This window comes from Marinobacter salexigens, from assembly GCF_018860765.1.
Lineage (GTDB): Bacteria > Pseudomonadota > Gammaproteobacteria > Pseudomonadales > Oleiphilaceae > Marinobacter > Marinobacter salexigens_A.
Genome location: NZ_JAHKPV010000021.1, coordinates 352,858 through 410,528 on the forward strand (window position 1 = coordinate 352,858; position 57,671 = coordinate 410,528).

The window sequence follows — 57,671 nt, forward strand, 5'->3', positions numbered from 1 at the left end:
CACAAAATGTTAAACTCCCGCGTTTTGCACCGGTGCCAAGAATTGTCATGACGAATCCATCATCCGAAGCTCGCCCCCCAGAAAAAACACGCGTTATCGTCGGCATGTCCGGCGGTGTTGATTCATCGGTGGCGGCCTGGTTGCTCAAAGATCAGGGATATCAGGTCGAAGGCCTGTTTATGAAGAACTGGGACGAGGATGACGGTACCGAGTACTGCACCGCCATGACAGACCTAGCAGACGCTCAAGCAGTCGCGGATGAAATGGGCATAAAGCTTCATACCGCGAGCTTTGCTGCCGAATACTGGGATCGTGTTTTCGAACACTTCCTTTCGGAGTATCAGGCGGGCCGCACACCCAACCCGGACATTCTTTGCAACAAAGAGGTTAAATTCCGGGCTTTTCTCGATTACGCCATCACACTGGGTGCGGACTACATTGCCACCGGGCATTACACCCGCCAGCAAACGCTCGCGGATGGTTCAGGCAAAGCGTTGCTGCTGAAAGGTCTGGACGGCAACAAGGATCAGAGTTACTTCCTTCATGCAGTCTCCGGTGAGCGCATTTCCCGCACACTCTTCCCTGTGGGCGAGCTGGAAAAGCCCGACGTCCGCCGGATTGCCGAGCAGCAAGGCTTCATCACCTATGACAAGAAAGACTCCACCGGCATCTGCTTTATCGGTGAGCGTAAATTCAGCGATTTTCTGAAACAGTATTTGCCCGCTCAACCGGGTGATATTGAAACCCCGGAAGGCAAAAAGATCGGTCAGCATCAGGGGCTTATGTACCACACCATAGGCCAACGTCAGGGCCTCGGTATTGGAGGGCTCAGCAACTTTGGCGACGATCCTTGGTACGTCGCGGACAAAGACCTGAAACGTAACGTACTGACCGCCGTTCAGGGCAAACACCACCCGCTTTTGTTCTCCCGGGGTTTAGTCTCTGACCCAATCGACTGGGTCGCCGGTGAGCCTCCAGCCAAGTCCTTCCGTTGCAAAGCAAAAACCCGCTATCGCCAACCGGATCAAGACTGCGAAGTGACTGTTATTGAGGGTGGCGTAAAAGTGGTATTTGACGACGCCCAAAGAGCTGTAACACCGGGCCAATCTGTGGTTTTCTACGATAGAGACATCTGCCTTGGTGGCGGAGTGATAACAGAAACCTGGCGCGATGGCGAAGCCCTTCCCGAACGTATTTCGCTAACTCAGTTAACGCAGGAACTACACCAATGAGTCGGTCGCTCCATGACCAAACCCTTGCATTGGCAGGCGTATTCCAAGCGGCCAATCTTGTTCAGCAAATCGCTAACAACGGCACCTGCAATCAAACCAGCCTGGAAACCTGCCTGCGCTCACTGTTTGCTACCGACCCGGCTAGCACTCTAGACGTCTATGGCGGTGAGCTTGCAGACGTACGTGAAGGCCTAGTTACCCTTGCGACGGTCATGAGCGATCAAAAAAAACAGCAGGATATTGAGGTGCTGCGCTACGTTCTCAACCTCATTCATCTCGAATCCAAGCTCAACCGACACAGCGACATGCTAGAAGTAATCGGTAGCCGCATAGAGCAGGCTCGCCACACAGCCAGTCACTTTGGCTATGTGCATTCGAATTTGATCAGCAATCTGGCCTCTATCTACACCGACACCATCAGTACATTCAGCCTGCGTATTCAGGTGAGCGGCAACCCTTCACTACTCCAGCGCGACGAGAATGCTGCCAAAGTTCGAGCGCTTCTACTGGCAGGCATTCGGTCAGCCGTGCTCTGGAGGCAATCCGGTGGGCGCCGCTGGCAGTTGGTTCTGTCGCGCCGCAAGGTGATTGCGCATGCGCGAGAGCTTGCAGAGAAAACAAACCGCTCCTTCGATGGCTAATGTGTTGCCACTGATTCTGTGTCGCCACTGATTCGCGCGCCGTGCTGGTGTATTATGGACGTTCTTATTTTCCAAACCCTTTTCTATAAACCCTTTTTCTGAACCGATTATTTGTGAGGTTTTCGATGGAACTCAACGCCTTGACCGCCATTTCACCGGTCGATGGACGCTATGGCAGTAAAGTCAGCGTTTTCCGTGATATTTTCAGTGAGTATGGCCTGATCAGAAACCGCGTGACGGTGGAGATCCGGTGGCTGCAGAAGCTGGCGGCGCACTCGGAAATCGCCGAGGTTCCAGCGTTCAGTTCAGAGGCTAGCGCCTTCCTTGATAAAATGGTCACCGATTTTAGCCTTGAAGATGCTGAACGTATCAAGGAGATTGAGCGAACCACAAACCACGATGTAAAAGCGGTTGAATATTTCATTAAGGAAACCATTGCCGAAGTTCCGGAGCTACATTCGGTTACTGAATTTGTCCACTTTGCCTGCACTTCAGAGGATATTAACAACCTATCCCACGCACTGATGCTGCGCGAAGGTTTGGACAAAGGCATGCTACCCGCAATGGCCCGCGTTGCCGACAAGCTGGGCGAACTCGCGAAAGAACACGCCGAACAACCAATGCTCTCGCGCACCCACGGCCAAACAGCGTCCCCCACCACTGTTGGCAAAGAATTAGCCAACGTGGTGTATCGACTGCACAGGCAGATCAAGCAAATCCGCAACATTGAAGTTTTGGGCAAGATCAACGGTGCTGTGGGCAACTACAATGCGCACATCTCTGCTTACCCTGCGGTAGACTGGGCAGCTAACGCCAAGGCGTTTATCGAAAGCCTCGGCCTGGATTTCAACCCCTACACTACCCAGATCGAACCCCACGATTACATTGCCGAACTCTATGATGCCGTAGCGCGCTTCAATACTATTTTGATTGATCTGGACCGGGACATCTGGGGTTACATTTCACTGGGCTACTTCAAGCAAAAAACCATTGAAGGCGAAGTGGGTTCATCAACTATGCCCCACAAGGTCAATCCCATCGACTTTGAAAACTCCGAAGGTAATCTAGGCATTGCAAACGCCCTGCTTGGCCACCTGTCGGCGAAGCTACCTATCTCTCGCTGGCAGCGCGATCTAACCGACTCCACGGTACTGCGCAATCTAGGCGTCGGTTTTGCCCACAGTTTGATTGCCTATGAAGCTACGTTGAAAGGGTTGGGTAAACTGGAAATCAACCCAGAGCGCCTGAACGGAGATTTGGACAAAGCCTGGGAAGTGCTTGCAGAGCCCATCCAGACCGTCATGCGCCGTTACAACATTGAAAAGCCCTATGAAAAACTCAAAGCTTTGACGCGCGGCAAAGCCATGACGCCAGACGTAATCAGAAGCTTTGTAGAAAGCCTTGATATGCCAGAAAGCGCAAAAGCAGAGCTGATGGCACTCACACCGGGCAACTATATCGGCAACGCTATTGATCAGGCCCGCAACATCTAACTTGAGGAAGCATCCTATGGATATGCTTGGCGGACTTTCACCTTCGGAATTTTTAAGGGACTACTGGCAGAAAAAGCCACTGGTCATCCGTCAGGCATTTCCCGGCTTCCAGTGCCCTGTGGATGCCAACGAACTCGCAGGCCTTGCTTGCGAGGAAGGAGTGGAATCGCGCATCGTTATCGAAAACGACAACGGTAAGCCTTGGCAGCTGCATAACGGCCCCTTCCCGGAAAATCACTTTAGCAAACTACCGGCGCAGGACTGGACACTGCTGGTTCAGGGACTGGACCACTGGGTTCCGGAAGTCGCCGATCTGCTTGAGCATTTTCGTTTCGTGCCCAACTGGCGCCTTGACGACATTATGGCCAGCTACGCACCCAAAGGGGGCAGCGTGGGGCCTCACTACGATCAATACGATGTATTCCTGCTACAAGCACAGGGACACAGGCGCTGGACCTTCGGCGGACGCTGCGACCAAACCTCTCCTCGTGTAGAAGGCACGCCTCTACGCATACTTAGCAGTTGGGAAGGTGAAGAAACCGTGACCCTCGAGCCGGGCGATATGCTGTATCTGCCCCCGGGAATTGGTCATCACGGGGTAGCGGAAGACGATTGCATTACCCTCTCGGTAGGCTTCCGTGCGCCGACCATTGACGACCTGCTTACCGGATTCACAGACTTTCTGTGCAACCAACCGGGTGCAGACGAGCATATGAATGATCCGGATCTTCAGGTTCAGGACAACCCGGGCACCATCGCACCCGCCGTGATTGACCGCTTACAAGCCGTTCTTTCAGAAAAGCTTGAGAATAAGCGTCAACTGGCTTTGTGGTTTGGCCAATACGCCACCGCACCGAAAAACATGGATGTAGTTGTGCCTGCCGAGGAGCCAGCTTCAGATGAAGACTTCGCCGCAGCGCTTCGAGCCGGAGAACAGCTACGCTGGAACGAAGGCTCTCGTTTTGCGTACCATGAAGTAGGCGACGAAACCGCCTTGTTCGCAGATGGCGAGCAATTTTTGCTCAAGGGCGATGCTCGTCCGCTAGCGCCGTTACTTTGTGCGGGCTCACGCATAGATATGAGTGCACTGGCACAGTTTGCCGGAGACCCGGCCCTGCTCGGCCTGCTCACAAATCTTTATAATCAGGGTTCTGTGTATTTCGAGTGATGCCATGACCATACGAATTCGCAAATACAGCTGGCAGCTCGCGCCGGGACACATCAGGAGCATCCGCCAAAAGGTTTTTGTTGAAGAGCAAAAGGTACCGCCTGAGCTTGAGTGGGACGATACCGACGAAATTGCCGATCATTTTCTCGCGGTGCTGCCTGACAATACGCCCGCTGGCGTCGCCAGAATGTTCTCGACGCTGAACGAAACCGGACACATCGGTCGAATGGCTATATTGCCGGAATTCCGCGGCCGAGGTATTGGTGAGGCCTTGCTCCAGCACCTGATCATGGAATCCGCCGGGCAGTATCAGGAGCTGAAACTCTCAGCTCAACAACACGCTATTCCGTTCTACCAGCGCGCTGGTTTCCATGTGTGTTCCGGGCCTTACGACGATGCGGGCATACCCCATCTGGATATGCGCTGTTTTGCTCCAACTCTTCTTGCAGCGCAAGCGCAGCCCCATTCCGGGCGGCCAACGCCTCTTTTGCTTGGTGCAGATACAGAATCTTGGCTCTTCGATAGCGAAAGCCATCTTATTGACCTAATGGATTCTATGGTGGGGCAAGCAAGCCAACGGCTGTGGCTGTATGACCGCATACTGGATCACGACCTTTACGATCGCCATAGGTTCCGAGAGCTGGTTTCTGGCCTTGCGCGTCACCACAGGCTCAGCGAAATTCGGCTGTTAATACACGATGACCAACCGCTTGTAAAGCGGCGCCATCAATTGGTCGAATTAATGCGCAGGCTACCCAGCCGCATTGAGTTGAAGCTGGTCAACAATGACTATCCCCACGAAGACCAGCCATTTATCCTCGCAGATCGCGAAGGCATCATATATCGGCACGATTTTACCCAGCCATCAGGGTTTGCGGGCTTTGCTGACGGCGGACGGGTTAAGCTGCTTTCCGAGAATTTCCAGCGTATGTGGGACACAGCGCGCAGCTCCCTTGAGCTGCGCGAGCTACCGATTTAATGGGCGCCTGAAGCAGCATTGCTTGCATCAATGGACTCGAAGCGAGCGCCAAAGGGCGCGAATTCCTCATCCACCTCTTCCGCCACATCTGAAATTAACCGTCGCAACCACTGATGATCCGCGTTGTGCTGTAGCAGCGGGCTCCAAGCCATTTTCAGCTCAAAAGGTGGAATCTCGAAGGGTGGAATCTTCACCACAAGATTTGCATTATCTTTTTGCAACCACGCTGCTCTGGACGGCAACGTGGCGATTAGATCGTGCTGTTCAGCCAAAAGCATAGCCGACTGGTAATGCCGGGTGAATACTGAAATCTGGCGTTTGCTACCCATGCGGGACAAAGCTTCATCAACCCAACCAAGCCGCTGCACGTCTTTCGGGTTTACCCCAACACCAACACCAAAACCGGTTTTACTAACCCATATATGGCTTGCATCCAAATAGGTATCTAAGGTGAACGGCTCTCTGAGTATTGGATTGCGGGCGTTCAACAGGCAGGCAAAATACTCAATCCACAGAGTTTTTTGATGAAAGGACTGAGGGATTTTATCGAAACGGTTGATCGCCATATCCAGACGCCCCTGCTCCACATCCAAAAAGCTCACATCACTCGGAGTCAAAACGTCTAGCGTTACGTGGGGCGCCTCCTGCCGGATACGCCGTAACACCCGTGGCATTAGGCAGGATTCAGCATAATCACTGGCCATAATGCGGAACACCCGCTGGCTTTCCAATGCCGCAAACGGCGTTTTCTCCTGAACTGCTTGCTCAATATCTGAAAGAATAGCTCTCACCAACGGCTGCAATTCCTGAGCGCGTTCGGTAGCCGTCATGCCTTCGCTTGTTCTGACCAATAAAGGGTCACCGAATAAGTCCCGTAAACGGCGCAAGCTATTGCTCATGGCCGGCTGGGTGATGCCGAGGTGGTTGGCGGCTTTGGTTACGTTGCGCTCTCGCAGTAAAACATCAAGATAAACAAGCAGATTGAGATCAATACGTGAAAGGTTCATAAAAACTCCAGTGCACAACGAAAGCCAATGACTCGGCGCAAAACCCGTATACCATTCATCGATTTAATATACAGAAAACCAAAAATTCATGAAATAAATAACAAAACGAACTTTCACATTTGATTTCGGATTCAACTCTGAATATCTGCTAATCTTTCTGATAGTTGCTAGAAATATCGGCAATTCGGGTCAGAATTCTTTAGCAGGCATGACTTGCCCAAAAGCCGGAGTCATTACACAACGAATGAATACCATCACACTTGTTATTGCTTTGGCGGTCATCGTCGCGGCCTCAATTATCGTTATTATGGTCAGCCAAATGCGTGAAAAAGCCCGTATTGAGCGTGCTCGCAAAATCACAGCTCTTGGAGACAGCTATAAACGCTGCGATCGCCTGCTGTCTGAAATCCCCGGGCAATACCTGACACCCGACCTGAAGCTGTTATTGCTAAAGCGTATGGAAGACATCTGCAACGATCTTGTGGGGCTTAAATCCGGCTTGCCCGTTGAACAATGGCGCGAGGCCGCCGTACAAAGAAAAACACTAGTTCGGGAAAATCGGGACGAGGTACGCCCGGTAAAGATCGATTCGGCGGAGAAGTCGAACTACGTTAAAGAATTACTGCAAAACCTGTTCAAGATGATCGAGGCCATGCATAAGAGTGGCCGCATAGATGGTGCAACCGCAAAAAAAAACCTGAAGTATGTTTTGTTTCTGGTGCACAAAACCCACGCGGATCTACACGTCTTTCAAGCGCGGGAGCATATCCGACAAAATCAGACACGCAAAGCCATACACGCCTATCATCTGGCCAGCACAGAAATGGGGAAATCCCGGGATAACCCACTTGCCATGAAAGCCGTAAAAAGCTTCCGCATCCGCATCAAGGAACTCGAGGCCATGAGCTTGGAAGGTAAAGATACCAAGCCTGCGGATTCCGAATCGCAACTCGACAAACAATGGGACAACTTTCTTCATGATGAAGAGTGGAAGAAAAAGGCCGACTACGACTGATAGGTTAAACCGGGCAGCTTAATCACTCCCGAGTACAGGTACAGTGACACCCGTGACCCAAGGCTTCAAACACCGCCTTTCCTACCGACTCACTCGCGATACAGTCCTTATCGCTATGGTGCTGGGTCTTATCTTAAATATTGTGCAAATCACTCTGGACTACTTTGCCGCCCAAAAATCCATGAATGAGGAGGTTCAGGCGCTGATTGAGATTAGTCACAGCCCTGCCTCTCAGATTGCCTACAATATCGACGTACGTTTGGCTGAGGAACTGCTTGACGGTCTCCTAAGACACCCTGCAACTGTTGATGCCAGAATTGTTGATAGCGACGGTAGCACTATGGCGGCCGCGAGCGAAAGTAGTCCTGTATCGCCCTATCGTTGGATAAGCGACGAACTGTTTGGCGAAAGCCGAGTGTTCAGCCGTGAGCTGCAGGTTTCCCAGCTTAACAACCTACCTCTGGGCCAACTTGTAGTAACCGTCGACACCTACCACTACGGCCTGCAATTTTTGGAACGCTCCAGTTACACGTTGATTAGCGGGCTCCTGAAAAGCCTGATTCTCTCGGCATCGCTGCTTGGAATTTTCTATCTAATACTAACGCGACCTATGCTCAGCGTTATTAGCGCCCTAAGTGAGGTTAATACCCGGTCACCAGAAAAAATCCGTTTACCTGTTCCCTCAAGCCATCAGCACGATGAAATAGGCACTATGGTAGGGATTATTAACCAGCATCTGGAAACCATAGACTTCACTTTAGCCCAGCTCCGCATGGCGGAAAGTGCCATGAAAAACTATTCAAGCGAGCTGGAGCACGAAGTCGAGAGCCGAACCCGTGAAATATCCGAAAAGAATCAGGCATTGCAGCGCGGCAACCGAGCGCTGGTAAAAGCCAAAGAAGATGCCATGCGCAGAGCCAGAGCCAGGGCGAACTTTCTGGCCAGTATGAGCCATGAAATACGCACTCCACTAAATGGTGTTCTGGGCATGCTTGGGCTTGCAGTGGAAGCGGAGCAGGATGAATCCAAACGCCAACGCCTTGAAATCGCCTTGTCAGCAGGTGAAAGCCTGCTCGGCATACTCAATGATATTCTGGATATCTCCAAGGTTGAGGCCGGAAAGCTCAATCTAGAAAACATTCCCTTCGATTTACAAGGCTTGATTGAGGAGTGCTCGACTTTGCATACCCATCAAGCGCGCAAGAAAGGCATTGAACTAATCGCAGAGACCGCCCCTGAATTTCCGGAACATTTTTTAGGTGATCCAACACGCATTCGTCAGATTTTAAATAACCTACTAAGCAATGCCGTCAAGTTTACCAACTCCGGCAGTGTGCGCATCACGGCGGAGTATTCCGTGGGTGTTGTAACAATCAAAGTAAGCGATACCGGTATAGGTATGAGTAAGGAAGGCTTGCGCAAGATCTTTTCACCCTTTTCACAGGCTGACACGCAAACCACACGCCTGTATGGCGGCACCGGGCTGGGCCTGACGCTTTGTCGTCAACTGGTTGAGCGCATGCAGGGTGAAATCAAGGTCGATTCGAAGGAACATCAGGGAACCCGCTTCACCGTCACTCTGCCATTACCGGTTCACAGCCATCAGCGCTCAGACCACTCCCACAGGCTGCCCGAGCGGCCCAAGGTACCCGAAGGCTCAGAGCCAGCGCAGGACTCTCTCCGAATACTTCTGGTTGAAGACAACGAAGTGAATCAGATGGTCGCCTGTACACTACTGAAAAAGATGGGGCACCAAGTAGAGATTGCAGAGAACGGCATAGTGGCGATCAAAGCCCTTGAGCAAGAGCATTTCGATCTGGTTCTCATGGACTGCCAAATGCCGGTGATGGACGGTTACGAAACCACTCGCAGCATTCGCAAACATCCTGAGTGGAAGAATCTTCCAATCATTGCCGTTACAGCGAACGTGATGCAAGGAGACCGGGCTGACTGCTTTGCTTGCGGCATGAACGATTATATCACCAAGCCTTACAACCGAACCCAGTTATCCGAGGCGATTACCCGTTGGGCACCTTCTCCCCTTGAATCTCCATAGCCTTTAGCACCGCCTTCAGTTCATTTCTTAGGGCAAGCAAGCGCTCTGGCGCAACATCCAAACCACATAGCAATTTTTGCGGTACCTGTATAGCCAATTCCCTGAGATCGACGCCCTCTTCAGTCAGCGATATGGTCACCACACGTTCGTCAACCAGACTGCGGACCCTGCTAATCAGGCCGCGCTGAGCCAAGCGTTTCAATAGGGGCGTAAGCGTGCCTGAATCAAGCCTCAACCTCGCTCCAAGATCTGAAACCCGGGTAGGCTGATCTGACCGGGCGCGCTCCCACAACACAAGCATCACTAGGTATTGTGGATATGTCAGATCCAACTCGGCGAGCAGCGAGCGATAGCGCGAAGTAACAGCCCGGTTAACGGCATATAAGCTGAAACAGATCTGGTTATCCAATGCGAGTAGATCGTCCAAAACTGTGCCCTACAAAAGCTTTTCGATATCTGCTTTGATATCTTCAGGCTTAGTGGTGGGCGGATAGCGACGCACAACTTTACCATCACGGCTTACTAGAAATTTCGTAAAGTTCCATTTTACTTTCTCAGACCCGAGGAGCCCTTTCGCTTCGGCTTTCAAAAACCGGAAGAGAGGGTGAGCATCCGGCCCATTGACATCAACTTTCGAGAACATCGGAAAGTCCACGCCATAGTTCAAACTACAGAATTCACTGATGGCTTTATCATCGGCAGGATCCTGGTTCAGGAACTGGTTGCAGGGAAACCCAAGCACTTCCAAACCCTTGGCACCAAGTTCTTTGTGCAACGACTGCAAGCCTTCGAATTGCGGCGTTAAACCGCACTTGCTGGCTGTATTCACAATCAAGAGAACCTGCCCCTGATACTCTGCCATCGCTTTTTCGTTACCCTTAATATCTTGAACGGTAAAGTCATAAATTGAATCTGCAGCCACACGCTTCTCCTCAACAAAACTATAACCACCTGTAACTAACAGGCGGATTTTAAATTTTGCACATTTACATCGTGCACAATGTAACTAGAGATTATCGGGTTGGGATTAGCCACGCAACCGATTTTTGGATCAGGGCAGATTCAATATCACTAAGAACTCGGGTGCGTTACTCGGTCAACCAAATACACCAAGCTGTGATAATCCACGCCACTGTGACTGCTCAAACCAATTTCACAGGTTCGGCTGGTTGAGATCCCTTCTGTGCAGTGCTGAGCCGCTGGTTTTAGAGAGCGCAGTGCATGATCGTTTAGTTCTGGTAGAGTGAAACCCTTGTCGCCGGCAAAGCCACAGCAGTGAATATCCTCCGGAACCACCACGTTAGTGCTGCACTTACGTGCAATATCTATGAGCGCCTGCCCTTCGCCCAAGTGTTGAGTGCTGCAGGTAACATGCACCACGACCGATTCAGTCTGCGGTGTGAATTCAAGTCGGTCGAACAGATGGCTGCGAATAAAACGCACCGGGTCGTATATATTCAGGCCGTGATTCTGCTCTTGCAGCAATCTCAGTGCACAGGGGCTGGTATCGCAGTAGATTGGGTCCAATCCATCACGACTGGCCCGCTTCACCGCTGCCAGCATTTCAGTCCGCTTAAGGTCCGCTTGTTGTGGGTAACCTTTAGAGGCAAAAGGCTGGCCGCAGCACAGCGAGTCCATAGCGTCTGGAAACACCACCTCGTAGCCAGCTTTTTCCAACAGCTGACGGGTTTTCGCCAGCAATGGAACTTGCTCGCTGTCGGAACGTGACGGCCCCATGGTGTGGGAAGCGCAGGACGGCAGATATACCACGCGAGGGCGTGTCGTATCGGCCGGCAGTTTTGTGCTTTCCACCCACCTTACCGGTTGCGGCATAGCTGGGTTCCAAGACGGAATGCGACCACCGCTGAGTTTTTTGCTGGTTTCGGTCCAGCGTTGCAAACGCGGTGCGCCCAAGAGGCGGTTTGCGTTATCCGCTGCAGCGAGAACCAACCGAACCCCTTTTAGCGCACTGGAGAAATGCTCTGCTAGCCAGTCTGCGCGCCGATGAGCATGCGCCTGATCGGCACGCAGTTCACGTACCAAATCACCGGTATTAATGCCAACCGGGCAGCGCTGGGCACACAGACCAGTGGCGGCACAGGTGTCTATGCCCTGATACTGGTAGGCTTTTTCCAACTCCCGCGTATCTACGCCCATTCGCTTTTTAGCCTGAATGTCCCGCCAAATCACTATGCGTTGACGTGGGCTCAAGCTTAAGCCATGAGATGGGCATACTGGTTCACAAAAGCCACACTCTATGCATTTGTCGATAATCTCGTTGGCCACCGGTAGCGGTTTAAGATTCTTCAAATGAATATCGGGATCCTTCGACAGCACCACATCCGGATTAAGAATACCCTTTGGGTCCAGCAGGCGCTTTATTTTCCACATCAGTTGATAAGCATCACTGCCCCACTCCAGCTCCACAAACGGCGCCATATTCCGCCCGGTTCCGTGCTCCGCTTTTAACGAGCCACCAAACTCCACGGCCACCATTTGAGCAACTTCACCCATAAATGCTTCGTAACGGGCCACTTGAGTAGGATCTTCAAAGCTCTGGGTAAATACAAAATGCAGGTTACCTTCCAGAGCATGCCCGAACAGGATCGCTTCATGGTAATCGTGTTTTTCAAACAGCTTGGTCAGCCGTTTAACACCTTCGGCCAACCGAGGAATGGGAAAAGTAACATCTTCGATGATTACCGTGGTGCCATTAGGGCGCACCGCGCCAACAGCGGGAAACGTACCTTTGCGAATGGCCCAGAGTTTGTTCGATAGCGTTGCATCTTCGGTGAACGCCACCTGCTTTTCCACCGAGAAAGGTACCAATATCGAGCGCACCCGCTCGATCTGTTCGTGCAGTATCAACTGACTGGCGGCGCGGGTTTCAATCAGCAAGGCACAAGCACCCTGCGAAAGCGCTTTTACCCACTCCGGTAGGCCATCCTGATTTTCCACGGCGCGCATGCTTCGCCGGTCCAGAAGCTCTACCGCATCTACCGGCTGTTGCTTCAGTAGCGGCACAGCACGGCAACATTCTTCTACACTTTCGAACACCACCAAGGCGGTAGCTTTGTAGGGGTATTCTGGCACTGTGTTGTAAGTGACCGAGCTAATGAAGCCCAAAGTACCCTCGGAGCCCACCATCAGGTGGAGCAGAATATCCAGCGGGTCGTCAAAGTCTATCAGGGCGTTCAGTGACAGACCGGTAGTGTTTTTCATCCGGTATTTATGGCGAATACGCTCAGCTAACGGACTGTTGGCTCGAGTGTCACGACCCAACTGTTCCAACTGAGCCAGCAATTCACGGTGACTACTGCGGAAATCTGCCACGCTGTCGGGGTTTTCACTGTCTAGCACCTTGCCATCTGCAAGCACCAGACGCATAGCATGGAGGGTTTGGTAGCTATTTTGGGCGGTGCCACAGCACATTCCACTGGCATTGTTAGCGACAATACCGCCAATTTTACACGCATTGATCGACGCAGGGTCTGGGCCAATTTTGCGCCCCAAGGGTGCCAGCGCGGCATTGGCTTGAGCACCAATAACGCCGGGCTGAAGGCGAATGCGCGAACCATTACCCAAAACATCCCGCTGGCTCCAGCCGTCACCCAATACAATCAGTAGCGAATCGCTAATGGCTTGGCCCGAAAGACTGGTGCCTGCAGCACGAAAAGTCACGGGCACTCCATGTTCGCCAGCCAACCGCAATAGCGCGACAACCTCGTGTTCTGCGTTTACTCGCACGACCAGTTTCGGTATCAAACGGTAGAAACTAGCGTCCGTTCCGAACGCCAATGTCGATAACGGGTCATCAAAACGGCGCGCCGGAGGAATTATTTGATTTACTGCACTCACAAAATCGGCTGACAAGCTCATAACAACCCTCTGGTCACTCATCTATGACTGAACCAACAACTCAGAGCTTGCATCAGCAATAGTGCGCGCTCCAGTTAGCACCATGGCAACGCGCATTTCGTTTTCAATCAGCTTCAGCAGATTGGTAACGCCCGCTTCACCATCGGCAGCCAGCGCATAAATATAGGCGCGTCCTAGCATAGTGCAGTCAGCGCCCAAGGCGAGCATTCGCAGTACATCCAACCCCGTTCGGATACCGGAGTCGACCAATATCTTCATATCACCTTTTACTGCATCTGCTATCGCGGGCAGTGCGCGGCAAGTAGAAAGTGCGCCGTCAAGCTGGCGACCACCATGATTCGATACAATAACGCCATCTGCGCCAAAGCTGCGTGCATCGCGGGCGTCGTCAGGATCCAATATGCCTTTGATAACCATAGGCCCATCCCAGAATTCGCGAATCCATTCAAGATCTTTCCAGCAGATGGACGGATCGAAGTTATCTCCCAGCCAGCCAATGTAGTCCTCAAGGCCCGTCGGGTTGCCCCGATAGGCGGAAATGTTGCCTAGATCATGAGGCTTACCAAGCAAACCTACGTTCAGCGCCCAATGAGGATGGGTCATTGCTTGCAATATGCGCCGAGGCGCTGCATAAGGCCCACTCATGCCGGAGTGAGCATCCCGATAACGAGCGCCCGGCACCGGCATATCCACAGTAAACACCAAGGTTGTTACACCGGCAGCTTTAGCCCGCTCCAGGGCATTGCGCATAAAGCCCCGGTCTTTCAAAACATACAGCTGAAACCACATGGGCCGACTGATGGCTGGGGCTACCTCTTCAATCGGACACACCGAAACCGTCGACATGGTGAACGGCACACCCAAGTTAGCGGCAGCACGGGCAGCCAGAACCTCTCCGCGCCGAGCATACATGCCTGTCAGACCCACCGGAGACAAAGCCACCGGCATAGACAGTGTCTCGTCGAAAAGCTCAGTGGTCAGGTCTAGCTCGGTCATGTCATTCAGGACCCGTTGACGCAGAGCAATCCCCGACAAGTCCTCAACGTTGCGTTTAAGCGTGTGTTCGCTATAGGACCCGCCGTCGATGTAATGAAACAGAAAGGACGGCAGCCTGCGTTTGGCCGCGGCACGGTAATCAGTGGAAGCAGAGATAATCATCAGGCGCTCTCTTTCGTTGATGCGAACCAGCACTGCGAAAAGAAAATTGGTAATACCAATTTACAAATCAATGTTTATAGGTTAAAAAACAATCAAGCACTATGTCAAACAAAACCGACTTATCATTGGTCTATAGTGTGATGCTGGCGCATTAAAGCTACAGCCCCAAAATTAAGTCCAAAAGATTTTTGGTCTTACCAAAATCAAGGTAGGTGATAATGTCACTAATTCAACAGCGCAGACTGTCAGACACCATCGTCGAACGGTTGGAGACCATGATTCTGGAGGGAGCCCTAAAACCCGGCGAACGCCTGCCCCCGGAGCGGGTGTTGGCTGATCAGTTTGGCGTATCACGCCCTTCATTAAGGGAAGGCGTTCAAAAGCTTGTGGCAAAAGGTCTTCTGGTGAGCCGCCAAGGCGGCGGTAATTTCGTCAGCGAAAAACTCGGTTCCAGTTTCAGCGATCCATTACTGACCCTGATGGAAAACAGCCCGGAAGTGCACAAAGACTTGCTTGAGTTTCGACATACACTGGAAGCGGATTGCGCATACTACGCCGCCTTGCGTGCGACTGATCTTGATCGCCAACATCTGCAAGCAGCCTTTGACGACCTTCATGCCTGCTATAGCGCAAGCCCCCACTCCAGCGAGGCACGCGCCAAAGAAAGCGCCGCAGACGCCCGGTTTCACATGGCCATCGCGGAAGCCAGTCACAACATGGTTCTACTCCACACCATGCGCGGACTACTCGATACGCTTAAACGTAATGTGGCCACCAATATTGGCGGCATGTATCAATTACGGGATGAAGCGCGCGAACGGCTGGTGAATCAGCACTTTGAGCTGTTTACCGCGATCATGGAAAACCAACCCGACGAAGCTCGACGCATCGCCGGTGAGCACATTAGCTATGTACAGGAAGTATTGGCACACAGCCTTGAAGCAGAAACCAGAACAGCCCGAGCGGAGCGCCATCGCTTTCTGGATGAATTCGCTAAAGGGCAATCACCACTCAAGAAATAGCAAGGCGCTTCGCCAAAGAAGCGCACTCAAAATCTAACAGTTTAAAAACTCTCAATAAGCTCCCAATCGCCTTTTCGGTTTACCGATAAAACAAATAGTCGCATATTAAAATAATCCCCACCGGTCACATGATCACGCACAACCACAATAATATCGCTGATATCGTCACCATTGAAATCTCCATTCCCTAAAACATCAACCTCTTTAAATCCTTCATCATTAAAATAAGTAGCCTTTTCCTCTGACTCCTTTTCAAATCTATCAATGGGCATAACATCACCCCACGTCCTAAAATTAGAATTATCACTAATTCTTTTTGATTCCAGAGTAGATATCGTCAGAGCGATTTCCTTTGGCCAAACATTCGGCAAAAATTCATCAAGAATAATATCCGGAATAAAACTATACTTTGCGGAGTCTGCATTAATAAATAACCGTGTCGCCTCACACATAACCTTCAACTCAAGATAGGCGGTCATTTCATTATCTTTTATCGTTTGAGTCTTCGGCCCATACTCGTTAAATAAATCCTCACAAGATGACAAAAACACCTTCTCTCCTTTTTTACTCTTGACACCGACACTGGCATACCACGGAGTGCTGATCAGATCCGGAAAATTGCGAATATCAGTTATAGAATCATACGAAGGATCAACAAGTTCTGGCATGGTAAACGCCGGACTCCAACTAACTGGAGTATTCCCCTTAACTCCATTTGACTCACGAACAGCACAACCAAAAAACACCATGCATGTCATAAAAACAACTGAGATTCGAGCGCAAATTAGCAATGATAGGTTCATAGGTCCACCGGGATTTATGGTTTTAACGATAACTTTGCGTTCTTTGCAGCGCTCTCGAATAACCCTCTCACGTATTTATTCCTTTCTGCTGATATAGGGTATTTTCGATTTGATTCTTTTGCAGCTACTGCCCAATCTTTCGCCTTCACAGCTTTTGTAAATTTTGGCCAATTACTTCTTAGATCAGTCATTCCAACGTTGAATATTATATCAAACAATGCAAGCCTTACTTCACTTGGGTATTTTGAAAAATCAGAAAAAAGTCTTTTCAACTCAATTTCGAAACTATCTATATGATTATTTGTTAGTAAGTCTATATCGAATGAGGAAATTTGGAGACTTGTATATTTTTTATAAAAAGAGGCTAATCGATTCTTTGATTGTTTTTTTACTGTCTCGTAGTCAGTTCTAACCTCATCTTTAGATGCCCTAACATTACCATTTTTGAAATTCAACTTTTGCGCGCTTGCGAGATCCTTGAGCAAATGCCCAACTCCCACTGTGACAAAACCTTTTGAGTCAAGATACATATGGCTAACTTTACCTTCGTATTTTTCCATTTTTGCTCGCAGAGTAGCCTTCTCTATTGCAGACGCCATATATAAATCCTACTTGATCGTGTTGGGAGATGAACTAAAGCAGAGAGACAGAGGCTGAGCGTCACTAAATTCGACAACGAGGTAAGGTTGGGTTGCTACTGCAGTCACGACACTTTCCTTGTGTTGAAATCGAGATATGACAGTCCGATGTCACTACCAGCCGCAATCATCAGTAATAGCGGTAGTGCCTGTCAACTGTCTTAATTTTGGACACAGCGTAGCTAAATGCTCAGAGAACTTGCCATAATTCATCACAATTACCCTATTGCCGTAGCCCTCGCCTCCGCTAGAATAGTCGCTTGCCTGAATTGCAGGTGCCTGTTTTACGTTTACTGACTGAGGAAGCCCGGGTCTTATGCAGAACTACTACAAATCCGCCAAGCTGGATAACGTGTGTTACGAAATACGTGGCGTAGTGATGCGTGAAGCGCGTCGGCTGGAAGAAGAAGGCCACCGGGTACTTAAACTCAACATCGGCAACCCTGCAGCGTTTGAGCTGGACGTTCCTGAGGAAATTCAGCAGGATGTCATCTATAACATGCATCAGGCGCAGGGCTATGTGGAGTCTAAGGGCCTGTTTTCGGCCCGCAAAGCAGTGATGCATTACTGCCAGCAGAGAGGTATCGACAAGGTCGATATCGACGATATCTTTCTGGGCAACGGCGTCAGCGAACTGATCGTGATGTCGATGCAAGCCATGCTCAATACCGGCGACGAAGTACTTATACCAGCCCCGGATTACCCTCTCTGGACAGCCGCTGTAACACTCTCTAGCGGTAAGCCCGTGCACTATCGCTGCGACGAAGAGCAGAACTGGTTTCCAGACATTGATGATATCCGTAAAAAAATCACGCGTCGCACCCGCGCCATTGTACTGATCAACCCCAACAACCCTACAGGCGCGGTTTATAGCCAAGAGCTTCTTGAACAGGTTATTGAGTTAGCTCGCAAGCACAATCTGATCGTTCTATCTGACGAGATTTACGACAAAATTTTATATGACGGCACCCAGCACGTCTCCACAGCATCGCTGGCCGACGATGTGCTGTTTTTCACCTACAACGGGCTGTCAAAGAATTATCGGGCTGCAGGCTATCGTTCCGGCTGGATGATTATTAGCGGCGCAAAACACCGGGCTAAAGATCTGATTGAAGGCATAGACATGCTTTCGAACATGCGCCTGTGTGCCAACGTTCCAGCGCAACTGGCGATACAAACAGCGCTGGGCGGCTACCAATCGATTAACGATTTGGTGGCCCCTGAAGGCAGGCTTTATGAACAGCGGGAAACCGCCTGGCGAATGCTCAATGATATTCCCGGGGTTAGCTGTGTGAAGCCTCAGGGCGCTCTGTACCTGTTCCCCAGACTGGACCCGAAAAAATTCCCGGTCGCAAATGACGAAAAGCTGGTTCTAGATTTACTATTGCAGGAGAAAATCCTTCTGGTACAAGGCTCCGCCTTCAACATTGATGACAAACAACACCTTCGAGTTGTCTTCCTGCCCCGCAAAGATACCCTTGAAGACGCAATGGGAAGACTTGGCAATTTTTTGGCTAACTACCAACAGTGAAGCGCACCGACAATAAAATGCACAGGCAGGACGGATTCGCTCATGGCCGACATCCACATTGAAGAGTTTTACAAAGATGCAGCCATAGCTCTGGTTCAACTTTACGGAGCTTTTCCGCGACGGGTAAATTTGTTCGTAGAGGATATCGCTGGCCCAGACGAGCCGGATGAGTTTGGCTTACACAGCAAGCGCCATATGGCCTGCTTTGGCACACTGTTATGGCTGGCAGAAGAAGGGTTTCTCCGATACGTTGACACCATCCGGCAAGAGGCCCTTGATCAAGCAGTGCTTACTCAAGAGGCCTTCATACGCCTCAGCTCGCCTGCGCCCGACGCGCTCGTTCAAGAGCTGAGCCACCCGGATGACCTCGCTGTAGAGCCTTTGCCGCCGTCTTTAAGGGAAGATATCTCAAGTCACATTCATCTGGTGCGAACTGCACTTAAAAGTCGCCACTCCCTGCGCATTGGTCATGCTGTTCGTGCGACTCTCTTCGCCAGCAAGTAAACTTGGCAAGTCAATGCCTTATAAAAGCAAAACGGGGGCTTAAAGCCCCGTCCATTCACAGCAACCAATTATATTTTCAGCTTAAAACCGATAGCACGAAAGCTGTCCTGCAAGGATTTGCTCGTACCTTTGAGCTGCACTTTTAAGCTTGAGCACTCCCGCCGCACAGGGTAGTCGCGACGCAGACTATCAAAAGCCTTGCCACGGTCATCAACTGAGGGTTTCTTCATTGCATTGCGCAAGCGCGCATCATCCTGACGCGGGTCATAACAGGCTCTCAATGCAATTCGGACTGCCGCATGTTCGTCGGCAGCGCTCGTGAAAGACACTTTGCTTAGCGCCGGTTCGGGAAGAAACTGCCCAGCCTTTTTTCGCGTTGGTAGGCCGAGAAACTGGCATGCAGCCTGATAAATCATCTCTGTTCCTTGCACCTTGCCCTCTAAGCTATAACCGGCAATGTGGGGCGTGGCCAACCAAACTTTACTCACCAGATCCGGGTTTATCCTTGGCTCCTGCTCCCAAACATCGAGAGCGACCAAGGGTGCGTTTGCACCCGCCAGACACTTCCCAAGTGCAGCACTGTCAATCACCTCGCCACGCCCGGAATTAATAAGAAGCTGTTCCGAGTTCATCCCGGCAAGTTGCTGTTCACCGACCATATGATAGGTTTGATAAGCCGAGTCACGGGTCAGTGGGGTGTGCAGGGAAACAACATCGCAAGCCAACGCCTCATCCAAACCGACAAACTTATTTTCGCTCTCAGGTTCACGATCGGCCCTTGGAGGGTCGCAAAGTTTGACGGTAAAGCCTAGGCGGAACAGCTTTTCTGCAAGCTCACCCCCAACATTACCTACGCCGACAATGCCAACGCTGAGCTGTGACCAGTCGTCCAATGCGCGGCGCTCTGCATACAAAGACAAAACCGCAAGAACATAATCCACAACGCTATTGGCATTACATCCTGGCGCGGCAGAAAACCGAATACCCTTTTCCTCAAGCCAACCAAGATCTACATGGTCGGTTCCTATGGTCGCGGTGCCGACAAAGCGCACCCGGCTGCCTTCAAGCAGATCGCTGCCCACCCGAGTGACGGACCGAACCAGCAGCACATCAGCATCTTTAACATCATCGGAACTCATAGTACGCCCGGAGACGCGGCGGATTTCACCTATGTCACCGAAAAATGCGTCTAAAAGTGGAATGTTCTCATCTGCGACAATCAACATGCGAAAGCTCCGCCCTATCAGTTCCTGCGTGGACGTGGGCCACTGCGACCGCCCGGACTCCGGCCACCCGCTCCTTGCGACGGACGACGGCCACGCTTACGGGTAATCGGCGGGTTAGGCATTTCAGCCATCAACTCTTCTTCGGGCACGGTTGTTTTCAGTTTCTGGCCGATATATTTCTCGATGGCCGGAAGGCCGAAGGAATCATCCTCACCCGCAAAACTGACTGACACGCCAGTTTTGCCAGCCCGACCGGTACGCCCGATTCGATGCACGTAATCTTCAGCGCTATCTGGTAGGTTATAATTGAATACATGGGTAACGCCATTCACATGGATTCCGCGCCCAGCAACATCCGTAGCCACCAGCACCTGAATGCTGCCCGCTTTGAACTGATCAAGCGTTTTCAGGCGCTTTGCCTGAGCAATCTCTCCAGACATAAGTGCAACTTTAACGCCTTGGTTGCGCAAATCCTCTTCAAGATCCCTGCACTGATCACGGCGATTGGCGAACACCAACGCTTTTTCAACCTCAGGACGCTTGAGATAGTTTACGAGCACTGGCAACTTTTCGTCATCACCGACCATGTAAACCGTTTGCTCGACCCGTTCAGCGGTTTTCTGTTCCGGCTCAATTTCCACAAACTCGGCATTACTGGTCCACATCGACGCAAGGTTCAGAACGTCTTGATTGAACGTAGCACTGAATAGCAGCGTCTGGCGCTCATCTTTGGGTGTGCACTTGCGGATAATGCGCTTAACGTCTGGTATAAAGCCCATATCCAGCATCCGATCCGCCTCATCCAGAATGAGGATGTCGAGCTGATCGAGAAACACATCCTGAGAGCCGAGAAAATCAATCAAACGGCCCGGGGTGGCCACCAGAATATCAACGATTCCGTTGTGCAGCTGTTCCCGCTGCTTGTCGTAGTGCATTCCGCCCACAACAGTAACGACGTTATGGCCGGTGTGCTTGCATAGTTCTTCCGCATCCTTGGCTATTTGCATGGCCAATTCACGGGTTGGCGCCAACGCAAGCACACGAGGTTCCGACGCAAACCGGTCTCCCTCCGGTATAGGAGTCTCCAACAAGCTCTGAATAGCGGTAATAAGGAAAGCGGCGGTTTTGCCGGTACCTGTCTGGGCCTGGCCAATCAAGTCTTCACATGCCAGCGTCCAGGGCAAGGTTTCAGCCTGTATTGGTGTGCAGTATTCAAAACCAATGGCAGCAATGGCGTCCAATAGGCGCTTGTCCAGATTCAGGTCAGTGAATCTTAGATCGCCGGTGTGCTTTGGGTCAGATGTCATGGAGTCTCAGTTTGCCTCATAATGTTCTTTTGCAAAGAATAACGGAACCACGCGCCTAGCGTCTTCGCGCCAAGCTTTACTGAAGCTTGCGCCAGTCCCGTAAAACGATTTAAGCGTATCAAAAAAGGCCTGCGCCCGCTCTGGAAGGCCGTCACACAGATAATCCTCCGCCTGCGCCAGCACACTGCACCGAAAGCCGTGCTCATCAGATGCGCCGCCTCCGGAGAGGTTGTCTACGCTAATATGAAAGCGTGAGCCTGCAGCCACGGAGAACAGCCATTCAATCGCTTGCGGCTTTACTTCAACCTGCTCAAAAGCCTTTTGTTGCGCAGATGTTCGGCCATCAGGACAGTACCAATAACCGTAATCGTGGAGTGTGCGCCGATGCTCACCTGCAATGCACCAATGGCTGATTTCATGAAGCGCGCTGGAATAATAGCCGTGGGCAAAAACAACCTGCGCAACGTCATCAGCACCGCCTGCCGGCAGGTATTCAGGTTCTTTGCCGCCTTTGACCAACATTGTCCGAAATGCTTCCCGGAACAGGCCATTAAACAACATGATAAGATCGTTGGGACTGTGATTCATTGGGAAGCTATTGTGCGACTTTAACGCGCCCAATGCCAGAGGGAACTTTCTAGGGGCCACTGTGTCCACTCACTCGCCAGCATCTATCGGGGGCCCGACATACTTTGTATGATCGAGCCCTTTCTCTACCAAGACATTTACCGGGAAACTGTGTACTCAATGACAGCCCTATCCATCGCATCCGGCAACGCTCGCCACAACATCTCTCTGGCAAGCCTGTTTATTCTTGTGCTGCTGATAATCACTGCAACCCCATCCTGGGCTGTTGGCAGCAGCAACTCTCTTTTTGGTGGCCAGACCAGCCAGTTTTTCCCTGTAGACAAGGCTCTTCCTTTCAGCCACACCACAGATGACGATGCGATCGTCTTATTCTGGGACATAGCACCCAAACACTATTTATACCGAGACCGCATCAGTATTAAGGCGTTAGATGAGGGCGCCAGTGCTGGCGTACCCATCTATTCCAGCCCGGGCACTGAGATCGAAGACGAGTACTTCGGTAAAACCAGTGTCTTTTTCGACCCTATTGAAGCCCGTGTTCCGGTAACTCTTCCGGACAATACACGGGAAGCCCGTTTTGAAGTCACCTACCAAGGCTGTGCCGAAGCGGGCCTTTGCTACCCGCCGCAGACCCGCGAGGTATTGTTTTACCAAAGCCAGAACTCAGGGCCCGGCGCACAGTCACCGGAAAGCGCCGATTCAGGGTTGACGGGCACCTCCCCCAAGATAGACACCAGCTCTGCCACCGGGCTTGCGGGGTTTCTGGCTGAGCAGTCAACTTTGATGATTGCTGGCCTCTTCCTGCTGTTGGGCTTAGGCCTGACTTTCACCCCCTGCGTGCTGCCAATGGTTCCGATTATTTCGTCATTGGTGTCCAACCAGAACACCAAAACCACCGGGCAAGCACTGTTGCTTGCCAGCAGCTATGTTTTGGGCATGGCACTTACCTATGCGGCGGCTGGCGTTCTTACCGGGCTTTTGGGGGCTAGCTTCAACCTGCAAGCACAGCTTCAATCTCCTTGGGTTCTGAGCGTATTTGCGCTGATGTTTGTGGTGTTTGCGCTGTCTATGTTCGATTTGTTCGAAATACAGCTTCCGCGGTTTATCCGAGAGCCCCTGAATGACGCAAGCCAACGACTAACCGGCGGCCGTGTTATCAGCGTGTTTGGCATAGGCGCCCTTTCCGCTCTGGTTGTATCTCCCTGCGTATCTGCCCCGCTTGCTGGCAGCCTTCTCTACATATCCACAACACAGGATGCGTTCATCGGAGGCATAGCACTCTTTGCCCTTGGTCTGGGCATGGGCGTCCCTCTTATTCTGGTCGCTGTAGGTGGGCGCAAGCTTCTGCCAACCACAGGGCACTGGATGACCACGGTCAAGCATTTCTACGGAGTAATGCTGATTGCCGTTGCTATATGGCTGGTTGAGCGTCTGGTGCCAGGCTGGGTTGGGCTTACACTTTGGGGTGTACTGATTGCCATCACTGGCGTACAACTGGGCGCTTTCGACGCAGCAAAAGCGGGCTGGGAGCGAACTCGCAAAGGTCTGGGACTGATCTTTTTTGCCTATGGCCTAGCATTGCTGGCAGGAGCCGTTGCCGGTGCAAATGATCCACTCGCGCCGCTGGATCCTTTCGTCGCCAAGGCAAGCTCCTCTGGCATCCAAGTGAGTCAAGCCGGGTATGGCGATGACCACGGAGGATTCAACCGGGTGGAGGCACCTTCCGATATTAAAGATATGCTCTTGAAAGCCCGTGAAGAGGGCCGCCCGGTAATGCTGGATTTCTACGCAGATTGGTGCATTTCCTGCAAAGTCATGGAGCGCAACGTGTTCAGCAAAGCCGACGTGGCCGCCTTACTCAGCCCCTTCACTCTGATACAAATTGATATGACCGACAATACACCCGCGCAGCAGGCAATGCTCGATGAACTAGGCTTGTTCGGCCCCCCCGCCATTCTATTCTACAACAGCAGTGGAGAGGAGATGACACAACAGCGAGTTTTGGGCGAAATGAATCGCAACCAGTTTATGGACCATGTAAACGGCCTTATGCCGTCCATCTGACGGCATAAACACGAGGCAGAACCGTAAAACGTGTTTACTCTCCGCGACGTATAAGATATATGAACTGATCACCCTGCTCGACGTGGCTGACCAACTCATGCCCCAAAAATTGGCAAAATCTGGGAATATCCCGCGTGGTTGAGGGGTCTGTCGCAATCACCCGCAGTATTTTCCCGGGCGCCACATCACTGATGCGGCTATGCAGCATCATTACTGGCTCCGGACAATACAGCCCACAGGCATCAAGCTCGGCGTCATAATCGGTAGTGCTCACAAAAAACTCCTATTCTGCATGACCTGATTTTTTAGAAATACGTGCTAAATTACTGTTTATACCCTTAAAACATCTGGAGGTTTGCATGATCCGGGTTCTGATTGAACGCCATATTGCCGAGTCACTTGAAACAGCTTATGAGGAACGTTCCCGCAAGGTTTTGCAGCGCGCTGTTGCTGCACCGGGGTTCATTTCTGGAGAAACACTGGTCGACAGCAACGACCCTAATCACAGGATTACTTTGGCCAACTGGCGTTCAGAAGCGGACTGGAATCGCTGGTACCAGTCTAACGATAGACGCGATCTGATGGCAGAGCTGATTCCCATGATGGATAAAGATGAAGCCATAACAGTACTTGCACAAAGCGGCGTTTGACCTTCGAAGCGAATGGCTGTGATAGTTCGCATAGTTTTAAACAGTTTAACAGTACAACTTGTGCATATTCGCTACACTTTCGAAGTCTAATGCTCTCGGAAAATGCCGATGTCACTCTTTGCGCGCCTAGCTTTTCTTATGCTTTGCACTGTTATTCCGGCGTTCGCTCTTGCCAGCGTCGCCGTGGCAGGTTCCGAGTGCCCAGCAGTCGATGCCAACGACACGCAGGCGCGCAACTCACTCATGTACTATGTTTGCTACCATCAATCTTCGCCGGGCGAACCGGCGCATACCGCGCTAAATCCGGCGGAGTTGCCAGAGCACATCAAATGGACGCCCTCTCAGGGACATGAATTGGTTTTTAGCCAGACTCGTTCGGTTTACTGGATACGGCTGAATATCCGAAACAACGGCAGCGAGCGGCGGCTCTGGTATCTCAACCTCCACTACCCCTTGCTGGACGAAGTCACTTTCTGGCGGGGCGATCAACCCGAAGACGTGCTGGTAACGGGTGATCAACATCGCTTTGGCTCAAGACTTGTAGATTACCGTTATTTCCTTTTGCCAATCACCCTTAACAGCGGCGAAACCCGCTCTATAACAATTCGGATTCACAGCAGTGGTGCTTTAAATATTCCGCTAAAGTTGGAAACCCCAGAAGAAGTTATTGCTGAGAGCAATCATCTGGCGGTAACCCACGGGCTGTTTTACGGCGCCATTCTGGTCCTCGCCATTTTCAACCTCCTCCTGTTTTTCAGCTCCGGAACAACCTACTATTTTTATAATGCCCTTTACATGGTGGCCATGGGGCTGTTCCTGTTCGCAATGGGTGGTTTTGCCAACCAGTATTTTTGGCCTGAAAACCCTAAATTCGCGAACACATCCATTCCTTTGACTCTAGCGCTCTGTGCGCTAGCTATGACCTTTTTCGGGCGTTCGTTCCTTGAAGTAGCAGCACACACGCGGGCAGATAAGACCCTGAAAGCCATTCTTTGGATTTGTGCTGGTTTCACCGGGCTGACACTGGCCATCCCATACAGCCAAGCCATCCTTATCAACACTGCTCTTGGGCTAGTGATCATATTCATTCTTTCAATCATTGCCATAAGCCGTTGGCAGCAGGGCTACCAGCCAGCGAAGTGGTATGTTCTTGCCTGGGCGATCATGGCGGTCGGGGCGCTGGTTTATGCAGCCGCAGCCTTTGGGTATTTGGCCGATTTTCTTGCGCGGGAGTCGTTAATGCAGGTCGCAATCGGTGGGCAAGTTATCCTGCTGAACTACGCCATGGTCCAGCGTTGGCGGCTACTAAATGACAAATTGCTAGAAGTGGAACAGAAAGCCAGAAATGATCTGGAATACAAGGTTCACGAACGCACTGCTCAATTGCGCTCAACCATGCGAGAGTTGGAGAACGCCAACCGCAAGCTTGCGACCCTAAGCCTGAACGACTCTCTCACAGGCCTGTACAACCGCCGACACATGGACAACATTCTGCCAGACCTATGTGCCGAGGCACGAAGAACCGGACGACCTCTAACAATCGCACTTTTAGATGCTGATCACTTTAAAGCGGTCAACGACACTTGGGGGCACGGATTTGGTGACACTTGGCTACAATTGATTGCTGACATCCTAACCAGACACGCAACGCGCCCGCGGGACACCGCGGTTCGCTTTGGCGGCGAAGAGTTTGCATTGCTGTTGCCGAGCACCGACCTTGAGGGTGCACAAAAGGTTTGCGAAGCCGTGCTAGAAGAGATACGCACCACTTCAGTTGAAGCCCCGGGCGGCGCGAAAGCCCGCCTTACGATGAGCGCAGGCATCGCAACCCTGCTGCCTAATGAGAATCAGCAGGAGTTCTTTGAGCGCGCAGACAGCGCTTTGTACGAAGCCAAAGCCCAAGGGCGCAATCAGACCGTAATAGCCGACACTTAAACCTCTTTCTCTCGCTTCAACGCTGCGTTTTTTGTTCTTAGTCAATTTTGGTAAGTTCACCTTGAACAACTCTAGAGCTATCATAGGGCTTCGGTTGGTTTAGCGCTTCCGAGAGGCGCCATGCCACTGATTCGGGTGCATTTGACGGATGTCAGGAGTTGACCCGTGTCATTGCAAACAGGCAATGGTTTCTCCATACTTGCGCTCGCTTAATTCCCCACTCTGAACCCATTGGTAAGGCTATGAGCACACAAAATCCGAACCTGACATATAACTATAAGGTGGTGAGACAGTTCGCCATCATGACAGTGGTATGGGGTATTGTAGGCATGGCGCTGGGCGTGTTGATTGCAGCACAACTGGTCTGGCCATCCCTCAACCTCGATCTGCCGTTTACCCATTTCGGTCGCCTAAGACCGTTGCATACCAACGCCGTCATATTCGGCTTTGGTGGTAGTGCCCTGTTTGCGACATCATATTATGTGGTTCAGCGCACCTGCCAGACACGCCTGATTTCTGACAAACTCGCGGCCTTTACCTTCTGGGGCTGGACAGCGATCATCGTGTCTGCGGCTATTACCCTGCCAATGGGTTTGACCACCACCAAAGAATACGCAGAACTGGAATGGCCGATTGATATTGCCATTGCCGTGGTCTGGGTTATCTATGCTCTGGTTTTCTTCGGCACCATTACCAAACGCAGCACTCCTCACATTTATGTGGCTAATTGGTTCTACGGCGCGTTCATCATTACCATTGCAGTACTGCACATTGGTAATAATCTGGCGTTGCCGGTTAGTGCTTTCAAGTCTTACTCCGCTTATGCCGGCGTAACCGACGCAATGATGCAGTGGTGGTACGGCCATAACGCCGTAGGCTTCTTCCTCACTGCAGGCTTTCTGGGCATGATGTACTACTTCGTTCCCAAGCAGGCCGGACGCCCTGTTTACTCGTACCGCTTGTCGATTGTTCACTTCTGGGCACTGATCGCCACGTACGTATGGGCCGGCGGCCACCACCTGCACTACTCTGCTCTGCCAGACTGGGCCCAAACCGCCAGCATGATCATGTCACTGATCCTTCTCGCTCCATCCTGGGGTGGCATGATCAACGGTATGATGACCCTCTCCGGCGCATGGCACAAACTGCGTACCGATCCTATCCTGCGCTTCCTCGTGGTTTCCCTGTCGTTCTACGGCATGTCCACGTTTGAGGGCCCGATGATGTCCATCAAGACAGTGAATGCGCTGTCTCACAACACTGACTGGACCATTGGCCACGTGCATTCCGGCGCTCTGGGCTGGGTTGCCATGATCAGTATCGGTGCAATTTACCACCTGATTCCCAAGCTTTGGGGCCTCAAGGAAATGTACAGCACAAGTCTGGTCAATGTGCACTTCTGGCTGGCAACTGTCGGTACCGTACTGTACATCGTTGCAATGTGGGTTAACGGCATTATGCAAGGCCTGATGTGGCGCGCAGTCAATGATGACGGCACCCTCACCTACAGCTTCGTGGAAAGCCTTGAAGCATCCTACCCGGGCTACTTCGTGCGCTTCCTTGGCGGTGTCATCTTCCTCGCCGGCATGCTGTTTATGGCTTACAACGTCTACATGACCGTGCGCCAAAAAGAAGCTGCGGCCCAGGACAACGCCGCAGTTCAGGCGGCGTAACGGAGAGAGACCAGATGAAACACGAAATTGTAGAAAAGAATCTAGGTCTGATGATTGTATTCATCATACTGACCATCAGTGGCGGCTTTCTGGCGGAAGTGGTTCCTTTGTTCTTCCTGAAGAGCGTCAACGAGCCCATCGAAGGTCTGGAGCCGTTATCGGCACTGGAACTCGAAGGTCGTGACATCTACATCCGCGAAGGCTGTCACGTGTGCCACACCCAGCAGATCCGTCCGTTCCGTGCGGAAACCGAGCGCTACGGGCACTACTCCGTTGCGGGCGAATTCGTATATGAGCGCCCATTCCTGTGGGGTTCCAAACGCACGGGGCCAGATCTCGCCCGTGTTGGTGGCCGTTATTCGGATGCTTGGCAACGTCAGCATCTTTATAACCCGCGCAGCGTGGTCCCCGAGTCCAACATGCCTGCATTCCCGTGGTTGTTCGAAGATGTAGTCGATCACAAAGGCACCGCAGCCAAGCTTTCTACACTGCAAACACTGGGTGTGCCCTACACTGACGAGCAGATCGCAGCGGCAGCAGGTGAACTGGAAGGCACGTTTGAAATCGAGGCCCTGGTCGCATACCTGCAGCAATTGGGCACCGTACTTTCAGAAAAACGGTGATTTGATGGATATTAACGAGTTACGCGGCATGCATACCCTTTTAGTGATGGCGGTTTTTATCGGCATCATCTGGTGGGCGTTCAGCGCCCACCGTAAAAAGGCCAATGAAGAAGCTGCCCACCTTCCATTCGATGATGACGAAGTGGAAAAGCGTACTCTTGAACAGGAAAAAACGGAGAAAAAACAATGAGTACCTTCTGGAGCATTTGGATCAGTGCGATCGTGCTCGGTACCGTTTTTGGTTGTGCCTGGCTACTCTTCGCAACCCGTAAGAGCCAAACAACTGATGTGGAAACCGACCGTACTATGGGTCACTCCTTCGACGGCATCGAAGAGTATGATAATCCACTGCCGAAATGGTGGTTCTATCTGTTCGTAGCTACCTGCATCTTCGCCCTTGGCTACCTGGCCCTCTACCCGGGCCTGGGTAACTACAAGGGTCTCCTGAACTGGACATCAACCAATCAGTGGGAAGCAGAAGTAGCCGACGCTGAAGAGCAGTACGGCCCGATCTTTGCCCAATACGGTCAAACCCCGGTACCAGAGCTTGCAAAGGACGAAGAGGCGCTGAAGATCGGCCAACGTCTGTTTGCGAACAATTGTGCGGTCTGCCACGGCACTGCCGCTCGTGGCCAGGTTGGCTTTCCCAACCTGACCGATGGTGACTGGCTGTGGGGCGGCACTCCCGAGGCTATTCTGGAGACCCTGCATAATGGTCGAATGGGCAATATGCCAGCTAAAGGTGTGATGCCTAATATGACCAACGAACAGGTAGACCAGGTGGTCAACTATGTTCTCAGCTTCAGTGGTCGGGAAAAAGATGCCGCTGCCGCTGCCGCCGGTGAAGCCGTATTTGCTCAGGGTTGCGTCGCCTGCCACGGCCCAGAAGGCAAGGGAATGACAGCGCTTGGCGCACCCAACCTGACTGACAACGTCTGGCTGTATGGCTCCAATTACGAGTGGATCAAAGAGACTGTCCTGCACGGTCGCCAGAATGAGATGCCTGCACAAGGTGGTCGCCTGTCCGGCGATCAGATTCAAATTCTGGCTGCTTACGTTTACAGCCTCTCCAACTGACTTTCCTGCCGGGCATCGAGCTCGGCTTGGTCTGTTCAACCCTGTGTCTGCGTGCGGGCACAGGCTTGAAAAGATCAGCATCAGCCTGCAAAGGCACCCGCGCCGGAATTAAGACTCCATCTGGAGATACCCATGAGCAATGAAATCCCAGTCAAACAGGTTGATCCCTCCTCGGAACCCTCGGGCAAAAAGAAGCCAGAAGAAACCGTAGAGCTATACGCCAGTCGAAAGAAAATCTACGTCAAAGAAGTGACAGGCCTGTTCCAGCGTATTCGGACGATCAGCCTGCTACTGCTCATGGGCATGTACTTTCTGTTCGTCTGGCTCACGCTCGACGGAAATCCGCTGATTCACTTCGACTTGCCTGCCCGGGAATTCCATCTGTACGGGGTTACTTTCTACCCCAAGGACTTTTTCCTGCTTTCTGGCATGTTGATCATCTGTGCCTTTGGCTTGTTCTTTATTACCACCCTGTTCGGCAGAGTATGGTGTGGCTATACCTGTCCTCAAACCGTGTGGACATTCATTTTCATGTGGGTTGAAGAGCGCATCGAAGGCAGCCGCAACAAGCGCATGAAACTGGACAAAGCACCTAACTCCAAAGAGAAACTGATCAAGAAATCAGCTAAACATGCAATATGGCTGGTCATTGCTCTCATGACCGGGCTGACATTTGTCGGGTACTTCTACCCGATTCGTGAGCTGATCGCTGACATTTTCACGTTCGAAGCAAACGGTTGGGCCTATTTCTGGGTTGCTTTCTTCACCCTAGCCACCTATCTGAATGCCGGATGGATGCGTGAGCAGGTTTGCCTGTACATGTGCCCCTATGCCCGCTTCCAATCCGTCATGTTCGATCCGAACACCCGCATCGTGTCCTATGATCCCAACCGCGGAGAGCCTCGCGGTGGTCGTCGCAAGGAGGTCAAGCCAGAAGAAGTTGGTCTTGGTGACTGCATTGATTGTGGACAGTGCGTGCATGTGTGCCCTACAGGTATCGATATTCGTGACGGCCTTCAGTATGAGTGCATCGGTTGCGCTCTGTGTATTGATGCCTGTGACGAAATCATGGACAAAATGAACTACCCTCGCGGGCTGATTCGTTACACCACCGAAAATGAGCTCGAAGGGAAGCCCTCGAAGCTTCTGCGACCTCGTACATTTGGTTATGGTGCAGTTCTGAGCGCCATGATCACTGCGATTATATTTGTGATCGCAACCCGTGTACCGGCGCAAATGGACGCTCTGAGAGATCGTGGCGCGCTTTTCAATTTTAATGGCGAGGGGCGTATTGAGAATTCCTACACCCTGAAAATTGCCAACATGTCAGAAGTTCCACAGACCTTTACTTTGTCTGTAGCGGGTCTGGATGGCATTCGCATTCTGACGCAGGTGCAGATAACGGTAGACAGCGGCGAAAACCGTTCGTTGCCAACCGTTGTGGACGTTCCACCGGAGTCCATTCCACAATCAAATAACGAAATAATTTTCCATGCACAGTCTGAAACGGATTCTTCACTGAAGCTGGAAACCGAAAGTCGATTTGTCGGTCCAACACAGTGACCCTATTGGTCGCTGTTGGAAACCCGTAAATAACGAGACTGAGCACTATGAAGCAAGAAGTACCTGTAGCACCCTGGTATCGGCAGCCCTGGTTCTGGTTTCTGACCATAGCGCCGCTATCGGCAATTACCTTCAGTATGTTCATGCTGGTCGTCGCATCGAACATGGACGATACGATGGTAACCGATGATTATTCAAAGGAAGGCCGGGGCATCAACCTTGAAATAGCCCGTGATCAGGCTGCCAAAGATATGGGTCTGAGCGCCGATATGGTGTTCGAGGACCGCAGCATCCTGCTCAACGTGAACACTCAGGAGGGGCCTGCGGATTTCCCCTATGTGGTGCTTAACCTGTTTCATCCAACGCTGTCACAAAAAGATCGAACCATTCAGTTCCGGAGTGACGGAAACGGCCATTATACTGGCACCATGCTGCAAGACATTGATGGCCGCTGGTATTACGACCTCCGCGGACCGGACAATCAATGGCGTCTGAAAGGTGAAGCCTGGCTGCCCGCCAAAGCCAACCTTCATATGGGTCCCGAAGGCTCCGCGCAAGGGTGACCCCCCTGGATTGCTACCATTGCGGCGAACCGGCAGGCGGTGAGCCGCCGATTACACTCCAGATTGATGGCCAGACCCGCTTTTTCTGCTGCCAGGGCTGTAAGGCCGTGTGCCAAACCATTCATAACGAAGGTTTGACTGGCTTTTATCAGCTCCGCACAGAAACCGCTGTCACCCCCCGTCAGCTGACAAATTCCGAACTGGACCGGCTCAGAGAACTGGATCATCCTCTGGTACAGCAAGCCTTCGTTGCTCCGGTTAAAGGCGGTCAGGAAGCCCAGCTTTTGATTGGGGGCATTACCTGCGCTGCCTGCATATGGTTGCTGGAAAACCATATGAAAAATCAACCGGGCGTGCTCTCCTTTTCTGTAAACCATACCACCCAACGGGCGCGACTCGTATGGGCTCAGGATCAAGCGGCGCTGAGTGATTTGCTGATCGCTATCCACGAACTCGGCTACACCGCCCGCCCCTATCAGTCAGACGCAGTTGAAGATCAGCTGAAAGCAGAACACCGATCTATGTTGATCCGGCTGGCCGTTGCCGGTATTGGCAGCTTCCAGAGCATGATGCTGGCTTTCCCTCTTTATTTTGAACTGATCAGTGGTCTGTCGCCGGAGTTTGTGTCGTTTTTCCGTTGGTTCAGCCTGCTGGTAGCCACGCCGGTTGTGTTGTACAGCGCTGCGCCTTTTTTCAAAAATGCAAAACGCGACATCAGAACCCGTCATCTGACCATGGATGTGCCTGTAGCAATCGCAATTGGGCTCGCTTACCTTGCCAGTGCCTGGGTCACCGTAATGGGCGGTGAAGAGGTCTATTTTGAATCCGTTTGTATGTTCACGTTTTTTCTGTTGCTCGGCCGCTATATTGAGGTGCAGGCCAGATATCGTGCGGGACTCACAGGCAACGCGCTGGCAGGATTCCACCCCACCGTTGCAACGCGGGTGAACGGCGAAGACACTGAAATCATACCAGCCCATCAGGTAAAGCCAGGAGACGTAGTTCGAATCAGGCCTGGCGAAACCCTCCCAGTAGATGGTGTGATTCTTCGGGGGCAGTCCACTCTCAACGAATCCGCACTGACCGGCGAGTACCTGCCGGAAACCCGCGTATCTGGTGACAGAGTCCATGCCGGAAGCATCAATGGGGAAAACCCATTGGATGTTAAGGTGGAAAAATCCGGAGCCCAGACGCGCCTTTCAGGCATCTTGCGAATACTGGATCGTGTGCAATCCGAAAAGCCCCCCGTCGCCCGTATGGCCGACCGCATTGCCGGCAAATTTGTTGGACGGGTACTTATCCTTGCACCCGTTGTCTGGCTAGGGTGGTGGCTTGCAGGAGCGAACAATGCATTTGATATTACGCTCTCCGTACTTGTAGTGACTTGTCCTTGTGCGCTTTCACTCGCAACGCCTACCGCTATAACCTCGGCCACCGTAAAATTGCGACGTTTGGGCTTCCTGCCAACCCGAGGCCATGCACTGGAGTCCATGAATTCCATCGATACAGTGGTCTTCGATAAAACCGGCACACTTACTCGGGGCGAACTAAGCCTAATCGGCACCGATATTGTAGGCAGCAGAGACAAAGACGCATGCTTGCGTCTGGCAGCGGGTTTGGAACAGCACTCCGAACACCCGATTGCACGAGTCTTCCATAACCGCCCTGCGGCCGCCATTGAGCAAGTAAAGAACCATCTTGGAGGTGGGCTTTCCGGCCATTACGATGGTCAGGCACTGTTCATCGGCCATAGAGATTTTGTTTCCCAGCATTTAAGCGCGCCAGAGCCAGAGTCAGAGCAACACTCGGGTATGGAGATCTGGCTAGCATCAGAAAACGAGTGGCTTGCCTGCTTCCGACTTGATGACCAGCCTAGAAAAGATGCAGCACAGGCAGTGAAAGCCCTGCAAAACTTGGGCATTCGAACCCTGCTACTGAGTGGTGACCGCTCGGGCCATGTGCGCGAGATTGCAGACGTGCTAGGTATCGACGAGGCCATAGGCCAAGCCTCGCCGGAACAAAAGCTTGAGGTCCTCCAAGGACTGAAATCTGAAGGTCATCAGGTTATGATGGTTGGAGACGGCCTTAACGACCTTCCTTCTATGGCGGGTGCAGGTATCTCGGTTGCCATGGGAACCGCGGCAGATCTCACGCAGTTGAAAGCGGATGCCGTGTTACTCAACGGCCAGCTGATGCAATTGGTAGCGGCGCTGGACACCAGCCGTCGCACACGAAAAATCATCCGCCAAAACATGGCTTGGGCACTCGTCTATAACGTCTGTGCCCTACCCCTTGCCGCTGCCGGTTTAGTAGCGCCCTGGCTCGCCGCGATAGGTATGTCACTCAGCTCTCTAATTGTTGTACTGAACGCGTTGCGACTGGGGACCCAACCCCGCGCAAAAGCTAGAGTCAACGCACCACAAGTTGGCGCGCAGGTTTCGCCTTGATACCGTAAACATCGAGTTCTAACTATGAGGTGTACGCCGTGGAAATCGTAATGTTTTTGGTACCGGTCATGCTGATTTTGGTGGTGATGGGTATCTTGCTGTTTTCCTGGGCCGTTAAAAATGGGCAGTACGACGATCTGGAAGGCCCCGCACATCGGATTCTGTACGACGACGACGACGACATGATCCCGGACGATGCACGCCAGAACAAAGCGGAAAGCCCAGAAGACAAACCTGACCAATCATGACGCCGGAACTTTACCTAAGCTACCCCAGTGCATTTCTCATCGGGCTGCTTGGCAGCACCCATTGCCTTGCCATGTGCGGTGGTATCAGCGCCTCTCTATCCATGGCGTTGCCCGTTGGCAAGGGCTTTCGTACGCGGCAATCATTTCTGTTGCTTGCCTATAACGTCGGGCGAATTGCAAGCTATGCACTGATTGCAGCACTGATTGCACTTTTGAGTACTACAGCTGCGAACCAATGGGCGCAGCTTGGCATGGTTTTGCGGTCGATCGCGGGTTTGCTGCTTATCGCTATGGGCTTATCGATGGGGCAATGGTGGCAGGGAATCCGTTATGTGGAACGAATTGGCGCGCCCCTTTGGGAGCGTTTGTCTCCCCTCTCCCGCCGAATTCTCCCCATCCATCACGCCGGTCAAGCTCTTGCTCTCGGCGCGCTGTGGGGATGGCTACCCTGTGGATTGGTTTATAGCACTTTGGGTTGGGCCGCACTGCAGCCAACCGTAGGCTCGGCTGCACTCACCATGGTATTTTTCGGGCTGGGCACTCTGCCCTCCATGCTTGCAGCGGGCTATGCCGCCAACTGGATCAATGGGCTAAAAAGCAATCAGAAATTCCGGAAGTTTACCGGTGCCCTGCTGATTCTGTTCGGGCTTTGGACTTTGCCTCTGATGGCTTTAACCGGCCATTGAAAAGAGGCCTTAGTACAAAACTCGGGGTTAATGAGTCTAGATATTTAAAACATCCAAACGGCCAAAGCTCTGTTCGGGCTCTTGCCCGGGCGACGCGGTCTGTACCGCCTGGCGCTTGCCACCAAGGCGCTTGCCTTCGCGAAAATCATAAAGATTGGTATCAGCAAGGTGCGATGGCTCCACATTGCACAAGGCCCGAAACATGGTTTCAAGTCGCCCAGGATGTTGTTTGTCCCAATATTGGAACATATCCTTGATCACTTGGCGTTGCAGGTTTTCCTGAGAGCCGCATAGGTTGCAGGGTATAATTGGGTACTGCCTTAGCTCTGCATATCTGGCAATATCCTTCTCACGACTGTATGCCAAAGGTCGGATGACCGTATTCCGGCCGTCATCGCTGTGCAGCACTGGCGGCATGGTTTTTAGCTTGCCCCCGTAAAACATATTCAAAAACAAGGTTTCCAACAGATCGTCGCGGTGGTGCCCCAGTGCGATTTTGGTAACACCCTGCTCTTCGGCGAAGTTGTAAAGAATACCTCGACGTAAACGTGAGCATAAACCACAGGTAGTTTTACCTTCCGGCACCTTGTCTTTGACGATGCTGTAGGTATCTCTTTCAATGATGTGATATTCGATGCCGATATCCGCGAGGTATTTCGGTAGGATATCTTCCGGGAAACCCGGCTGTTTTTGATCCAAATTGACAGCAATCAGCTCAAACGACACTGGCGCGCTCTTCTGCAAGTTAAGAAGAACATCCAGCATGGCATAGGAATCCTTGCCACCGGACAAGCAACACATTACCTTATCGCCTGCTTCGATCATTGAAAAATCTGCAATTGCCTGACCAACCTCTCGGCGCAGGCGTTTCTGCAGTTTATTCTGCTCCAATTTCTGACGGCGTTCGTATTCTGAACTATAAGTTTGTTCGGGGCTGTCACTTATCGCTTCGGGCATATCAACTGTGTTCAGTGGGGAAATGATCGTGAGATTATACGCATCCACTTCTTTTAGGGACAGGTTACTGACATGGATATGTTGAGTTCAGGGCAAGAAGCCAAAGGAAAACGCGAACGCAACCGCCTGCGCAATCGCGCGGCGATACTCAAAGCTGCTCGTCTCTGCTTTCAGGAGAAGGGGTACGAGAATACCACCATACGTGACCTCATCCAGCAAACCCATCTGGCCTCTGGTACTTTCTACAACTATTTCCGCAGCAAGCAAGACATCTTTGCCGCACTGCTGACCGACTTTCTGGGCGGCTTAAACGAAAACTTAACGCACTCACGGCGCTCGGCAGACACCGCTGAAGACTTTATTCACCAGTCCTATCTAGCCGTATACAGTGCCACTGCAAGTGACCCACTTGTTTACGAACTTGCCCACCGTAACGATCGCGCCCTGAAAGAGTTCTTTGGCTCTGGAATACTCGAACTTATTATGATGTCTCTTGAAGACGATGTTCGGGACGCGATTGACCACAATATCTTGCCGAATGTTGATCAGGAGTACCTGTGCGCTGCGTTCTTCGGTGTAGCCTATGAGACCGGTCTGATGGTTGCTCGGCGCGTGTATCAACACCCGGATCGGGCCAGCCTTGAGGTAGCTCGTGCAGCCCAGTTGTCGACAGCGCTATTTAAAGGCGGGTTACCCGGGCTAGCTGCCCTTCCCTGAACGCATTGACTGACCTAACATGGGCCTATGAAAGATACTTCTGCCTCCCCGGAGCTCTTGCACAGCCTATCTGCGACTGCGACTGCATCAGATGAAATAGTGGATCAACAGATCCAACATATGCTGATAGCGGTTGAACATGAGCTCCGTAACGCCCCTGAAGGGACTGATGAACTCAACCTCATCAAAACACTTCAGCGCCCACCGTGGCGTTTGATTGGTGACTTAGAGTTTCACGACACGCAAAAACTGTATCCTGTTCATTTTCTGCTGTTCCACGTGCTCTACCGCTTAAAAGACTCCTTGATGGAGTCCGGAGAAAATCTGACGATATCGCCCTTACGCATTATTATTGAACGGCAGGATACCGTTGGTGGAACCGGCTTGCCCGGCGCAGTGGACAGCCTCCGAAAATTCTATTTGGACCTATCCCAATACAAGCTGCCAGCGGAAGCCATTCAACAAATGATGGATCGTTTTTGGGCGGGCTATCAGGGCTTGGGGCCGAGCAAGCCAGAGACTTTACGCGCTGCAAGAGTATTGGGTTTCGATTCAGTTCCCGATTGTTTTAACACGGTAAAACAGGCATTTCGCCGGGCCGTAATGCACGCCCATCCAGACCGAGGCGGGGAGACCGAAGAAATACAGTCTCTTAATGAAGCCTTTACCGTCCTGAAGACACATTTCAGTCAAATGATGGAACGGACATGAAAGCTGGAAAATTAAGAATATCGGGCACTCTCTTTTCAATTTTTCTAGCAAGTGCCTCCGTAAAAGCCGATTTGGTGGTCCTTCAATACCATCACATCAGCAACACGACACCGCCTTCTACCAGTACATCCGAATCACTATTGAACGCCCAACTTGATCTAGTCTCTGAACTGGGGCTTGAGGTTGTAGATCTGCGCGATGCCACAGAGAACCTATTTTCTGATGATCCATCAACCAACCAACGCATCGCAATCACCTTTGACGATGCCTATGAGTCGGTTTATAGCAAAGGCGCAGAGATCCTTCAGAAACGAGGGTTGCCCTACACCATTTTTGTCGACACAGCCGCCATTGGAAGCCAAGGGTACATGACTTGGCAGCAACTCGCAGAACTGTCTAAGCGGGAGGGCGTAACCATTGCAAACCACAGTTCCGGACATGGCCACCTAGCGCGGCGCCCAGAAGAGGCAGAAGGCGACTGGAAAAAACGAATAACGCACAGTTTGGATACTGCGCAGGCTGAACTAAAGCGAAGACTCGGAGCCGATTTTCCGTTATTTGCATACCCTTATGGCGAGTTCGACGAAGCTCTTGAGGCGGAGGTATCGAAAAGGGGCTGGTACGGGTTCGGACAGCAATCGGGAGCCATAGGTCCGCTTTCCGGACAAACTCGTTTGCCCCGATTCCCCATGGCGAATACCTTCGGTCAGCTCGATGGGCTTAGAGACAAACTGACCAGCAAAGCGTTTCCCATAGATGCTGGCAAGCTGCCTGACGGCATCATGGATGAGAACCCTCCAACCCTTACTCTGCCGCTGGTAGACGAGATTCAACCAAGCAGGCTAACCTGCTTCGCATCGGGTATGGGACGGATTGATTTTGATGTATTGAATAACTCGATTTCGATAACGGCACCGGGATCTTTCAACAGCCGTCGGTTTCGCTATAACTGCACCCACCCTGCTGAAGCGGGCGGCTTTTACTGGCTATCTCAGCAGTGGCTGGATTTGAGCCAACCGGAAGATTGAACCAGTTTTACCGGGTTTCTACTAAGATCAGGCCGATTTCGCCGGTTTTTAAGTGGGGTATCTTGCGGAGGCCACGACGGGTTTCAATAACCGTCTGGCCTTCAAGATCATCGTCGCGCGTAAAGATGAGCATCCAACGCTCTTTTCTGGCGCTTGAAACCGGGATTCGCGCTTCGAGATAGCCGCGGCGGTGCCAATTCTCCGGTTCAAAATCCGAGACTATTTCTGTGACCAGCCTAACCGGTCTTAATTGGCCATCAAGAAACACCACCGATGGCACAAAAACGCCTTTGCTAGCGTATGAGCGCAAACGAAACACCCGCTCTTCGCCGGGGTCCTCTTGGGGCAGCGCAATCAGTTGGTAGGGGCTTAGCCCAGTAAGAAATTGGTGTTCCGGAGAGTTTTCAGTCAGCTGTACGCCAAACTCGCGACCTTCCTGCCAGCGTTCATGGTTCTGGGTGTCTAGCGTCTGGCAACAGGTTTCAGAGAAGCGTGTCAGGTAGGCGTCGCCGCTGTCTTTAATACCCAGAATGGCAAAAGCGTTGGGGTCGTGGCCATCCACGGGCGTTGACTCAAGGAGTGTATCCTCGGCGCGATATACCGTTGCGGAAGTTGTCTCAACAGGAGGTGCAACACGCCCTTTTTCTTCATCCGTGCGAGTGTCAGGCTGGTAATAACTGGTTCGGAGATTACCGTCAGCATCGCGCCAAGTAAAATAGGGTTTACCATCGCCCTCGCGCACGTACCCCTTGCGCCGAAGCTCTTCTGCGTCTGGATAATTGTCGGTGGTAAACTCATCTTCTGTCACAGGTTGATTGACGACGGATTTTGCCTCGGTAGGTGCTTCGACGATGGGCGAATAGCGCACGCGCCCCTGCTCATCCACCCAAGAAAAATAGCCTTCCCTGTCTGATACTGTTGAACCGCCAACCTGACAGCCGGACAACAGTGTACCCAAAACTAGGCCAGTAACTGTTGTCAGAAGTTTATGTGTTGTCACTTATATGCCCTTTTGAGCACGAAGCAGCGTGCAGTCAGAATTTCTTCCGGAAGCTAAGACCCGCCATAACAACCCGCAAGGAGGTTTTCACATCCAACCCGGCATAGGGGTTGTAGATGATATTGGTAATATTGTCGCAGTTAATGTTGCAACTGGTATTCGCCGGAATGCTTTCAACAGAATGCAGATAACTGAGGTTCATATCAATTTCCGTATTCTTGTCCCACTTATACCCCATACCAACACTGTACAGGTTAGCACCGCCAAAGGGTGCCATTACCGAGCGCTGGTCGTCTGGTATCACCGAATCTCGGATTTCAACACCTGCTCTCAAATCAAGCCGTGATGAAGCATGAAACTCTGCACCAAATGCCCAGTTCCACTGACTACTAAAGCCCAACGGCAGCTTGAGGGTGTTCGGCGTGGCGTTGTCGGGGGACAAAATACGCGCAGCGTTGAGGAATTCAAGATTTCGATCAAAGCGGAACAGAAAGGCGTCCCACTGTTTGTAGTCAGTCCAGCCTACATCAACATTGAATGTGAGCTTCGGGTGCAAATCTACACTAATGCCGGTTTGAAAATGTTGCGGGTAAACCAAGTCCATACTGACGTTACCAGCTTCCCGCGGTGCACCAGACGGCAGGCTAAGAATGGCCGAGGTAATGGCACCCAAAACCGACCCGTTAACACTCTGCCAAAATCCAGACCAGTTATCGGTATACTCAATCTCGAAGGTGCCCTTCATGTTCATTTCAGCTTCGGAGGTATAGCTTGCCCCCCAAGTGAACCAGTCCAAGGGATCCCACATTACGCCGAGCGTATAGGTGGGTGATAGAGTTTCCTGAACGTTGAGGCTCATGGCTCCAATATCATCCCAAGGCCCCACGTTACCTCCGCAGAGCGCAAGCCAAGGCTGCAACGGTTCGTCACCGCTTTCACAGTTGAAGGCGTCCTGCAGGATTTCTGCAACGCCCAGAAGCATGTTTGGCGCCCGCATATACTGGTCGGCAGCAATACCCATGTGGGACAGGTGAATCCCTGCGCCTACCGACCACTCATCGTTAATCTTATAACCCACGGTTGGAGCAAGGTAGGTTGTACGTTGCAACGCAGCAGCTTGAGGCTGATAACGAGCGGGATCATTTTTGTCCCGATAGAAGCCCGCTGCCATTGGCAGATAAAAAGCATTGCCAAAGGTCAGCTTAGATCCTGGTGGGTTGATGCTAAAGCCCGCAGATGGCGCTACCGCGGGCCCCGGGGGGGTACGGAGAATTCCGAAACCGGGGACATACAAAGCAACATTGTTCGCGTGGCTGTGCGAATTTGCAACGGGATCCCGCTGTTTGCCAGTATTGGGATCGATCTCAAGCCCGTCAATACCAAATATTTCATACCCATCTGGAGCAATAAAGTCAGCATCGACATCAAGGTATATACTTAATAAATTAACTTCAAACTGGCGGCCTTCCAGCCTTGTCAGACCCGCTGGATTATAGTGCACCGCCATGATCCCGGGTGGATCTGCAGTTACGGCGTTACCCAATGCCAGTGCTTTCGGGTGAATGGTCAAGTTCTGCGCGAGCTGAGCCTGAACCCCACATGACAAGGTTGTGGCTACCATTGCCGCGAGAAGTTGCCGCTTGTGGCTATTATGTCCCATGAAATCCTACCCTTCCCGTTAAAACGTCAGCGGCGCCAATCACTCTTTTAGGCCGGAGAAATTAATGGGTAGGGATACACCTAGAGAGAAGTCCGGTGCGTCCTCAGTCAGGCCGATACCAAGACTGGTGTTCACAATCGTGGTATCGCTAACCCGTGTCCCTAGCGACATGCTCAGGAAACCGGTCATCTGGTCCTGCGCCATTGCTTGGTCACCGTTCGTGAATGTAAGAATGGTTTCGTCGCTGTAGCTCAGCTGCGCTGAAATACTCAAGGAGATATCATAGGAGAGCGAATAAGCGAACCCGGCAGAGCCGGAAAGGCCAAATCCTGGTTCAACCTGGTCAAGCAGCCGCGCACCACGTACTTGCTGTAAATCCTCAGCAGGCAAGTTGTAGGTAACACTTATAGATCCAAACACAACAACCGGGTCAAGCACTTTTGAAAGGCTTGCACCACCGCCTACAGAGTAGTAACCGCTGCCGGTTGAGAGCTGCTCATTGATGTCTATTTCATACGGGCTGACACCAGTTTTACTGGTAAAGGTGCCGAATAGGGTGGTCGACATCTTGCCCGGCACGTAGGAAAAAGGCTGCCAACGACCCGTGAAGGAGATATCGCCAAAATCGAAAACGTTCAGTTCATCTTCAGTATCGTACTTCACAACCAAAGGTACTCTGGCACCAACAGTTAAGTTATCCAAAAGGCCGAAATCGTAGGAAAAAGAGTTCGTGAAGCTATGGGTTGCAGAAGGCACCACATCCAGATTCCGCACAGAGCCATTTGTAATCGCAAGATCCAACCGCTGGTCGGCGGTATAGGAATAGTCGAACGAATAGTTAAGGGAGTGGGTCCCTCTTTTCTGCAAGGAGTAGTTTTTCTCCGCAGCTTGAAACACTTCCTCAAGCTGGCGCGAAGAGTCTTCATCCCCCTCCTGCTTTGCGAGTGCGTCCCTCGCCTGACCTACATTGTCGTCCTGCGCCAGGGCCATGCCCGGAAGCAAACCTGCCGCGGAAACAAGGATAAGACCTCGCATAAACCAACGATTCATCCTAACTCCCTTAATTTTTATTGGTAGTAGTTCTAAACCAGACAATTTATCTGGCAAATGTTAATTGCGACGGTAATGCAATTGCTTTCGGGTATTCTCAACACTGCCATCAGAATTGTTTTTCTGACGTTCGAGTACGTTCTGGATACGTCTGGCTGTCGATTCATGAAACGCGGGTATTCGTTCCAGAGCCAGTAGAGTCATGGTTTGGTCATCTACAAAGCGCAGGTCTTCTTCTTTGAGTTCCAGATTATCCAGCGGCTTATCACTGCCAGGGAAAACGATGAACAAAACGTTGTCGTCCCACTTTTCCTCAAACTGGGCCAGCGTAAAAGACAAATTACCCACGGCCGGATCCGCCATATAAACGCGCCCGTCACGAATGGTTCTGAGCACTACAAAGTGCTTAAAGCCCGCATGGTGAATTGGAACAATAGCCGGGTGGTCGAGATCAATCAGATCGTCAATGGTCGCGCGGAAGCCACCCGACGGATAGCCAAGCGCCGTCACTAAGCGCTTCATATCGAGCATGGAAAAGGCCCGGCGCGAGACGATGCGATCGCTTTCGCCATAATGCAGCAGGCCTTCCATTACTTGGCGCTCAGACAAAGTGCGTCCCAAATAAAAATTGAGAATGGTGGTTAGGGCTGCACTACCGCAACTGTAGTCGTAGGCTTGGCGCACAATATTCCGGAATTTCTGCTCAACCAGCGGCTCAATGCGAAAATCCGAACGCAATTCCACCGGGCTGGCATCGACCTTCTGTTCGATGACAACAGAACCCTTTTCAAAGGGTTCTACCACAGTAGCTTCTTGCACTATGGCGAATGTAAGAATGGACCCAGCGAGCACCAGCAGCATGTCAGACGAAATCCCTGTTTGTTGTTATCCGTAGTATTTATCGGATTACACATTGTTACGGGAAGATACCGAAATAGCAGAGCGTTTAAAGATAACTGTGCCTCAAATCTAGCGCTGCGACAGCACTGCTTTTACATCTTGAAGACTAAATCCATAAGCGGATAACACAGCAAAGTAATAACCACAATCTCCAACAGCAGTGCCAGCCAGACCTCTTTGGCCTGAAGTCAGACGGCGGAACAAGAATGGTCATCAGGAAAAACCTTCCCCCAGAATTAAGCCTATCAACTGGCTTTTGATATAGCCGTGCACGACAACGAGATACTGTTCAGTCGTGGGAATATTCAGCTCCGCCTCTACACATATCTATAGGTCTCGTCAGAGTATAAGCAGACCCTATAGTTGATGTTCGTCATGATTATGACATGCTGGAGCGGTCACAATAAGGACGGTGCAATTATCATATACAAAGGAGCTGCTCTAATGACCAACGATATGTTTGAGAAAGCTACACGCATTAATCAGGCGCTTTTTGAGCAATTCAGCAAGGCTGCAGAAATGCAGATGAGCTCCTTCCGTCGTTACGCTGACGTAACCATGGAGCAGGCGAAGAAAGTATCGGAAGTACGCAACCTTGAAGACCTCAAGACTGTTACTGGCGACCAAGCAGAAACCCTGAAAACCATGAGTGAACAATTCACCGAAGATTGGAAGGCATGGCAAAACTACCTTAAGGAAGCCCGCGAAGAGATGCAGCAAGCCGTCTCTGGCGAATCCGAAGTAGCGCCCGATACCAAGTAATTGGAGCACACTATGCTGGGATTGGATCTGCTAGGAAAAAAAACCAACCAGCTGGTTGGTACATTTGAGAAAAAAGTGCGCGAAGGTCAAAAGCAGCTCGAGAAGCTGCTGGGGGAGTCCGGCATGATGGATGCCGCCAAACTCTCCACTCTGACAGAAATGTCAGATGCCTATCGAGCCATGGCTGAAGACCTACTCCTTCATCCGCTACGCTTTGTAGGCGCTGAAGTAGACCTCGCCCGCAAGCATGCGGCCCTTGGAGCCTATGCTCTAGCCCGGCTGACCGGACAGGAAAAGGAGCAGGTAGCCAAAGCAGATCCAGATGACCGGCGTTTTAAAGCAGAGGAATGGCACACCCGTTTGCCATTCGATGTCCTGCACCAATCTTACCTTATCAACTCCCGAGCATTTCTAAATTGGGTAGAAGAGATGGAAGGCCTGCCGCTTGCAGGCCGTGAGCAGATGCTGTTTTACGCCCGCCAGCTCACCAGTGCACTCTCCCCTGCCAACTTTCTTATAACAAACCCCGAAGCGCTGAGAATAACCTGGGAACGCAAGGGGATGAATCTGGTCGATGGCACCCGGCTGCTTATCGATGATTTCCGCCAAAACCCTTCGCTATTCAATGTCGGCATGACGGACAGGTCCGCATTCGAAGTGGGCGGTAATCTTGCGACCACGCCGGGTAAAGTGGTGTATCAAAATGACCTGATGCAGCTTATCCAATACACGGCGACAACAGAGAGCGTGAGTAAACGCCCCTTGCTTATTGTGCCGCCATGGATCAACAAATTTTACATACTCGACCTCACAGCCAAAAACTCTTTCATACAGTGGCTGGTTAATCAGGGCCAAACCGTTTTTGTTATATCCTGGCGTAACCCCGGGCCGGAGATGCGAGATAAAGCTTGGGAAAACTATATGCTTGAAGGTCCTTTGGCGGCTATGGAGGCAGTCACTGCGGCCACCGGCGAAGACCAGATGAACCTTCTCGGCTACTGTATTGGCGGAACCCTACTGGCTTCAACTCTGGCCTGGCTAAAGAAGAAAGGGAAAGAGCCAGTCGTTAGCGCCACTTACTTGACCAGTCTTTTGGACTTTTCCGATCCTGGCGGCATTGGCGTGTTCATCAATGAGCATTCAATCCGCGGCATTGAACGCATGCTGGAACACAAGGGCTATCTCGATGGCCGCGCTATGGCATTTACCTTCAATCTACTTAGGGAGAACGAGCTTTTCTGGTCCTTCTGGACAAACAGCTATCTGAAAGGGAAAAAGCCATCGGCCTTTGACCTATTGTACTGGAATACGGATGGCACCAACCTGCCCGCAGCCATGCACAGTTTTTATTTGCGTGAGATGTACCTCAACAACAAGCTAGTTGAGCCAGATGCGCTTAGCTTTGCAGGAGAGAGCATCAACCTGAAGGAAATCGATGTACCTTCGTTCTTCCTTTCGGCACGGCAGGATCATATTGCCAAGTGGAAAACCACCTATAAGGGCGCGCTTGTTCATGGTGGCGATGTGCGTTTCGTCTTGTCTGGTTCTGGCCACATTGCAGGGGTAATTAATCCGCCATATAAAGAAAAGTACGGTTACTGGACAAACGACACCATGAGCCAGAACCCCGATGATTGGTTTGAAACCGCAGAGAATCACCCGGGGTCCTGGTGGCCACATTGGCTAGAATGGATACAGCAATATGCCGGTGAGCCTGTCGCTGCAAGGGTACCCGGGGATGGTGAACTTGAAGTAATCGAAGACGCACCCGGTAGCTATGTTCGGGTGAAGGCGGCAGAGGCCGCTGGGTAACCCCCTAAAGAAGTATTTTTTGAAGCTTGGACGCTGTCCGGTGTATTTGCCTTTCCAACGAGTTGAAATCCGTCAGCCGGGCAACAACTCAATCGGGTAACGGATCGTTGTCTGGCCTATTCCGGGCCGGGACCCAAAATTCACAAGCTTTAGCCGGTTACAGATTTTATTCTCCAGCCCCGGCTCACCCAAAGTCGATTCAACCACTGAGCATTTGGACACAACGCCACTGGCTTCAATAACTAATTCAGGGGTAATGCTTCCCTGCAGTGACGGCTTACGCCTAAGTTCACGATTGTAGATGCTATAAATAGCCGACTTGTTCGCATCCATAGTTCGCCTCATATCTTCCTTGCTTCGTGTTCGGGAGGCGGCTTCCTGCTTTTCGCGCCGTACAACTTCTCTAGCTTCGGCAACACGTTCAGCTTCCGCTACCTCTGCCCTTTCACGCTCTGCCAGCGCAAGCTGACGGCTTTCCCGCTCAAGCGCAGCGTTCTGAACACCTGCACTGCGCGCATTGGTGGTAGCTCTAGCAGCCAAAGTATCTTCGGTTTTTTTGGTGATTGGCTCGGCAGTTTGTGCCAACGGTGTGTCCAGCTTGATAGAGTTAGCTAGTGAACTGATCTTTGAAAGCTCGTCACCCATCGCCAAAATACCTGTGTTTTTTGCTTTTTCACGGGCTTTGGCAACAGCTTCGGGCTTCGGTGCTTCTTTTAGCTCTGGCTCAGGCACCGGAGGCTCGGGCTGGGGTTCCGGTTTAGCAAGCTCCACCTCAACCGGCTTTTCTTCCGGTTTTATTTCAGGTTCCGGGTCCGGCTCAGGTATGGGTTCTGGCTCGGGCAAAACCGGCTTGGGGGGCTCTTTCTTCTCGATTACCAATTTGGCCAATTGCGGCGGTAAGGCTTCCGCCACTTGCCTATCTATTTCGGGCAATTCAATCAAGCTGACGTAACTGGCAAAGGCCACGAACAACGGTGCCACAACCAGCGCAATAGAAAGCAACCGCTTGCGTTCTCCACTCTCCTGATTCCAAGGCAACCGGTACCGATGCTCAGCTTGATTCCAGGTCATACCCCGGTGCTCTCTTTGGAACGTTGGTTAACCGCTAACGATATGCTCGCATACCCTGCATCCACACAGGTAGACATGATTTTTTTGAGTAGATCGTAGGGCAACTCGCGGTCTGCCAAAATGGTAATCGCCCGCCCAGCTTCCGGTGCTGGTGCACCCGACCGGCTAGCCTGATAATCCAGCTCCTGCTTAAGCCCCGGCTCTACTTGCCCTTCAAGATTTTGCAGCGCTTCGCGCTTGATAATTAAGCGCCCGTTAATGAGGATGTCCTGATCGGTCACTATCAGTGCGAGCACATCATCCGGCGGTTGCACAGCTGAAGAGTCCGGCAACTTGATGGTACTGCTCTGGTTAAGCACCTGTACATCAGACGACGAGTTAACCATCAGGAAGAACACAAGAATCGTAAAGATGTCCATTAGCGACACCAGATTCATCTTACTCTGGTTCTTGTTGCGCCTATGGTGACGCTTCAAACGGCGGGCTTTTGCGGATTCTTTCATGATTGGCCCCCGGCTTCTTGCGCTTCGTCAGTATTCGCTACCGGCGCATCACCCAGAGAAATCTCGGGAAACAGTTCTGCTTCCACCAGATTGCCTGCAACGACAGCATCGTAGGAACGAACCGTGTCCATCACGCTGACCAAAACCTGATAGGAGGTTTCCTGAGACGGCATGATAATTATATCCCTTTTCTCGGGAACACGGCTTTTCAGCTCCTTCATAACGTCTTTGAGTACGGCGAAATCGTACTTTCCATTGTTTTGCGCAATAGCTTTGATAACGCCGCCCTGATTATCCGCAACCACAAAACGATCCCCGTGGATCACCACCTGTATTTGCAACTCTTCAGCTTGCTCTGCGGCAAGACTCTCGCCGGTGGGAAAGTTAAGTTCCAGAACACTGGTGTGTGCAAACACCATGTTCAAAAGCAACACCGGTACCAGCACAATCATGAGATTCATGAATGGCGTGATGTCGAGATCCGGCTCGCTCTGTAATCGACGATGTTTCCGTCTCATAGCCTGAAATCCTTAAACTGGTTATCAGGCCGACGCTGCCGCCGGGGCAGCAGGCGATGCGGCTTGCGCTGGAGCACCCGGGCGCGATCCGGAGCCATCGCTGAGCAAGTTAAGAACCTTGATACCGGCCATTTCAAAGCTGTCTACAATCTCATTGGTCTTGGTTTGCAAAACGGAATGAACCAATAACATGGGAATTGCCGACATAAGACCAAAAGCGGTGGTGTTCATGGCCACAGAAATACTCTGGGACAGCAAACTGGCTTTTTGCGCAGGGTCTGCGGCTGCAACCGCCGTAAACGCGGCAATCAAGCCAATGATGGTTCCCAGCAGGCCAAGCAGTGTTGCGATATTGGCAAGGGTTGCAAGATATTGAGTACGTTTTTCAAGTCGCGGCATAACATCCAGCAGCCCTTCTTCCATGGCGTACTCTATGTCTTCACGGCCCTGACGACGAGCCAACCGCTGAAGACCATAGCCGATCATAGTCGACATGCCTGTGCCGGAGTTCTGCGCGTAGTTCAGCGCTCCCTTGAAATCTCGCTTTGCAATCATCTGATGCAGACGGTTGAAATCTCTGCGATTGGTTATCTTTTGAGCAGACAAGTAAACGTATCGCTCAATGGCTACAATGAGTCCGATGATCAGCACAACGGCGATCGGAAACATAAAAAAGCCACCTTCCTGGAAGAAGCGAACGGCAGTATCGATCATTTTCTGGGCACTCCATAGTCCGAATTTTGGGATAGTCTAAGCGCTGCTCTGCCTTAAAGGGGGTAAGTTAGCAGAAGTCTTTGTTGTGGTTTGTTGTAGTTTGCACTCGGGCACAGAAGCACTGTGACACACATCTCACTGAACCTCCGGTATCACTGTGCCCTGCTCATTATTGAATGCCTCATGATAACGGACAAACCGTTGAAACTCGTAGCGCTCTAACGGCGCAAATTGGTGCTCAACCATTAATTGCTCATCCGGTGCCCGAAGCTCCTCCACTTTTGCCGGCTGCCAGGGCACCAAATACATCACCGTAGGCACCTCCTGATCGCCCCGAATACGGGTGCCTTCAATGGTCACTATGGCCGATTCCTGAGCTTGGGCAAACGAATCGTAAAGCAATGCCAGACCCACACAAAGGATTTTTCTTCCCATTGATCTCACGACCTGTACCTCGCATTAAATTCTGTTTTTTGCATCGAACATCCAGTCTTTCAATCGTGGGTCGGGGTCATCTGCGAGTGCTTTGTATTGCTCATATAACGGCAGAGCTTTGGCTGGCTCTCCAAGATAAATGTCCAACAAAAATGCCAAATTGAGTATTACAGGCACGTACTCGGGATTGGTAGCAAGGGCCTTTAGGTAATATTGCTCAGCTGCCGGGAAATCACCGGTCATCCGTGCGATAACACCGAGGTGATTAAGCGCAACGGTATGGGCCGGGTTTACGCTCAGAACCTGTTCAAACCGGTTTCGGGCGAGCTCCACATCACCTGCCTGAAACGCCAGCAAACCTAAATTGGCAATAGGGCCAGGCCGGTGCGGGTACTGTGCAGCCATCTGCTCAAAGCGGGCTTCGGCCTCACCCGTATCACCGTTTTGCATCAACACAACGGCTTCGGCGAATACCGCCTGCAGGTGCACTTCCGATTCTTCCGGGGAATCCTTGAGGGCTGGTGCATCCAATCCCTCAGGCCCCAGCGCACAACCAGACAGAAGCAACAGTAGCAGAAGCGCCGCGCCTAGATTTTTATCCCAGTTCATGAACTACCTCGGCGGTAACTTCAGGCTTGTTGTAGCGGCCGGGAAGCAGGCGACGCAAGGATTCATAGCTACGTTGTATCCACTCGTCGAAAATACCCTCACGGGCACGTAGGATGTTTTGTTCGTGGATATCTATGGCGTTGTCTTCGAATGGATAAGCCTGCTCTTCCAACAAGAGCTCGTATTGCGAAAGCTCCAGTTCGCTGAGTCCTTCCGGACGTTCAGAATCCATCAAATCGGCGCCGAGGCGGCTGTATATGTGAGCAATCTGATAGCCAGCTTCTGTGGCATACGACGACAGCCCATAGCTCGCTGTTTTTTGGTAGGCACGCACAGCCGTTTCCAGTGCATTCGTTTTGGCCACCATGCTTTTATTCAGAGGTAAGGTCAGGCGGATACTGTCGTAGCGTGCCAAAGCACCCCGCGCCAGAGTTGCGGAGGCAGATGCAGCCAAGTAGCGCATGCGTTCATCTACAAGCTCGGGGCTTTGATCAACCTTCTCCATTTGCCGATTTAACCAGAAATTACGCTTCTCAATGTCCCCACGGATTTGGTAAAGCTCGGCCAGTCGGTTGGCCGCTTCCATAAAGGTGTCCGCTGGCTCGGGGTGACGATTGGCGTATTGCCGCCAGGTATCTATAGCTTTGGCTTGATTACCGGCTTGATCATATAGCTCTGCCGCTATCTGCAGGTTTTGCCTGCGCTCCTCTGGTGTGGTGGCCATCGTTACCATTAGATTCAACTCGTCTCCAGCCTTTTCCCATTGTCCAGTTTCCCGATAAGCAAGGGCCAATTTTGATGGCACCGTTTGAATCAACTCATGGTCGGGAAAACGCGAGCGAAACCCGGTTAGTACGTTAATCGCTTCGTCCCAGCGTGCGGCGCCAACCAACAGAGAGGCCGCATCATATTGTGCATTGGCATTCAGGATAGAAGCTGGCGCAACGGCTCCCACACGCAGGTACTCACTTACGGCAGCATCTAAATTTCCAGCTCTTGCCAGCTGTTCTGCTTGACGAAATACTGCAGCTGCCATGTTTTCTTCTATGCCAGAGCGCCTATCGTCCTCAGCGGCCATCATAGCCAGTGCATCACGGTAGGTTTGTTCAGCTTCAGCGTAGCGCCCAAGCTCAAACAGACTGTGGCCCGCCAGTAGTAAAGCCTCGGTAACCAACATAGGATCTGCTGCTGGCGTCCAGGTGGCCAAGCGCTCGGCCATGGGGATGACCTCTTCAAGGTTTTGCTGGTCAAATTCCCGTTGCAAAGCGATGTAATAAACACGCGGGCCCCGAGGGTCTTCCGGGTATGCATTGACAAATCGAAGGCGGTTGAGCTGTTGCATCTCTTGCAGAGCGAAAAGATCCACCGTTGTTTCAGCCATCCAACTGCGGGCGTACTCCCGATAGGCCAGCACCGAGGCATAACCCGCCTCTGCGGCACGATCAAACGCAGAGCCAGCGGCTGGAAAATCATAAGCAACACGTTCAAACGCGCTGATGGCATCTGGCCACTCTCTCAGGTCTACATAGGTTTCAGCCAACAGAAACAACCGCTCCGGCGTACGGGGGTGATCCGGAAAAGTAGCGGCAAATTCAGCATAGTAAGCCGCAGCCTGTCGGTAGTGTTCATCCGCACTTAAGCTTCGCTCACTTCTATTTGCCTCGTGGTTCCGAGGAGTTTGAGGCTTGCGCGCATTCTTTCGCTCCTCCCCTGCCAGCAAATAGTGGCGGTCTGCTAACTCCGGCAGCAGTCGTTCGAGTTGGCTTTCAATATAGGCCTGCGTTTCATGATCAGCCTCCGGCCAGAAGTCGCTGTATATTCCATAACTTTCTACAAAACCAGCTTTACGATCAGGAATAAATTTATCAAAACCGGCAAGCTCGAGGGTGTCGATTGCTCGCATAGAGTAACGTGGCGCCCAACGGCTTCGAGGGCGCTCTTCAACATAGGCATCAAAAACCGCAATAGCGTCTGTGTATCGTTCACGCTCAATGAGCAAGCTGGCGTAGCGGTCGTACACCAGTGTTTCGTAGGGTCGACTGCCCGTTTGGCGAAACAGGGATTGCAGGGTTTCAGCACCATCAAGGTAAGACAGTGAAAGTCCAAAAACCCGGAACAGATCTTCACTAAGGGTTTGATAAGGCTGATCCGGCATTTCTGCCAATCCTTCAACCGGCATGATCAAATCCAGCACAGCGATGTAGCTATACAGCGCCTGCTGATAGTCGCCCTGTTTAAATTGACTCCAGCCTTTCATGTAATGGGCGTTCATTTCGAAAGATGAGTCTGAGTTGCGTGCGCTGCTTGCTCGCGTGACTTCATCAAACGCTTGCTCCGCTTCCGAATAGCGGCCGTTTATAAACAGGATATCCCCACGGCGAAACTGGGCTTCTTCCCAGTATGCTGCCCCCGGGTAATCTGCTACCAGAGCATCCAGTGCACCCAGCTGTTCACTGGTCATGCCGCGCAACTCATAGGCTCTTGCCAGCTGGTAGTAAATCTGGTCGTTACCGTCACGCTCCGGGTAATCCGCCAATAAGCTTGTGTATGCTGCGATGGCGCCAGACAAGTCATCCTCTGCTGAATCCGTCAGTATGCGTTCGGCCCGGGCGAATTCGAGATCCGCAAGCCTATGTCGAATCGTGATTTGCTTGACTGGGTCTTCCACCAGCGGCAGTAAATCCTGATAACTGCGCATCACGGCTTCAAGAGAGACCCTATCCGCCGGCAACTGCTCCGGCGTTCCCCCACGCTCGTTAAGCTCCGTAGCAGGTTCAGTATTTAGAGAAGTAAGAGAAGCAAGGGTTCTCGGCTCGGCAACGGGGATATCTCCATCGCTATGCCCCCACCACAGAGTCTGACACCCAGTAATCAGCAGAGCCGATACTACGGGCGTTAACGCTCGGGCAGCTTTGAGAGAATAGTTGCAGGCCGATAACTCTCGGGCTAGGCGCCTCTTACTCATCAGCAGCCTCCGTGCTCTGGCCTGCCCGGAACAGTTGATCCGCCAGCCGTGCTTGAGCATGACGGGATGCCACCAGATAGCGCTGCAGCTCCCTGCCCTGCTGTTCAAGCGCCTTATCCAAGCGCCCCATGAGAATATTGCGTGCTTGCGCTATGGCCTCTTGTACCTGCGCTTTCAGCGATTGAATGTCATCGCCTTTGCGGATGAGTCGACCAGCCAACTCGTCATGCTTTTCATCACCTGCCACCAGAGCGTCTATGGCCGCTCTTTGATTCTCGAACTGTTGCATTTCCGCGTTCAATTCACGCAACTGTTTCTGGGCAGCCCAGCGATTTACGCCGTAATCGTTCGCAAGGGTCCAATCGAAGTAGGCTTTCATTCGCGCATAATTGGTGCGCTGGCGCTCAACACTCTTGCCATCGCCAAGTGAGCCTTCAGGAAGCTGTGCAAGGGTCGCGGCTACTCTGTCCAACCGAGCCTTTAAGGTTTTCTGCTTGGATGTCATGAAAAAGTCAAAGTCATCAATAGCAATGGCTGCATCAATCTCCGCACGAAACGAGTGTTGTTGCTCCACCCATTCATCCGCCTGTTGCTGTTCCAGCTCAAAGCGCGCCTCGCGGCTTCGACGTTCGCGCTGCGCCCGGCGGGTTTCCAGCATAGTTTCAAACGTGCTGAACTGGTCTTCCCGCTGTGTCAGCAAGGTTTGCATCTGGTAAAGCTCATTGAGTTCGCTCAGGGCCTGCTGGAAAGGCTCCGTTGCCAGCACATCTGAAATGCCAAAATCCGAGGGCATCACCCGCAGGCGACCGTAGGCGTCTGTTGCAATCTCGTCGTTGTTCCGAAGAAAACTCAAACGCGCCATCAAATTCTCTTCAGTTAGGCTCTGACGCGCCGCAACGAGCTCTCGACCACGAGATTCGTAGTGTTCGGAAGCCTGGACAAAGGCATTTAGCGCCTTACGGGGCTGGTTTAATTGTTCAAGCACGTATCCCCGAGCGTAGGGTACCTGCTCGCGCCAGGACAGAAACAAGGTACGTTGCGACAGTGCCTCCAACGCATCCAAAGCCCGTTGCAACTGGCCCTGCTCTGCCGCTGCAACGGCATAATCGTATAACGCTGTATCGGAAAATACTCCGTTCAGAGGCATTGCGCTCAATAGCCTTAATGCGTCAGCAAACCGGGCTTCTCTCAGATGTAGCCGAGCGAGCGATAACCGGCTTTTATCCAACAAAGCACGATACTCAGAATCTCTATCGTCTGCTGGCGTCTCGCCTTCCATACGGGAAATCAGTTCTCGCAGACTTTGCTGTGCTTTCTCGACATCCCCGTCCGTAACCTCGGCCATAGCTATGTTGTAACTCAAATAGTGAGCCCATACGCCTGAGTGTTTCAGTCGTGCACGCAGGTGCTCCACCAGCGTCTCGCCGTTCGAATTGTTGCTAAGGTTTTCACGAGGGCTTTCATCAGAGCTTGCGTAACTGCTGTTATAGCTATCGGACAACATGGCTAACCGCGCTCTCAGGTAGAGCCACTCTGCGTATAGCTCCGAATCACTTTCTTCTAATACCGGCCCATCCACCTTTTGAAAGTTCTCATGAGCTTGAGGGTAATCACCTTCTAGGTAGAAAACTTTACCAAGATAAAACCACGCTTGGCTGCGAATACCGGGCACCAGAGTTACCCCAGAGTTTGCACCTCGCTCACCCACTCCTCTTTCATTTCTACCACTTTGAGCATCAGTATCCTTGGTCTCTTTAAGTAACCGGGCGAAGAGATCGCGAGCTTCCCGCGGCATTCCGTAGGACAGCATTAGCCCGCCTTTAACTAATTCCGGATAGGCTCCATGACCACGAATTCCGCCACGTTCACGGGCAACCTCCAGCAATGTTAGCGCTTTGAGCGCCTCGCCTTGATGATAGTTATAGAGCACCCAGCCGTACGCAGGATCCTTGGCCCTTGCTGGTGCTGCATCAGCATTAACCAGAGCCGCATCGAGCATAAACAACAGGCACGCCGCTACTACTGCAACGAAACGCGAGCCTGAATCAGGCTTAGGTGCTCTTGGGAGGAAAACCACAGGCCGGTTCACTCCCACTCCACAATAGAAATCACTGGCTGGTAATTCGATGAACGATCTTGAATGCGAATTTCCAGAGCCGCCGTCTCGGTACCCTTATCAAACGCCAGAGTGGCCGCTTGCTTGTAGGCGCGATTGTCCGGCCCCATACCTTCTACAAAAGCCGTGACCTCGTGAGTTCCGGTTTTGAGGTTACCCATATACAAACGCTGCATGCCACCCCGCTCAAGAGCGATAACCTGACGCTCGGTATAGAGGTGGGAAGCCACAATCTCGCCGTTAACTTTCAACTTCACCGCATCCAGCTCTAAGAATTCACCAGCGTCGAGGCTTAGGAAAACGGCGAATTGGGTGCTAGCGGGAAACAATAGATCCTCTTCCAGAATAAAAAGATCCCGGTTAAGGCGAATAACTTTCTTTTTGAGATCCTCAACGCGCTCCGCAACGGCTCTGGTATCTTCGGCTGCACCAGGTTCGGCTGCCACAGCAGCACCCGTGAGCAGCATTAATGCAGCCAGAAGGCTGGCGGCCAAGGGTTTAAATGAATCCGTCATAATCTGGTTTCCTGCGTACTCAATATTCAAGAATCAGTGATGCTCTGGTCACCAGTGCATCAAATGAATAAAGCGGCTCCTCTCCCGGCGAGTAATTGCCCGAAGCGGTTACATCCCGGAAATTGTCATAATCGAAATTCAGCCAATCCAGCAGCAAACTGAATTGCAGGCGCTTGATGCCGGGCAAGGATGTTTGCTTCCACTCATAGACCGCACCGGTTGCCAGAGTTGTGCCCGAAAACGCACTCATTTCCTTGTCTCTCGCCAAATGGTTCTGTGAGTTTTCATAGAGAAATAGATCACTGTAGAAATCCGCCTCACTCTGGCGGTAATAACGAACCGAGCCTTCCAACGACCAGTGTTGGTTCAGGCCGTGCACGTAACCAAATTGAAGCGTGTGGGCCTGAATGCCCCAGGTGTCCGTAAAATACCGGTACTCGCCGCGAATGGAGGCTCTATACGGCAAGTGGTAAATTGCTCGCGCAGCCACCGATGTGCTGGTCCGGGTTTCCGGGTAGCGCTCGGGTTGGTAAAGAAATGCAGTGGCATCATTAGGATCCAAATATCGGTTCTGGCGATAGGGGTTCTGCAAAAAACCCTCATCTGTAACCACTTCCAAATCCAGCCCAACCAGCATGTTGCGGGTTAGCACCTGACTCAAGCCGAGCTGGAAGTTACGGCGGTCGGCGTCTTCATTAAAACTGTCGTTTCCACGCTTGCCGACTTCATCCCAACCACCTGCATAGCCAAGAGTGACGGTCGACATTCCACCAAAAAACTCTTGGCTTACAGTGAAGTAGAGGGTATTGGCTTCGTAGTCGTTCTCCGAGCTGTTGGTAAAGCCCAGACTCATAATCGCCCGGTCGTACAAATAGTCGACTCCGAGTGTGTACTCAGTGCGTTCTTCTTTATAGGCACTTGCGGTTGCCAGTACATCGACAGAGGCAGCAGACACCATATCCACGTAATACTGCCCAGACACCGATACCTGCGGCCCAACACTCTTGCGCGCCAAAATGACAGGGCCGTCAATCACCATTCCACCGCCATCATAGCGGTGGTAGAGCATGTCTACGCTATCAATGGGCAAGGTTGCAGCATGGACTAGCGGGCCAAGCGGGCATAAAGCCATGGCTGTGAGACTTACCCACAACAACCTACACAACCTGCGGATATCAATTACACCCACAACCACCTCCCGCACCACCTTCCGCTCCGCGGGCAGACTCTCTGGACTGATACACATGATTCATATAGGAATCAGCTTTGCCATGGCGGCTCAGGCTCATGATTGGGTCGGCTAAACGATCCCTTTCATAGGGTTTTACCCAAGGTTCTATAGAGCTGCACCCAGCGGTCGCCAAAACCATTAATGCCATTATTAAAGGCACGATGATGGTTGTTTTACGCATTTCGCTTGCCCACCCGGGAATCACTCTCGCACCAACTCTCTAATTTGGGCTTCATACTCGTCTTCGTAACCCGGTTTGTAGCCATAGTGAATGTAGCGGGCGTTGCCATCACGATCGATCATCACGGTCGTTGGCATGGCAGGCACCTCGTAAAGCTCGCTAACTGAGCTTTTCGGGTCGTACAGGATCGGGTAGTTCACCGGTACCTTGTCGAGAAAACGTAAGGCCTCACCCCGGTTTTCATCTACATTCACCGCTAAAATGGTGAAACCTAAATCTTGATAGCGGCTGTAGAGATCGTCCATCAACGGCATTTCCTGTCGGCAAGGGCCGCACCAGGAGGCCCAGAAGTTCAGCATAACCACTTCGCCACGATGATCTTCAAGCCGGATATTGTCTCCAGCACGGCTTTCCAATGTGAAATCCGGAGCCGGTACGTT

At 51.8% G+C, this 57,671-nt stretch carries 55 protein-coding genes (1 of these 55 running past the window's edge); 27 read left to right on the forward strand and 28 right to left on the reverse strand.

From position 1 onward, the window contains the following. The first annotated feature begins 47 nt into the window (after nucleotides 1–47). The 5 genes from mnmA (at nucleotide 48) to KO508_RS15305 (ending at nucleotide 5,513) form a co-directional block, all read left to right on the forward strand. Nucleotides 48–1,232: a tRNA 2-thiouridine(34) synthase MnmA gene (gene mnmA, locus KO508_RS15285; protein ID WP_216009160.1), complete on the forward strand. Its 1,185-nt coding sequence runs from the start codon at nucleotides 48–50 to the stop codon at nucleotides 1,230–1,232. Beyond that, nucleotides 1,229–1,873: a high frequency lysogenization protein HflD gene (hflD, locus tag KO508_RS15290; protein ID WP_216009161.1), complete on the forward strand. Its 645-nt coding sequence runs from the start codon at nucleotides 1,229–1,231 to the stop codon at nucleotides 1,871–1,873. The genes mnmA and hflD overlap by 4 nt, the downstream gene beginning before the upstream one ends. A gap of 125 nt (nucleotides 1,874–1,998) precedes the next feature. Next, complete coding sequence (gene purB / locus KO508_RS15295; protein WP_216009162.1) at nucleotides 1,999–3,366, forward strand: adenylosuccinate lyase; 1,368 nt, start codon at nucleotides 1,999–2,001, stop codon at nucleotides 3,364–3,366. Between the two features lie 16 nt (nucleotides 3,367–3,382). Further along, nucleotides 3,383–4,534 (forward strand): cupin domain-containing protein, encoded by a 1,152-nt coding sequence (locus KO508_RS15300; protein ID WP_216009163.1) that lies wholly within the window; start codon nucleotides 3,383–3,385, stop codon nucleotides 4,532–4,534. A gap of 4 nt (nucleotides 4,535–4,538) precedes the next feature. Continuing rightward, nucleotides 4,539–5,513, forward strand: a complete 975-nt coding sequence (locus tag KO508_RS15305) for a GNAT family N-acetyltransferase (RefSeq protein WP_216009164.1) — start codon at nucleotides 4,539–4,541, stop codon at nucleotides 5,511–5,513. Here the strand turns inward: KO508_RS15305 and KO508_RS15310 are convergent. Further along, nucleotides 5,510–6,520: a LysR family transcriptional regulator gene (locus KO508_RS15310; RefSeq protein WP_216009165.1), complete on the reverse strand. Its 1,011-nt coding sequence runs from the start codon at nucleotides 6,518–6,520 to the stop codon at nucleotides 5,510–5,512. The genes KO508_RS15305 and KO508_RS15310 overlap by 4 nt on opposite strands. Nucleotides 6,521–6,764: 244 nt before the next feature. Between KO508_RS15310 and KO508_RS15315 the strand changes: the two genes are divergently transcribed. Both KO508_RS15315 and KO508_RS15320 read left to right on the forward strand, forming a co-directional pair. After that, nucleotides 6,765–7,535 carry a hypothetical protein gene (locus KO508_RS15315; protein ID WP_216009166.1) on the forward strand — a complete coding sequence of 257 codons (771 nt, stop codon included), beginning with the start codon at nucleotides 6,765–6,767 and terminating at the stop codon, nucleotides 7,533–7,535. A 52-nt stretch (nucleotides 7,536–7,587) separates the two neighbouring features. Next, nucleotides 7,588–9,591: an ATP-binding protein gene (locus KO508_RS15320; protein ID WP_354668058.1), complete on the forward strand. Its 2,004-nt coding sequence runs from the start codon at nucleotides 7,588–7,590 to the stop codon at nucleotides 9,589–9,591. On the opposite strand, the gene KO508_RS15325 is transcribed toward KO508_RS15320, so the two are convergent. The 4 genes from KO508_RS15325 to lldD form a co-directional block, all read right to left on the reverse strand. Next, nucleotides 9,554–10,018: a MarR family winged helix-turn-helix transcriptional regulator gene (locus KO508_RS15325; RefSeq protein WP_216009167.1), complete on the reverse strand. Its 465-nt coding sequence runs from the start codon at nucleotides 10,016–10,018 to the stop codon at nucleotides 9,554–9,556. The two genes, KO508_RS15320 and KO508_RS15325, sit on opposite strands and share 38 nt — an antisense overlap. A 9-nt stretch (nucleotides 10,019–10,027) precedes the next feature. Then, the gene (locus KO508_RS15330; protein WP_216009168.1) at nucleotides 10,028–10,513 is read right to left on the reverse strand and encodes a glutathione peroxidase; all 486 of its coding nucleotides are present in this window, start codon (nucleotides 10,511–10,513) and stop codon (nucleotides 10,028–10,030) included. Nucleotides 10,514–10,662: 149 nt separating this feature from the next. Beyond that, nucleotides 10,663–13,470, reverse strand: a complete 2,808-nt coding sequence (locus KO508_RS15335) for an FAD-binding and (Fe-S)-binding domain-containing protein (RefSeq protein WP_216009169.1) — start codon at nucleotides 13,468–13,470, stop codon at nucleotides 10,663–10,665. Between the two features lie 21 nt (nucleotides 13,471–13,491). Then, nucleotides 13,492–14,628 carry an FMN-dependent L-lactate dehydrogenase LldD gene (gene lldD, locus KO508_RS15340; RefSeq protein ID WP_216009170.1) on the reverse strand — a complete coding sequence of 379 codons (1,137 nt, stop codon included), beginning with the start codon at nucleotides 14,626–14,628 and terminating at the stop codon, nucleotides 13,492–13,494. Between the two features lie 218 nt (nucleotides 14,629–14,846). Here lldD and KO508_RS15345 point away from each other — a divergent pair, with 218 nt between their 5' ends. After that, entirely contained in the window at nucleotides 14,847–15,650 is an 804-nt protein-coding gene (locus KO508_RS15345; protein WP_252738156.1) for a GntR family transcriptional regulator, read from the forward strand. 41 nt (nucleotides 15,651–15,691) lie between these two features. On the opposite strand, the gene KO508_RS15350 is transcribed toward KO508_RS15345, so the two are convergent. Together KO508_RS15350 and KO508_RS15355 are read right to left on the reverse strand one after the other, a co-directional pair. After that, a complete protein-coding gene (locus tag KO508_RS15350; protein WP_216009172.1) occupies nucleotides 15,692–16,318 on the reverse strand; it encodes a hypothetical protein in 627 nt (208 codons plus the stop codon). Nucleotides 16,319–16,467: 149 nt separating this feature from the next. Further along, nucleotides 16,468–17,052 carry a glycoside hydrolase family protein gene (locus KO508_RS15355; RefSeq protein ID WP_216009173.1) on the reverse strand — a complete coding sequence of 195 codons (585 nt, stop codon included), beginning with the start codon at nucleotides 17,050–17,052 and terminating at the stop codon, nucleotides 16,468–16,470. A 355-nt stretch (nucleotides 17,053–17,407) separates the two neighbouring features. Between KO508_RS15355 and KO508_RS15360 the strand changes: the two genes are divergently transcribed. Together KO508_RS15360 and KO508_RS15365 are read left to right on the forward strand one after the other, a co-directional pair. After that, nucleotides 17,408–18,622, forward strand: coding sequence for a pyridoxal phosphate-dependent aminotransferase (locus tag KO508_RS15360; protein ID WP_216009174.1), 1,215 nt, complete (start codon nucleotides 17,408–17,410; stop codon nucleotides 18,620–18,622). Nucleotides 18,623–18,664: 42 nt separating this feature from the next. Continuing rightward, on the forward strand, nucleotides 18,665–19,126 hold the full coding sequence (locus KO508_RS15365; protein WP_216009175.1) for a hypothetical protein: 462 nt from the start codon (nucleotides 18,665–18,667) through the stop codon (nucleotides 19,124–19,126). 68 nt (nucleotides 19,127–19,194) lie between these two features. Here KO508_RS15365 and pdxB read toward each other — a convergent pair whose 3' ends face one another. From pdxB to KO508_RS15380, 3 genes are read right to left on the reverse strand one after another with little or no spacing between them, the layout of a single operon-like run. Further along, nucleotides 19,195–20,352, reverse strand: coding sequence for a 4-phosphoerythronate dehydrogenase PdxB (gene pdxB / locus KO508_RS15370; RefSeq protein WP_216009176.1), 1,158 nt, complete (start codon nucleotides 20,350–20,352; stop codon nucleotides 19,195–19,197). A 17-nt stretch (nucleotides 20,353–20,369) separates the two neighbouring features. Continuing rightward, entirely contained in the window at nucleotides 20,370–21,659 is a 1,290-nt protein-coding gene (locus KO508_RS15375; protein WP_216009177.1) for a DEAD/DEAH box helicase, read from the reverse strand. A 6-nt stretch (nucleotides 21,660–21,665) separates the two neighbouring features. After that, nucleotides 21,666–22,247 carry an elongation factor P hydroxylase gene (locus KO508_RS15380; RefSeq protein WP_216009785.1) on the reverse strand — a complete coding sequence of 194 codons (582 nt, stop codon included), beginning with the start codon at nucleotides 22,245–22,247 and terminating at the stop codon, nucleotides 21,666–21,668. A gap of 159 nt (nucleotides 22,248–22,406) precedes the next feature. On the opposite strand from KO508_RS15380, the gene dsbD reads away from it, so the two are divergent. Then, nucleotides 22,407–24,311 carry a protein-disulfide reductase DsbD gene (dsbD, locus tag KO508_RS15385; RefSeq protein WP_216009178.1) on the forward strand — a complete coding sequence of 635 codons (1,905 nt, stop codon included), beginning with the start codon at nucleotides 22,407–22,409 and terminating at the stop codon, nucleotides 24,309–24,311. 34 nt (nucleotides 24,312–24,345) lie between these two features. Here the strand turns inward: dsbD and tusA are convergent, their stop codons facing one another. Beyond that, nucleotides 24,346–24,585, reverse strand: a complete 240-nt coding sequence (gene tusA, locus KO508_RS15390; RefSeq protein ID WP_216009179.1) for a sulfurtransferase TusA — start codon at nucleotides 24,583–24,585, stop codon at nucleotides 24,346–24,348. A gap of 85 nt (nucleotides 24,586–24,670) precedes the next feature. Here tusA and KO508_RS15395 point away from each other — a divergent pair, with 85 nt between their 5' ends. From KO508_RS15395 to KO508_RS15445, 11 genes are all read left to right on the forward strand, one after another. Then, a complete protein-coding gene (locus KO508_RS15395) occupies nucleotides 24,671–24,961 on the forward strand; it encodes an antibiotic biosynthesis monooxygenase family protein (RefSeq protein ID WP_200361145.1) in 291 nt (96 codons plus the stop codon). A 108-nt stretch (nucleotides 24,962–25,069) separates the two neighbouring features. Next, a complete protein-coding gene (locus tag KO508_RS15400) occupies nucleotides 25,070–26,896 on the forward strand; it encodes a sensor domain-containing diguanylate cyclase (protein WP_216009180.1) in 1,827 nt (608 codons plus the stop codon). Between the two features lie 242 nt (nucleotides 26,897–27,138). Then, nucleotides 27,139–28,569, forward strand: coding sequence for a cytochrome-c oxidase, cbb3-type subunit I (ccoN, locus tag KO508_RS15405; protein WP_216009181.1), 1,431 nt, complete (start codon nucleotides 27,139–27,141; stop codon nucleotides 28,567–28,569). 14 nt (nucleotides 28,570–28,583) lie between these two features. Continuing rightward, on the forward strand, nucleotides 28,584–29,192 hold the full coding sequence (gene ccoO, locus KO508_RS15410; protein ID WP_216009182.1) for a cytochrome-c oxidase, cbb3-type subunit II: 609 nt from the start codon (nucleotides 28,584–28,586) through the stop codon (nucleotides 29,190–29,192). 4 nt (nucleotides 29,193–29,196) lie between these two features. Next, entirely contained in the window at nucleotides 29,197–29,382 is a 186-nt protein-coding gene (locus KO508_RS15415; RefSeq protein WP_216009183.1) for a cbb3-type cytochrome oxidase subunit 3, read from the forward strand. Then, on the forward strand, nucleotides 29,379–30,269 hold the full coding sequence (ccoP, locus tag KO508_RS15420; protein WP_216009184.1) for a cytochrome-c oxidase, cbb3-type subunit III: 891 nt from the start codon (nucleotides 29,379–29,381) through the stop codon (nucleotides 30,267–30,269). The genes KO508_RS15415 and ccoP overlap by 4 nt, the downstream gene beginning before the upstream one ends. A gap of 132 nt (nucleotides 30,270–30,401) precedes the next feature. Then, nucleotides 30,402–31,832 carry a cytochrome c oxidase accessory protein CcoG gene (ccoG, locus tag KO508_RS15425; protein ID WP_216009185.1) on the forward strand — a complete coding sequence of 477 codons (1,431 nt, stop codon included), beginning with the start codon at nucleotides 30,402–30,404 and terminating at the stop codon, nucleotides 31,830–31,832. 47 nt (nucleotides 31,833–31,879) lie between these two features. Beyond that, nucleotides 31,880–32,395, forward strand: coding sequence for a FixH family protein (locus tag KO508_RS15430; protein ID WP_216009186.1), 516 nt, complete (start codon nucleotides 31,880–31,882; stop codon nucleotides 32,393–32,395). Further along, nucleotides 32,392–34,842 (forward strand): heavy metal translocating P-type ATPase, encoded by a 2,451-nt coding sequence (locus tag KO508_RS15435; RefSeq protein WP_216009187.1) that lies wholly within the window; start codon nucleotides 32,392–32,394, stop codon nucleotides 34,840–34,842. Before KO508_RS15430 ends, KO508_RS15435 begins: the two co-directional genes overlap by 4 nt. A 50-nt stretch (nucleotides 34,843–34,892) precedes the next feature. Further along, a complete protein-coding gene (gene ccoS / locus KO508_RS15440) occupies nucleotides 34,893–35,090 on the forward strand; it encodes a cbb3-type cytochrome oxidase assembly protein CcoS (RefSeq protein WP_252738157.1) in 198 nt (65 codons plus the stop codon). Continuing rightward, complete coding sequence (locus tag KO508_RS15445; protein WP_216009189.1) at nucleotides 35,087–35,776, forward strand: sulfite exporter TauE/SafE family protein; 690 nt, start codon at nucleotides 35,087–35,089, stop codon at nucleotides 35,774–35,776. The genes ccoS and KO508_RS15445 overlap by 4 nt, the downstream gene beginning before the upstream one ends. Before the next feature lie 36 nt (nucleotides 35,777–35,812). Here KO508_RS15445 and ttcA read toward each other — a convergent pair whose 3' ends face one another. Further along, nucleotides 35,813–36,733, reverse strand: coding sequence for a tRNA 2-thiocytidine(32) synthetase TtcA (gene ttcA / locus KO508_RS15450; protein WP_216009190.1), 921 nt, complete (start codon nucleotides 36,731–36,733; stop codon nucleotides 35,813–35,815). 72 nt (nucleotides 36,734–36,805) lie between these two features. On the opposite strand from ttcA, the gene KO508_RS15455 reads away from it, so the two are divergent. Genes KO508_RS15455 through KO508_RS15465 form a run of 3 tightly spaced genes read left to right on the forward strand, consistent with a single transcriptional unit; the run spans nucleotide 36,806 to nucleotide 39,189 of the window. After that, nucleotides 36,806–37,450, forward strand: a complete 645-nt coding sequence (locus KO508_RS15455; RefSeq protein WP_216009191.1) for a TetR/AcrR family transcriptional regulator — start codon at nucleotides 36,806–36,808, stop codon at nucleotides 37,448–37,450. 27 nt (nucleotides 37,451–37,477) lie between these two features. Then, on the forward strand, nucleotides 37,478–38,161 hold the full coding sequence (locus tag KO508_RS15460; RefSeq protein ID WP_216009192.1) for a DNA-J related domain-containing protein: 684 nt from the start codon (nucleotides 37,478–37,480) through the stop codon (nucleotides 38,159–38,161). Further along, on the forward strand, nucleotides 38,158–39,189 hold the full coding sequence (locus KO508_RS15465; protein ID WP_216009193.1) for a polysaccharide deacetylase family protein: 1,032 nt from the start codon (nucleotides 38,158–38,160) through the stop codon (nucleotides 39,187–39,189). Before KO508_RS15460 ends, KO508_RS15465 begins: the two co-directional genes overlap by 4 nt. Before the next feature lie 7 nt (nucleotides 39,190–39,196). Here KO508_RS15465 and KO508_RS15470 read toward each other — a convergent pair whose 3' ends face one another. Genes KO508_RS15470 through KO508_RS15485 form a run of 4 tightly spaced genes read right to left on the reverse strand, consistent with a single transcriptional unit; the run spans nucleotide 39,197 to nucleotide 43,760 of the window. After that, on the reverse strand, nucleotides 39,197–40,189 hold the full coding sequence (locus tag KO508_RS15470; RefSeq protein ID WP_354668045.1) for a MalM family protein: 993 nt from the start codon (nucleotides 40,187–40,189) through the stop codon (nucleotides 39,197–39,199). Between the two features lie 34 nt (nucleotides 40,190–40,223). Continuing rightward, nucleotides 40,224–41,849, reverse strand: a complete 1,626-nt coding sequence (locus KO508_RS15475) for an OmpP1/FadL family transporter (RefSeq protein ID WP_216009194.1) — start codon at nucleotides 41,847–41,849, stop codon at nucleotides 40,224–40,226. Nucleotides 41,850–41,888: 39 nt separating this feature from the next. After that, entirely contained in the window at nucleotides 41,889–42,899 is a 1,011-nt protein-coding gene (locus tag KO508_RS15480) for a transporter (protein WP_216009195.1), read from the reverse strand. Nucleotides 42,900–42,959: 60 nt separating this feature from the next. Continuing rightward, nucleotides 42,960–43,760, reverse strand: a complete 801-nt coding sequence (locus KO508_RS15485) for a C39 family peptidase (RefSeq protein ID WP_216009196.1) — start codon at nucleotides 43,758–43,760, stop codon at nucleotides 42,960–42,962. Between the two features lie 483 nt (nucleotides 43,761–44,243). On the opposite strand from KO508_RS15485, the gene KO508_RS15490 reads away from it, so the two are divergent. Both KO508_RS15490 and KO508_RS15495 read left to right on the forward strand, forming a co-directional pair. Next, nucleotides 44,244–44,561: a phasin family protein gene (locus KO508_RS15490; RefSeq protein ID WP_216009197.1), complete on the forward strand. Its 318-nt coding sequence runs from the start codon at nucleotides 44,244–44,246 to the stop codon at nucleotides 44,559–44,561. A 12-nt stretch (nucleotides 44,562–44,573) separates the two neighbouring features. Beyond that, nucleotides 44,574–46,373 carry a PHA/PHB synthase family protein gene (locus tag KO508_RS15495; protein WP_216009198.1) on the forward strand — a complete coding sequence of 600 codons (1,800 nt, stop codon included), beginning with the start codon at nucleotides 44,574–44,576 and terminating at the stop codon, nucleotides 46,371–46,373. 72 nt (nucleotides 46,374–46,445) lie between these two features. On the opposite strand, the gene KO508_RS15500 is transcribed toward KO508_RS15495, so the two are convergent. The 12 genes from KO508_RS15500 to KO508_RS15555 all read right to left on the reverse strand — a co-directional run. Then, nucleotides 46,446–47,444, reverse strand: a complete 999-nt coding sequence (locus KO508_RS15500; protein ID WP_216009199.1) for an AgmX/PglI C-terminal domain-containing protein — start codon at nucleotides 47,442–47,444, stop codon at nucleotides 46,446–46,448. After that, entirely contained in the window at nucleotides 47,441–47,947 is a 507-nt protein-coding gene (locus KO508_RS15505) for an ExbD/TolR family protein (protein ID WP_216009200.1), read from the reverse strand. The genes KO508_RS15500 and KO508_RS15505 overlap by 4 nt, the downstream gene beginning before the upstream one ends. Beyond that, a complete protein-coding gene (locus tag KO508_RS15510; protein WP_216009201.1) occupies nucleotides 47,944–48,465 on the reverse strand; it encodes an ExbD/TolR family protein in 522 nt (173 codons plus the stop codon). Before KO508_RS15510 ends, KO508_RS15505 begins: the two co-directional genes overlap by 4 nt. A gap of 24 nt (nucleotides 48,466–48,489) precedes the next feature. Continuing rightward, nucleotides 48,490–49,179, reverse strand: coding sequence for a MotA/TolQ/ExbB proton channel family protein (locus KO508_RS15515; RefSeq protein WP_216009202.1), 690 nt, complete (start codon nucleotides 49,177–49,179; stop codon nucleotides 48,490–48,492). A 135-nt stretch (nucleotides 49,180–49,314) separates the two neighbouring features. Beyond that, on the reverse strand, nucleotides 49,315–49,614 hold the full coding sequence (locus KO508_RS15520) for a hypothetical protein (protein ID WP_216009203.1): 300 nt from the start codon (nucleotides 49,612–49,614) through the stop codon (nucleotides 49,315–49,317). 24 nt (nucleotides 49,615–49,638) lie between these two features. Then, nucleotides 49,639–50,223 carry a tetratricopeptide repeat protein gene (locus KO508_RS15525; protein ID WP_216009204.1) on the reverse strand — a complete coding sequence of 195 codons (585 nt, stop codon included), beginning with the start codon at nucleotides 50,221–50,223 and terminating at the stop codon, nucleotides 49,639–49,641. Further along, nucleotides 50,210–53,188 (reverse strand): tetratricopeptide repeat protein, encoded by a 2,979-nt coding sequence (locus KO508_RS15530; RefSeq protein WP_216009205.1) that lies wholly within the window; start codon nucleotides 53,186–53,188, stop codon nucleotides 50,210–50,212. The genes KO508_RS15525 and KO508_RS15530 overlap by 14 nt, the downstream gene beginning before the upstream one ends. Continuing rightward, nucleotides 53,181–55,277, reverse strand: a complete 2,097-nt coding sequence (locus tag KO508_RS15535; protein WP_354668046.1) for a tetratricopeptide repeat protein — start codon at nucleotides 55,275–55,277, stop codon at nucleotides 53,181–53,183. Before KO508_RS15535 ends, KO508_RS15530 begins: the two co-directional genes overlap by 8 nt. Further along, nucleotides 55,274–55,819 carry an AraC family transcriptional regulator gene (locus KO508_RS15540; protein WP_216009206.1) on the reverse strand — a complete coding sequence of 182 codons (546 nt, stop codon included), beginning with the start codon at nucleotides 55,817–55,819 and terminating at the stop codon, nucleotides 55,274–55,276. The genes KO508_RS15535 and KO508_RS15540 overlap by 4 nt, the downstream gene beginning before the upstream one ends. Before the next feature lie 19 nt (nucleotides 55,820–55,838). Continuing rightward, entirely contained in the window at nucleotides 55,839–57,065 is a 1,227-nt protein-coding gene (locus KO508_RS15545) for a DUF3570 domain-containing protein (protein WP_436836624.1), read from the reverse strand. Continuing rightward, a complete protein-coding gene (locus KO508_RS19095) occupies nucleotides 56,995–57,231 on the reverse strand; it encodes a DUF4266 domain-containing protein (RefSeq protein ID WP_216009207.1) in 237 nt (78 codons plus the stop codon). The genes KO508_RS15545 and KO508_RS19095 overlap by 71 nt, the downstream gene beginning before the upstream one ends. A gap of 20 nt (nucleotides 57,232–57,251) precedes the next feature. After that, nucleotides 57,252–57,671, reverse strand: partial view of a TlpA disulfide reductase family protein gene (locus KO508_RS15555; RefSeq protein WP_216009208.1) — the 3' portion only. 78 nt of this gene lie beyond the right edge of the window; only the last 420 of its 498 coding nucleotides appear in the window; its start codon lies off the right edge, out of view — the gene reads right to left on this strand; it ends in the stop codon at nucleotides 57,252–57,254.

Coding starts and splice junctions, on each gene's coding strand:
- mnmA (WP_216009160.1), top strand. CDS start 48: ATGACGAATCCATCATCCGAAGCTCGCCCCCCAGAAAAAACACGCGTT.
- hflD (WP_216009161.1), top strand. CDS start 1,229: ATGAGTCGGTCGCTCCATGACCAAACCCTTGCATTGGCAGGCGTATTC.
- purB (WP_216009162.1), top strand. CDS start 1,999: ATGGAACTCAACGCCTTGACCGCCATTTCACCGGTCGATGGACGCTAT.
- KO508_RS15300 (WP_216009163.1), top strand. CDS start 3,383: ATGGATATGCTTGGCGGACTTTCACCTTCGGAATTTTTAAGGGACTAC.
- KO508_RS15305 (WP_216009164.1), top strand. CDS start 4,539: ATGACCATACGAATTCGCAAATACAGCTGGCAGCTCGCGCCGGGACAC.
- KO508_RS15310 (WP_216009165.1), bottom strand. CDS start 6,520: ATGAACCTTTCACGTATTGATCTCAATCTGCTTGTTTATCTTGATGTT.
- KO508_RS15315 (WP_216009166.1), top strand. CDS start 6,765: ATGAATACCATCACACTTGTTATTGCTTTGGCGGTCATCGTCGCGGCC.
- KO508_RS15335 (WP_216009169.1), bottom strand. CDS start 13,470: ATGAGCTTGTCAGCCGATTTTGTGAGTGCAGTAAATCAAATAATTCCT.
- lldD (WP_216009170.1), bottom strand. CDS start 14,628: ATGATTATCTCTGCTTCCACTGATTACCGTGCCGCGGCCAAACGCAGG.
- KO508_RS15345 (WP_252738156.1), top strand. CDS start 14,847: ATGTCACTAATTCAACAGCGCAGACTGTCAGACACCATCGTCGAACGG.
- KO508_RS15350 (WP_216009172.1), bottom strand. CDS start 16,318: ATGCCAGAACTTGTTGATCCTTCGTATGATTCTATAACTGATATTCGC.
- KO508_RS15355 (WP_216009173.1), bottom strand. CDS start 17,052: ATGGCGTCTGCAATAGAGAAGGCTACTCTGCGAGCAAAAATGGAAAAA.
- KO508_RS15360 (WP_216009174.1), top strand. CDS start 17,408: ATGCAGAACTACTACAAATCCGCCAAGCTGGATAACGTGTGTTACGAA.
- KO508_RS15365 (WP_216009175.1), top strand. CDS start 18,665: ATGGCCGACATCCACATTGAAGAGTTTTACAAAGATGCAGCCATAGCT.
- pdxB (WP_216009176.1), bottom strand. CDS start 20,352: ATGTTGATTGTCGCAGATGAGAACATTCCACTTTTAGACGCATTTTTC.
- KO508_RS15375 (WP_216009177.1), bottom strand. CDS start 21,659: ATGACATCTGACCCAAAGCACACCGGCGATCTAAGATTCACTGACCTG.
- KO508_RS15380 (WP_216009785.1), bottom strand. CDS start 22,247: ATGAATCACAGTCCCAACGATCTTATCATGTTGTTTAATGGCCTGTTC.
- dsbD (WP_216009178.1), top strand. CDS start 22,407: ATGACAGCCCTATCCATCGCATCCGGCAACGCTCGCCACAACATCTCT.
- KO508_RS15395 (WP_200361145.1), top strand. CDS start 24,671: ATGATCCGGGTTCTGATTGAACGCCATATTGCCGAGTCACTTGAAACA.
- KO508_RS15400 (WP_216009180.1), top strand. CDS start 25,070: ATGTCACTCTTTGCGCGCCTAGCTTTTCTTATGCTTTGCACTGTTATT.
- ccoN (WP_216009181.1), top strand. CDS start 27,139: ATGAGCACACAAAATCCGAACCTGACATATAACTATAAGGTGGTGAGA.
- ccoO (WP_216009182.1), top strand. CDS start 28,584: ATGAAACACGAAATTGTAGAAAAGAATCTAGGTCTGATGATTGTATTC.
- KO508_RS15415 (WP_216009183.1), top strand. CDS start 29,197: ATGGATATTAACGAGTTACGCGGCATGCATACCCTTTTAGTGATGGCG.
- ccoP (WP_216009184.1), top strand. CDS start 29,379: ATGAGTACCTTCTGGAGCATTTGGATCAGTGCGATCGTGCTCGGTACC.
- ccoG (WP_216009185.1), top strand. CDS start 30,402: ATGAGCAATGAAATCCCAGTCAAACAGGTTGATCCCTCCTCGGAACCC.
- KO508_RS15430 (WP_216009186.1), top strand. CDS start 31,880: ATGAAGCAAGAAGTACCTGTAGCACCCTGGTATCGGCAGCCCTGGTTC.
- ccoS (WP_252738157.1), top strand. CDS start 34,893: ATGTTTTTGGTACCGGTCATGCTGATTTTGGTGGTGATGGGTATCTTG.
- KO508_RS15445 (WP_216009189.1), top strand. CDS start 35,087: ATGACGCCGGAACTTTACCTAAGCTACCCCAGTGCATTTCTCATCGGG.
- ttcA (WP_216009190.1), bottom strand. CDS start 36,733: ATGCCCGAAGCGATAAGTGACAGCCCCGAACAAACTTATAGTTCAGAA.
- KO508_RS15455 (WP_216009191.1), top strand. CDS start 36,806: ATGGATATGTTGAGTTCAGGGCAAGAAGCCAAAGGAAAACGCGAACGC.
- KO508_RS15460 (WP_216009192.1), top strand. CDS start 37,478: ATGAAAGATACTTCTGCCTCCCCGGAGCTCTTGCACAGCCTATCTGCG.
- KO508_RS15465 (WP_216009193.1), top strand. CDS start 38,158: ATGAAAGCTGGAAAATTAAGAATATCGGGCACTCTCTTTTCAATTTTT.
- KO508_RS15475 (WP_216009194.1), bottom strand. CDS start 41,849: ATGGGACATAATAGCCACAAGCGGCAACTTCTCGCGGCAATGGTAGCC.
- KO508_RS15480 (WP_216009195.1), bottom strand. CDS start 42,899: ATGAATCGTTGGTTTATGCGAGGTCTTATCCTTGTTTCCGCGGCAGGT.
- KO508_RS15485 (WP_216009196.1), bottom strand. CDS start 43,760: ATGCTGCTGGTGCTCGCTGGGTCCATTCTTACATTCGCCATAGTGCAA.
- KO508_RS15490 (WP_216009197.1), top strand. CDS start 44,244: ATGACCAACGATATGTTTGAGAAAGCTACACGCATTAATCAGGCGCTT.
- KO508_RS15495 (WP_216009198.1), top strand. CDS start 44,574: ATGCTGGGATTGGATCTGCTAGGAAAAAAAACCAACCAGCTGGTTGGT.
- KO508_RS15500 (WP_216009199.1), bottom strand. CDS start 47,444: ATGACCTGGAATCAAGCTGAGCATCGGTACCGGTTGCCTTGGAATCAG.
- KO508_RS15505 (WP_216009200.1), bottom strand. CDS start 47,947: ATGAAAGAATCCGCAAAAGCCCGCCGTTTGAAGCGTCACCATAGGCGC.
- KO508_RS15510 (WP_216009201.1), bottom strand. CDS start 48,465: ATGAGACGGAAACATCGTCGATTACAGAGCGAGCCGGATCTCGACATC.
- KO508_RS15515 (WP_216009202.1), bottom strand. CDS start 49,179: ATGATCGATACTGCCGTTCGCTTCTTCCAGGAAGGTGGCTTTTTTATG.
- KO508_RS15520 (WP_216009203.1), bottom strand. CDS start 49,614: ATGGGAAGAAAAATCCTTTGTGTGGGTCTGGCATTGCTTTACGATTCG.
- KO508_RS15525 (WP_216009204.1), bottom strand. CDS start 50,223: ATGAACTGGGATAAAAATCTAGGCGCGGCGCTTCTGCTACTGTTGCTT.
- KO508_RS15530 (WP_216009205.1), bottom strand. CDS start 53,188: ATGAGTAAGAGGCGCCTAGCCCGAGAGTTATCGGCCTGCAACTATTCT.
- KO508_RS15540 (WP_216009206.1), bottom strand. CDS start 55,819: ATGACGGATTCATTTAAACCCTTGGCCGCCAGCCTTCTGGCTGCATTA.
- KO508_RS15545 (WP_436836624.1), bottom strand. CDS start 57,065: ATGTGTATCAGTCCAGAGAGTCTGCCCGCGGAGCGGAAGGTGGTGCGG.
- KO508_RS19095 (WP_216009207.1), bottom strand. CDS start 57,231: ATGCGTAAAACAACCATCATCGTGCCTTTAATAATGGCATTAATGGTT.